The 56,163-nt window shown below is 59.5% G+C and carries 52 protein-coding genes and 3 pseudogenes (2 of these 55 only partly in view); 30 read left to right on the forward strand and 25 right to left on the reverse strand.

Annotation, left to right across the window (positions count from 1 at the left end; translation table 11 throughout):
* Positions 1–630, forward strand: partial view of a dihydrolipoyl dehydrogenase gene (gene lpdA / locus ACM1ZW_RS27035; protein WP_416739728.1) — the 3' end only. The gene continues 753 nt to the left of window position 1, outside the view; the window shows 630 of its 1,383 coding nt (coding positions 754–1,383); its start codon lies beyond the left edge, outside the window; it ends in the stop codon at positions 628–630.
* Positions 631–871: 241 nt separating this feature from the next.
* Complete coding sequence (locus ACM1ZW_RS27040) at positions 872–1,891, forward strand: branched-chain amino acid aminotransferase (protein ID WP_017339477.1); 1,020 nt, start codon at positions 872–874, stop codon at positions 1,889–1,891.
* Between the two features lie 75 nt (positions 1,892–1,966).
* Here ACM1ZW_RS27040 and ACM1ZW_RS27045 read toward each other — a convergent pair whose 3' ends face one another.
* Positions 1,967–2,899, reverse strand: a complete 933-nt coding sequence (locus ACM1ZW_RS27045) for a LysR substrate-binding domain-containing protein (RefSeq protein WP_416739729.1) — start codon at positions 2,897–2,899, stop codon at positions 1,967–1,969.
* Between the two features lie 94 nt (positions 2,900–2,993).
* Between ACM1ZW_RS27045 and ACM1ZW_RS27050 the strand changes: the two genes are divergently transcribed.
* Positions 2,994–3,602, forward strand: a complete 609-nt coding sequence (locus ACM1ZW_RS27050; RefSeq protein WP_416739730.1) for a LysE family translocator — start codon at positions 2,994–2,996, stop codon at positions 3,600–3,602.
* Here the strand turns inward: ACM1ZW_RS27050 and ACM1ZW_RS27055 are convergent.
* Entirely contained in the window at positions 3,599–4,363 is a 765-nt protein-coding gene (locus ACM1ZW_RS27055) for an ArsR/SmtB family transcription factor (protein ID WP_416739731.1), read from the reverse strand. The two genes, ACM1ZW_RS27050 and ACM1ZW_RS27055, sit on opposite strands and share 4 nt — an antisense overlap.
* Before the next feature lie 82 nt (positions 4,364–4,445).
* Here ACM1ZW_RS27055 and ACM1ZW_RS27060 point away from each other — a divergent pair, with 82 nt between their 5' ends.
* The 3 genes from ACM1ZW_RS27060 (at position 4,446) to ACM1ZW_RS27070 (ending at position 7,660) form a co-directional block, all read left to right on the forward strand.
* Positions 4,446–5,558: a cytochrome P450 gene (locus ACM1ZW_RS27060; protein WP_416739732.1), complete on the forward strand. Its 1,113-nt coding sequence runs from the start codon at positions 4,446–4,448 to the stop codon at positions 5,556–5,558.
* 108 nt (positions 5,559–5,666) lie between these two features.
* The gene (locus ACM1ZW_RS27065; protein ID WP_416739733.1) at positions 5,667–6,698 is read left to right on the forward strand and encodes a D-cysteine desulfhydrase family protein; all 1,032 of its coding nucleotides are present in this window, start codon (positions 5,667–5,669) and stop codon (positions 6,696–6,698) included.
* 218 nt (positions 6,699–6,916) lie between these two features.
* Positions 6,917–7,660, forward strand: coding sequence for an SDR family NAD(P)-dependent oxidoreductase (locus tag ACM1ZW_RS27070; RefSeq protein WP_414878448.1), 744 nt, complete (start codon positions 6,917–6,919; stop codon positions 7,658–7,660).
* Positions 7,661–7,681: 21 nt separating this feature from the next.
* Here the strand turns inward: ACM1ZW_RS27070 and ACM1ZW_RS27075 are convergent, their stop codons facing one another.
* Positions 7,682–8,020, reverse strand: coding sequence for an FKBP-type peptidyl-prolyl cis-trans isomerase (locus ACM1ZW_RS27075; RefSeq protein ID WP_017339484.1), 339 nt, complete (start codon positions 8,018–8,020; stop codon positions 7,682–7,684).
* A gap of 143 nt (positions 8,021–8,163) precedes the next feature.
* On the opposite strand from ACM1ZW_RS27075, the gene ACM1ZW_RS27080 reads away from it, so the two are divergent.
* The 3 genes from ACM1ZW_RS27080 (at position 8,164) to ACM1ZW_RS27090 (ending at position 10,707) form a co-directional block, all read left to right on the forward strand.
* On the forward strand, positions 8,164–9,228 hold the full coding sequence (locus ACM1ZW_RS27080) for a M4 family metallopeptidase (RefSeq protein WP_416739734.1): 1,065 nt from the start codon (positions 8,164–8,166) through the stop codon (positions 9,226–9,228).
* Positions 9,225–9,566: a protealysin inhibitor emfourin gene (locus tag ACM1ZW_RS27085; protein WP_414878446.1), complete on the forward strand. Its 342-nt coding sequence runs from the start codon at positions 9,225–9,227 to the stop codon at positions 9,564–9,566. Before ACM1ZW_RS27080 ends, ACM1ZW_RS27085 begins: the two co-directional genes overlap by 4 nt.
* A 67-nt stretch (positions 9,567–9,633) precedes the next feature.
* A complete protein-coding gene (locus ACM1ZW_RS27090; protein ID WP_416739735.1) occupies positions 9,634–10,707 on the forward strand; it encodes a diguanylate cyclase domain-containing protein in 1,074 nt (357 codons plus the stop codon).
* Positions 10,708–10,849: 142 nt separating this feature from the next.
* Here the strand turns inward: ACM1ZW_RS27090 and ACM1ZW_RS27095 are convergent, their stop codons facing one another.
* Positions 10,850–11,155, reverse strand: a complete 306-nt coding sequence (locus tag ACM1ZW_RS27095) for an RcnB family protein (protein WP_017339488.1) — start codon at positions 11,153–11,155, stop codon at positions 10,850–10,852.
* Positions 11,156–11,339: 184 nt separating this feature from the next.
* Between ACM1ZW_RS27095 and ACM1ZW_RS27100 the strand changes: the two genes are divergently transcribed.
* Positions 11,340–13,148 carry a monovalent cation:proton antiporter-2 (CPA2) family protein gene (locus tag ACM1ZW_RS27100; RefSeq protein ID WP_017339489.1) on the forward strand — a complete coding sequence of 603 codons (1,809 nt, stop codon included), beginning with the start codon at positions 11,340–11,342 and terminating at the stop codon, positions 13,146–13,148.
* 150 nt (positions 13,149–13,298) lie between these two features.
* Positions 13,299–14,399 carry a DNA alkylation repair protein gene (locus tag ACM1ZW_RS27105; protein ID WP_414878444.1) on the forward strand — a complete coding sequence of 367 codons (1,101 nt, stop codon included), beginning with the start codon at positions 13,299–13,301 and terminating at the stop codon, positions 14,397–14,399.
* A 10-nt stretch (positions 14,400–14,409) separates the two neighbouring features.
* Here ACM1ZW_RS27105 and ACM1ZW_RS27110 read toward each other — a convergent pair whose 3' ends face one another.
* Positions 14,410–15,306, reverse strand: coding sequence for a LysR family transcriptional regulator (locus ACM1ZW_RS27110; RefSeq protein ID WP_017339491.1), 897 nt, complete (start codon positions 15,304–15,306; stop codon positions 14,410–14,412).
* 121 nt (positions 15,307–15,427) lie between these two features.
* Here ACM1ZW_RS27110 and ACM1ZW_RS27115 point away from each other — a divergent pair, with 121 nt between their 5' ends.
* From ACM1ZW_RS27115 to lldD, 3 genes are all read left to right on the forward strand, one after another.
* Positions 15,428–17,074, forward strand: a complete 1,647-nt coding sequence (locus ACM1ZW_RS27115; RefSeq protein WP_017339492.1) for a GMC family oxidoreductase — start codon at positions 15,428–15,430, stop codon at positions 17,072–17,074.
* A gap of 227 nt (positions 17,075–17,301) precedes the next feature.
* Positions 17,302–18,924, forward strand: a complete 1,623-nt coding sequence (locus ACM1ZW_RS27120) for an MFS transporter (RefSeq protein WP_017339493.1) — start codon at positions 17,302–17,304, stop codon at positions 18,922–18,924.
* 252 nt (positions 18,925–19,176) lie between these two features.
* Positions 19,177–20,319: an FMN-dependent L-lactate dehydrogenase LldD gene (gene lldD / locus ACM1ZW_RS27125; RefSeq protein WP_414878440.1), complete on the forward strand. Its 1,143-nt coding sequence runs from the start codon at positions 19,177–19,179 to the stop codon at positions 20,317–20,319.
* Positions 20,320–20,377: 58 nt separating this feature from the next.
* On the opposite strand, the gene ACM1ZW_RS27130 is transcribed toward lldD, so the two are convergent.
* From ACM1ZW_RS27130 to ACM1ZW_RS27150, 5 genes are all read right to left on the reverse strand, one after another.
* Positions 20,378–22,846 carry a TonB-dependent siderophore receptor gene (locus ACM1ZW_RS27130; RefSeq protein WP_416739736.1) on the reverse strand — a complete coding sequence of 823 codons (2,469 nt, stop codon included), beginning with the start codon at positions 22,844–22,846 and terminating at the stop codon, positions 20,378–20,380.
* A gap of 98 nt (positions 22,847–22,944) precedes the next feature.
* A complete protein-coding gene (locus ACM1ZW_RS27135) occupies positions 22,945–23,889 on the reverse strand; it encodes a FecR domain-containing protein (RefSeq protein ID WP_416739737.1) in 945 nt (314 codons plus the stop codon).
* Positions 23,886–24,407: a sigma-70 family RNA polymerase sigma factor gene (locus ACM1ZW_RS27140; protein ID WP_017339497.1), complete on the reverse strand. Its 522-nt coding sequence runs from the start codon at positions 24,405–24,407 to the stop codon at positions 23,886–23,888. The genes ACM1ZW_RS27135 and ACM1ZW_RS27140 overlap by 4 nt, the downstream gene beginning before the upstream one ends.
* 149 nt (positions 24,408–24,556) lie before the next feature.
* Positions 24,557–24,925 carry a DUF427 domain-containing protein gene (locus ACM1ZW_RS27145; RefSeq protein ID WP_414878437.1) on the reverse strand — a complete coding sequence of 123 codons (369 nt, stop codon included), beginning with the start codon at positions 24,923–24,925 and terminating at the stop codon, positions 24,557–24,559.
* Positions 24,926–25,091: 166 nt separating this feature from the next.
* On the reverse strand, positions 25,092–25,925 hold the full coding sequence (locus ACM1ZW_RS27150) for an oxidoreductase (protein ID WP_414878436.1): 834 nt from the start codon (positions 25,923–25,925) through the stop codon (positions 25,092–25,094).
* A 229-nt stretch (positions 25,926–26,154) separates the two neighbouring features.
* On the opposite strand from ACM1ZW_RS27150, the gene ACM1ZW_RS27155 reads away from it, so the two are divergent.
* The 6 genes from ACM1ZW_RS27155 to ACM1ZW_RS27180 all read left to right on the forward strand — a co-directional run bounded on the left by ACM1ZW_RS27155 (position 26,155) and on the right by ACM1ZW_RS27180 (position 30,964).
* Positions 26,155–27,051 carry an AraC family transcriptional regulator gene (locus ACM1ZW_RS27155; protein WP_017339500.1) on the forward strand — a complete coding sequence of 299 codons (897 nt, stop codon included), beginning with the start codon at positions 26,155–26,157 and terminating at the stop codon, positions 27,049–27,051.
* Positions 27,052–27,182: 131 nt separating this feature from the next.
* Positions 27,183–29,132, forward strand: coding sequence for a DNA topoisomerase III (locus tag ACM1ZW_RS27160; RefSeq protein WP_017339501.1), 1,950 nt, complete (start codon positions 27,183–27,185; stop codon positions 29,130–29,132).
* A gap of 53 nt (positions 29,133–29,185) precedes the next feature.
* On the forward strand, positions 29,186–29,689 hold the full coding sequence (locus ACM1ZW_RS27165; protein ID WP_017339502.1) for a GNAT family N-acetyltransferase: 504 nt from the start codon (positions 29,186–29,188) through the stop codon (positions 29,687–29,689).
* A 145-nt stretch (positions 29,690–29,834) separates the two neighbouring features.
* The gene (locus ACM1ZW_RS27170; protein ID WP_007946257.1) at positions 29,835–29,987 is read left to right on the forward strand and encodes a hypothetical protein; all 153 of its coding nucleotides are present in this window, start codon (positions 29,835–29,837) and stop codon (positions 29,985–29,987) included.
* Positions 29,988–30,208: 221 nt separating this feature from the next.
* The gene (locus tag ACM1ZW_RS27175; protein ID WP_031319009.1) at positions 30,209–30,538 is read left to right on the forward strand and encodes a hypothetical protein; all 330 of its coding nucleotides are present in this window, start codon (positions 30,209–30,211) and stop codon (positions 30,536–30,538) included.
* Positions 30,539–30,661: 123 nt separating this feature from the next.
* On the forward strand, positions 30,662–30,964 hold the full coding sequence (locus ACM1ZW_RS27180) for a hypothetical protein (RefSeq protein WP_017339504.1): 303 nt from the start codon (positions 30,662–30,664) through the stop codon (positions 30,962–30,964).
* 40 nt (positions 30,965–31,004) lie between these two features.
* Here ACM1ZW_RS27180 and ACM1ZW_RS27185 read toward each other — a convergent pair.
* Positions 31,005–31,223, reverse strand: a pseudogene (locus ACM1ZW_RS27185) (LysR family transcriptional regulator); the annotation flags it as partial.
* A 178-nt stretch (positions 31,224–31,401) separates the two neighbouring features.
* Between ACM1ZW_RS27185 and ACM1ZW_RS27190 the strand changes: the two are divergent.
* Both ACM1ZW_RS27190 and ACM1ZW_RS27195 read left to right on the forward strand, forming a co-directional pair.
* Positions 31,402–31,533, forward strand: a pseudogene (locus ACM1ZW_RS27190) (cyanate hydratase); the annotation flags it as partial.
* 54 nt (positions 31,534–31,587) lie between these two features.
* A pseudogene (locus ACM1ZW_RS27195) lies at positions 31,588–32,144 on the forward strand (carbonic anhydrase); the annotation flags it as partial.
* 55 nt (positions 32,145–32,199) lie between these two features.
* Here ACM1ZW_RS27195 and ACM1ZW_RS27200 read toward each other — a convergent pair.
* The 3 genes from ACM1ZW_RS27200 to glsB form a co-directional block, all read right to left on the reverse strand.
* Entirely contained in the window at positions 32,200–32,550 is a 351-nt protein-coding gene (locus ACM1ZW_RS27200; protein ID WP_017339507.1) for a BON domain-containing protein, read from the reverse strand.
* A gap of 72 nt (positions 32,551–32,622) precedes the next feature.
* Positions 32,623–34,125 carry an aldehyde dehydrogenase family protein gene (locus ACM1ZW_RS27205; protein WP_017339508.1) on the reverse strand — a complete coding sequence of 501 codons (1,503 nt, stop codon included), beginning with the start codon at positions 34,123–34,125 and terminating at the stop codon, positions 32,623–32,625.
* A gap of 84 nt (positions 34,126–34,209) precedes the next feature.
* Positions 34,210–35,118: a glutaminase B gene (glsB, locus tag ACM1ZW_RS27210; RefSeq protein ID WP_414885278.1), complete on the reverse strand. Its 909-nt coding sequence runs from the start codon at positions 35,116–35,118 to the stop codon at positions 34,210–34,212.
* A gap of 312 nt (positions 35,119–35,430) precedes the next feature.
* On the opposite strand from glsB, the gene ACM1ZW_RS27215 reads away from it, so the two are divergent.
* The 3 genes from ACM1ZW_RS27215 to ACM1ZW_RS27225 are packed head-to-tail and all read left to right on the forward strand — an operon-like array spanning position 35,431 to position 36,958.
* Entirely contained in the window at positions 35,431–35,634 is a 204-nt protein-coding gene (locus ACM1ZW_RS27215; RefSeq protein ID WP_046048963.1) for a hypothetical protein, read from the forward strand.
* A 54-nt stretch (positions 35,635–35,688) separates the two neighbouring features.
* A complete protein-coding gene (locus ACM1ZW_RS27220) occupies positions 35,689–36,204 on the forward strand; it encodes a DoxX family protein (protein WP_414878430.1) in 516 nt (171 codons plus the stop codon).
* Positions 36,205–36,259: 55 nt separating this feature from the next.
* Positions 36,260–36,958, forward strand: coding sequence for a dienelactone hydrolase family protein (locus tag ACM1ZW_RS27225; protein ID WP_017339512.1), 699 nt, complete (start codon positions 36,260–36,262; stop codon positions 36,956–36,958).
* Between the two features lie 65 nt (positions 36,959–37,023).
* Here the strand turns inward: ACM1ZW_RS27225 and ACM1ZW_RS27230 are convergent, their stop codons facing one another.
* From ACM1ZW_RS27230 to ACM1ZW_RS27245, 4 genes are all read right to left on the reverse strand, one after another.
* Entirely contained in the window at positions 37,024–37,998 is a 975-nt protein-coding gene (locus ACM1ZW_RS27230) for a nitrilase-related carbon-nitrogen hydrolase (RefSeq protein ID WP_416739738.1), read from the reverse strand.
* A 197-nt stretch (positions 37,999–38,195) separates the two neighbouring features.
* Positions 38,196–39,128, reverse strand: coding sequence for a GlxA family transcriptional regulator (locus tag ACM1ZW_RS27235; RefSeq protein ID WP_017339514.1), 933 nt, complete (start codon positions 39,126–39,128; stop codon positions 38,196–38,198).
* Positions 39,129–39,209: 81 nt separating this feature from the next.
* Entirely contained in the window at positions 39,210–40,145 is a 936-nt protein-coding gene (locus ACM1ZW_RS27240) for a phosphatase (protein WP_017339515.1), read from the reverse strand.
* 131 nt (positions 40,146–40,276) lie between these two features.
* Complete coding sequence (locus ACM1ZW_RS27245) at positions 40,277–40,897, reverse strand: cell wall hydrolase (RefSeq protein WP_017339516.1); 621 nt, start codon at positions 40,895–40,897, stop codon at positions 40,277–40,279.
* A 144-nt stretch (positions 40,898–41,041) separates the two neighbouring features.
* On the opposite strand from ACM1ZW_RS27245, the gene ACM1ZW_RS27250 reads away from it, so the two are divergent.
* From ACM1ZW_RS27250 to ACM1ZW_RS27260, 3 genes are all read left to right on the forward strand, one after another.
* Positions 41,042–41,893, forward strand: a complete 852-nt coding sequence (locus ACM1ZW_RS27250) for a CAP domain-containing protein (protein WP_017339517.1) — start codon at positions 41,042–41,044, stop codon at positions 41,891–41,893.
* A gap of 279 nt (positions 41,894–42,172) precedes the next feature.
* A complete protein-coding gene (gene moaA / locus ACM1ZW_RS27255; protein ID WP_414885282.1) occupies positions 42,173–43,171 on the forward strand; it encodes a GTP 3',8-cyclase MoaA in 999 nt (332 codons plus the stop codon).
* A gap of 5 nt (positions 43,172–43,176) precedes the next feature.
* Positions 43,177–43,590, forward strand: coding sequence for a bestrophin family ion channel (locus tag ACM1ZW_RS27260; protein WP_416739739.1), 414 nt, complete (start codon positions 43,177–43,179; stop codon positions 43,588–43,590).
* A 90-nt stretch (positions 43,591–43,680) separates the two neighbouring features.
* On the opposite strand, the gene ACM1ZW_RS27265 is transcribed toward ACM1ZW_RS27260, so the two are convergent.
* The 4 genes from ACM1ZW_RS27265 to ACM1ZW_RS27280 form a co-directional block, all read right to left on the reverse strand.
* Positions 43,681–44,466 (reverse strand): DeoR/GlpR family DNA-binding transcription regulator, encoded by a 786-nt coding sequence (locus ACM1ZW_RS27265; protein ID WP_416739740.1) that lies wholly within the window; start codon positions 44,464–44,466, stop codon positions 43,681–43,683.
* Positions 44,467–44,546: 80 nt separating this feature from the next.
* On the reverse strand, positions 44,547–45,215 hold the full coding sequence (locus ACM1ZW_RS27270) for an ATPase (protein WP_414885283.1): 669 nt from the start codon (positions 45,213–45,215) through the stop codon (positions 44,547–44,549).
* A gap of 522 nt (positions 45,216–45,737) precedes the next feature.
* The gene (locus ACM1ZW_RS27275; RefSeq protein ID WP_416739741.1) at positions 45,738–48,542 is read right to left on the reverse strand and encodes an amino acid adenylation domain-containing protein; all 2,805 of its coding nucleotides are present in this window, start codon (positions 48,540–48,542) and stop codon (positions 45,738–45,740) included.
* Positions 48,543–48,813: 271 nt separating this feature from the next.
* Positions 48,814–49,752: a LysR substrate-binding domain-containing protein gene (locus ACM1ZW_RS27280; protein WP_416739742.1), complete on the reverse strand. Its 939-nt coding sequence runs from the start codon at positions 49,750–49,752 to the stop codon at positions 48,814–48,816.
* Between the two features lie 143 nt (positions 49,753–49,895).
* Here ACM1ZW_RS27280 and ACM1ZW_RS27285 point away from each other — a divergent pair, with 143 nt between their 5' ends.
* The gene (locus ACM1ZW_RS27285; RefSeq protein ID WP_017339524.1) at positions 49,896–50,300 is read left to right on the forward strand and encodes a RidA family protein; all 405 of its coding nucleotides are present in this window, start codon (positions 49,896–49,898) and stop codon (positions 50,298–50,300) included.
* Positions 50,301–50,331: 31 nt separating this feature from the next.
* Here the strand turns inward: ACM1ZW_RS27285 and ACM1ZW_RS27290 are convergent, their stop codons facing one another.
* A complete protein-coding gene (locus ACM1ZW_RS27290) occupies positions 50,332–52,902 on the reverse strand; it encodes an EAL domain-containing protein (RefSeq protein ID WP_416740851.1) in 2,571 nt (856 codons plus the stop codon).
* Positions 52,903–53,162: 260 nt separating this feature from the next.
* Between ACM1ZW_RS27290 and ACM1ZW_RS27295 the strand changes: the two genes are divergently transcribed.
* Positions 53,163–53,657 (forward strand): PaaI family thioesterase, encoded by a 495-nt coding sequence (locus tag ACM1ZW_RS27295; protein WP_017339526.1) that lies wholly within the window; start codon positions 53,163–53,165, stop codon positions 53,655–53,657.
* Positions 53,658–53,764: 107 nt separating this feature from the next.
* On the opposite strand, the gene ACM1ZW_RS27300 is transcribed toward ACM1ZW_RS27295, so the two are convergent.
* Positions 53,765–55,162, reverse strand: a complete 1,398-nt coding sequence (locus ACM1ZW_RS27300) for an MFS transporter (RefSeq protein ID WP_416739743.1) — start codon at positions 55,160–55,162, stop codon at positions 53,765–53,767.
* 502 nt (positions 55,163–55,664) lie between these two features.
* On the reverse strand, positions 55,665–56,163 hold the 3' portion of the coding sequence (locus ACM1ZW_RS27305; RefSeq protein ID WP_416740852.1) for a GlxA family transcriptional regulator. Its footprint extends 515 nt past the window's final position; the window shows 499 of its 1,014 coding nt (coding positions 516–1,014); its start codon lies off the right edge, out of view — the gene reads right to left on this strand; its stop codon occupies positions 55,665–55,667.

The following is a 56,163-nucleotide window of genomic DNA, read 5'->3' on the forward strand; positions in this document are numbered from 1 at the left end:
GGCGACACGATGAACCTGGAAACCGATCAGGTGCTAGTGGCTGTGGGCCGCAAACCGAACACTCAGGGTTGGAACCTCGAAGCGCTGAATCTGGACATGAATGGCTCGGCGATCAAGATCGATAACCGCTGCCAGACCAGCATGCGTAACGTTTATGCCATCGGCGACCTGAGCGGCGAACCGATGCTTGCACACCGGGCCATGGCTCAGGGCGAGATGGTCGCCGAGTTGATCAGCGGTAAAACCCGCGAATTCAACCCGACCGCTATTGCCGCCGTGTGCTTCACCGACCCGGAACTGGTGGTAGTCGGCAAGACCCCGGACGACGTCAAGGCGGCGGGCCTGGACTGCATCGTTTCGAGCTTCCCGTTCGCGGCCAATGGCCGGGCGATGACGCTGGAGTCGAAAAGCGGCTTCGTGCGAGTCGTCGCTCGTCGGGACAATCATGTGATTGTCGGTTGGCAGGCGGTCGGTGTGGGTGTTTCGGAATTGTCGACCGCGTTTGGCCAGAGCCTGGAAATGGGCGCCCGGCTGGAAGACATCGCGGGCACGATTCACGCGCATCCAACCTTGGGTGAAGCGGTGCAGGAAGCCGCGTTGCGTGCTTTGGGGCATGCGCTGCACCTGTGATTCAGAGAAAAGGATGGCGGCAGAGATGGCCCCATCGCCCGCAGCTAGCTCCCACGTTTGGAATGCGTTCTCCTGTGGGAGCTAACCTGCTGGCGATTTCTTGAGGCCAACCCGATTTATCTGCCTGTCATCCGATAGTCCGGGCTGCGAAACAGGCCCGGAATGAAGTATTGTTGTCCCCATCCAAAAAACGTCAGAAGCCTTGAACCGTTTCGGCGGTTGTTAAGTGATAGAGGGTGTCATGGGTAACGAAAGCATCAATTGGGACAAGCTGGGTTTTGATTACATCAAGACAGACAAGCGCTATCTGTCGCACTGGCGTAATGGCGAGTGGGACAAAGGCACCCTGACCGAAGACAATGTGCTGCACATCAGCGAAGGCTCCACTGCCCTTCACTATGGCCAGCAGTGCTTCGAAGGCCTGAAGGCCTATCGTTGCAAGGACGGCTCGATCAACCTGTTCCGCCCGGACCAGAACGCCGCACGCATGCAACGCAGCTGCGCCCGCCTGCTGATGCCACAGGTGTCCACCGAGCAGTTCATCGAAGCCTGCAAGGACGTGGTCCGTGCCAACGAGCGTTTCATCCCGCCTTACGGCACCGGCGGCGCGCTGTACCTGCGTCCGTTCGTGATCGGCGTGGGTGACAACATCGGCGTGCGTACCGCACCGGAATTCATCTTCTCGATCTTCTGCATCCCGGTCGGCGCTTACTTCAAGGGTGGCCTGACCCCGCACAACTTCCTGATCTCCAGCTACGACCGTGCCGCTCCACAAGGCACCGGCGCAGCCAAGGTCGGTGGCAACTACGCCGCCAGCCTGATGCCAGGTTCCCAGGCCAAGAAAGCGCATTTCGCCGACTGCATTTACCTGGACCCGATGACCCACACCAAGATCGAGGAAGTCGGTTCGGCCAACTTCTTCGGGATCACCCACGACAACAAGTTCGTGACCCCGAACTCGCCGTCGGTCCTGCCGGGCATCACCCGCCTGTCGTTGATCGAGCTGGCCAAGACGCGTCTGGGCCTGGAAGTGGTTGAAGGCGACGTGTTCATCGACAAGCTGTCCGACTTCAAGGAAGCCGGCGCTTGCGGCACGGCTGCCGTGATCACCCCGATCGGCGGCATCAGCTACAACGACCACCTGCATGTGTTCCACAGCGAAACAGAGGTCGGCCCGGTTACCCAGAAGCTCTACAAAGAGCTGACGGGCGTACAGACTGGCGAGATCGAAGCGCCAGCAGGCTGGATCGTCAAGGTTTGATCCAGCACTTCAGGCACTAAAGAAGCCCACCCCTCGCGAATGCGTCGGGTGGGTTTTTTGTTGGCCGGGCGTCTTTCAGCGCCGGTCACTTGCAGGCGAATCACCTTGCGCCCCCACCTGTCCGGAATCCTTTTCGATCCGCGCAAACAACCACTCGACAAACACTCGTGCCTGCGCCGTCAAATCCGGCGCAACACCGTAGTAATAACGCGGCAACGGCATCCGCAACTCGGGCAATGGGCAAATCAGGCGACCGTTCGAAAGGTGGGTGCCCAGCAAAGAGGTCGGGCACAAGGCGATGCCCTGCCCATCCACCGCGGCCTCAAGCACCAGGTGCATGTGATCAAACTGCCGGGTGAGCTGAGTGGCTGACTGGGTTTGACCAAAGTGCAGGGCCCAATTGTGCCAGTCTTCGCGACGCGCCTTGGCGGTCAGTAACGTGTGCCGCCCCAGGGACGCGAGGTCCTCAAGGGCCTGGCGCTGGATGAGCGAGGGTGCCGCGACCAGCAACAGCTCGTCTTCGAAGAGGGCTTGCGCCTCAATCGCCGGGGCCCAATCGTCACGACCACGGCGTATGACGATGTCAAACCCGTCGCGTGCATGATCCGGTGCCTGGGTCTGGGTGATCACCTGCGGCGTGATGTCCGGGTGCTGTGCAATGAAATCCTCCAGCCTGGGCATCAGCCAGAGCATGGCAAAGGAGGGACGGACATTGATCTTCACGGTCGGCAGCGACGCATGGTGTTTGAGCGCAGCGGCGGCGTTGGCGATCTGCGCCAGCCCGGCACGGACTTGTTCATAAAAGCGCTGACCGGCCGGCGTCAGCACCGATTGGCGGACACGCCGCTCGAACAGCAGCACCCCCAAGTGTTCCTCAAGCAATTTGATATGTCGGCTGACGGCACTGTGACTGACATGCAGCTCCTCGGCCGCCAGGCTGAAACTCTGATAACGAGCAGCAACAGCGAAAGCGCGCACAGCATTAAGCGGTGGTAGTTGATTAATCATGCGTCTAATTTAGTCACCTATGCGCTGCATTTAAAGAGTTTGTCACGCCCACGTCGTCGCGCCAATCTGCCTGCACCACCTGACGGAGCAAGACATGAACAGCTACGGACTCTTTCTACTGTTTGCCACCCTGACCATTTTGAGCCCAGGACCTGGCGTGGTGCTGACCCTTTCCAACGCGGTGCGCCACGGATGGACAGGGGCGGTGCCGGGCATTCTGGGGATCGCGTCGGGGGCGTTTGTCGTAGCCACCATCAGCGCCACGAGTGTCGGCCTGATCCTCAGCACCTCCGCCAATGCCTTTACCGTATTGAAATACGCAGGGGCCATCTATTTGTTGTACCTGGGTTACAAAAGCTGGCGCTCGGATCGTTTCAGTACGCAGCTTGAAACGCGCCCCTCAAGTCCGGGCTATCGCTTCCTTGAAGCGGCTTCCATCCAGTTCTTGAACCCCAAAGCTGTGTTTTTCTTTCTGGCGGTGTTCCCGCAATTCATCGACACCTCGGCGCACTTCTCCACCCAGTTCTTCAAGCTCGTCGCCTCCTACGCCGTACTGGTTGTTCTGGTGCATGGCAGCTATGCCTTGCTCGCCAATGCCGCCAAAGGCTGGTTATCGAGCGCGAAAGGTTCCTGGCTGGCGGCGAAAGTCTCGGGCGTGACCTTCGCCGGTTTCGGCGTACTGATGGCCTCGGCCAATCGTTAAGGCACAGAACTGGCGATCGCGCGGCGCTTGGGCTCGGTGGACGCAGGTTGTGCTGTCGTGACCTGAACCGGCAGTTCAACGGCAAACCGGCTGCTGAATTCCTTTCGCCCCGTTGCCGTCAACGTCAGCGCCCGACTGTCCAGATCCTGAGTCACCCATTTGCGCTGGATCGCCGTCTGCAGCAACGCCGCCCCCAGTGAACCGCCCAGATGCGGCCGGCGCATGCTCCAGTCCAGGCAGGGACAGGCGAACCGCCGCCTCAGGGTGTTCAGGTCCTTGACCTCAATGCCCAATCCTTCAAACAGCGCTTCGCCGCTGTCGCTCAGCCGATAGGCCTGCTCATCGGTGTCCAGCAACCAGCCGTTTTCCAGCAGCCGGTCATGCAACAACACCGCCAGCGTGCCGGCCATATGGTCGTAGCACGTGCGGGCAAATTGCAGGCGGTCCGGCGTGCGCGGGTTGAAGGTCGGCGCCGTGTTCTGGCCGATCACCATCAATGCTTCCAGTGCCTGGGCCACGCGCTTGTCCGCCAGATTGTAGTAGCGATGGCGTCCCTGAACGTGCAGGCGCACCAGCGCCAACTCCTTGAGTTTGGCCAGGTGCGCGCTGGCGGTGGAAGCGCTGACCTCGGCAATCGCCGCCAACTCGGTGCTGGTGCGGGCGTGGCCGTCCATCAATGAGCAGAGGATCCTGGTCCGCGCCGGTTCCGCAATCGCGGCGGCCACTTGAGAAACGCCGATGTCGTGTTGTTCTACGTTCATATTTCGCTCCCGGACGAATCAAGGGCCATTCGGACTGGAGATAGTAGCAACACTTTTTCAACCACGAACAAGGTTGCGCCCCATGGACCCGATCATCGCTGCGACTCACGCCGATCCTTATCCTTATTACGCGCAATTGCGCGCTCAAGGTGGGCTGGTTTTTCACGAAGGACTAAAGCTGTGGGTCGCCAGCAGCGCCAAGGCTGTGGCGGCGGTGCTCGCGCATGCTGACTGTCATGTGCGGCCGGCTCATGAGCCGGTGCCCAAGGCCATTGCCAGCGGTGTGGCCGGCAAGGTCTTCAGTCAGTTGATGCGGATGAACGAGGGCGAACGCCAGCGCTGCCCGAGGTCGGCCATTCAACCAGGGCTGGCGATGATCGACAGGGATGAGATCACTGCGCTGGTCGGCGCGCGATTGATCAGTGCGGATGCCGATGGGCTGCACAAGGCGATGTTCCGTGGCCCGGTGTGCGTGGTGGCGGCCCTGCTGGGGTTCACGCCTGCGCAGGGCCGGATCGTCAGTGAGCTGACCGCGGAGTTCGTCGCGTGCCTGTCGCCCCTCAGCGATCAGGCACAACTGGACGATGCCCATGCGGCGGCGGAACAGTTGAGCGGTTATTTCGTTGAATTGCTGGATGACCCGGACCATCAAAGCGGCTTGCTCGCCGGTATTCGCCAGCGGTTTGCGGCGGGTTCCGCCGACAGCGATGCAATGATCGCCAATCTCATCGGCCTGCTCTCCCAGACCTATGAGGCCACCGCCGGGCTGATCGGTAACGCGTTGTTGGCGTTGATTCGAAACCCACAGTGGCTGAGTGATTCGATCAGCATTGACGACCTGGTAGCTGAGGCCCAGCGTTTCGATCCATCGGTTCAGAACACCCGCCGGTTTGTCGCCGCCCCCTGTGAAATCGAAGGTGTGAGCCTGCAGCCCGGCGATGTGATTCTGGTGCTGCTGGCTTCGGCCAATCGTGACCTGCAGCTCAATGATCAGCCTGATACCTTCATGTTCGAGCGTCCGCAGCGTCACAGCTTCACTTTCGGTTCGGGACGTCATCAATGCCCGGGCCAGACGCTCGCCCTGAACATCGCCAGCGCCACATTGGCGCAGATCCTGGCCTTGAAACCCTTGCTGGGCCGATTGAACTGGCACTACCGCCCTTCCCTGAATGGTCGAATTCCACTGTTCGCATGAAGGGCCAATTAGTTACATCAGGTTAAAGGTGAAATGACTGGCGATGCGTTTATCACGACGGACTTTCTCCATAGAGTCAGGCTGATAACAGTCAGCGAGGCGCCATCGATGCAAACCCAACTGGACAAGTCACTGAGTGCTTTTGCGCGAGCAGACCTCCTGCAAGGTTCAACGCCCATTCAGCGCGCCGAACGTCTCGAACAGCTGTTGGGCCTGCAGACCCGGGGAATCCGCCTGTTTCTCAAGCGCGACGATCACATGTTGCTGGGCGGTGGCGGCAACAAGCTGCGCAAACTCGAATTCCACATCGGTGCCGCGCAACAGACCGGCATCGATACGGTCATTACCGTGGGCGGTGTGCAGTCCAACCATGCGCGACTGACCGCGGCGGTCTGCGCGCGTCTGGGCATCGATTGCGAATTAATCCTCACCCGCTCGGTGCCCAAATCCGAGGTGGATTACGAACTCAACGGCAACGTGCTGCTCGACCAATTGTTTGGCGCACAGCTGCAAGTGCTTGCCGCAGGCACCGACTCACTCGCCCGGGCCGAGGCGCGAGCGGCGCAACTTCGGGAATCGGGGCGCAAGGTGCTGGTGATTTCCATGGGCGGCTCAACCCCGCTGGGCAGTCTCGGCTATGCACGTTGCGCAGCGGAAATCGCGGAGCAGGAGACGGCGCTCGGCCTCACCTTCACCCAGGTCGTGGTGCCCAACGGCAGCGCCGGCACCCACGCCGGGCTCGCGACCGGTTTCCAGTTGCTGGGCCGAGGCACAGCCCTCGTCAAGTCTTACTCGGTGTTATCGGATCGCGACTCGTCAGCGACCCGAACCCTGAAACTGACCCGGGATACCCTGGCGTTACTGGGCAGCAACGCCCTCGTACCGCCCGAGGACATCGTGATTGACGGCAGTCAGCTGGGCGATGGTTACGGTCTGCCGACCCAGGCCATGCAAGACGCCGTACGCCTGATGGCGCGCGCGGAAGGTCTGTTGATCGACCCGGTGTATTCCGGCAAAGCGTTTGCGGGCCTGTTGGCCGATCTGAAACAAGGTCGTTTCCGTGACGGCGACAACGTGCTGTTCGTGATGACCGGCGGTACGCCTGGGTTGTATGCCTATCGGGAAACGTTTCAGGATTAAAAGCCGATCCTCAAGAAACAGGAAGAGTCTTAATGACTGCAAAAGCAGTCACTAAGACTCTTCAATGACTTAGTCAAAATAACAACACCCTCCGTGCAAACCGCAATCTGCAAGGCTTCTGGCATTGGCCCGTTTTTTGAAGACGTTCTCGCGCGCTCGATTGGCCTGCGAACGCACCAACCAAAAAACAGGCTGCCCATGAGTAAAAGGATTGCTGCATGCACAATGAATTTCAGAATCGCCTGGCGGTCGTCACCGGCGCGAGCTCCGGCATTGGCCTGGCCGTCACCGAACGCCTGCTGGAACAGGGCGCTCGCGTCTTGGCAATGTCACGCCAGCTCGGTGGACTGGCGGGATTGGCGGAACGCTTCAGCGACCAGTTGGCCTGGGTCGATGGGGATGTGACCCGCCAGGAGGATCTCGACCGGTTAGCCGAGCGCGCCAAAGTCCTGGGACCGGTGGATTTCGTGGTCCCCAACGCTGGCATCGCGCAACTGGCCGATGGCCTTGATGTTTCAGCTTTCGACCGGCAATGGGCAGTGAACGGTGCAGGGGCGCTGAATACCCTGGCGTGCCTGCGCAGCCACCTGGCCGATTCCGCTTCAGTGGTATTCATTGGCACGTTCCTGGCCGGAATCACCTTTCCCGGCCTGGCCGCTTACATCGCCTCCAAGGCAGCACTGATCGCCCATGCACGAACCCTGGCGGTTGAGCTGGCCCCCTTCGGAATCCGCATCAACACCGTCTCGCCCGGCCCAACGGCCACGCCGATCTGGTCGACCCTGGGGCTCAAGACCGAAGAGTTGGGTGACGTCGCCACCGCGGTCAACCTGAGGCTGCTCGATGGGAAATTCCTCGAAGCCGGTGCAGTGGCGGACGTGATCCTGTTCCAGCTGAGTCGCGGTGCTCGCAGCGTGTATGGGCAGGACTGGATTGTCGACAGTGGTTACACGCTGCGATAAGGCGTTTCAGCTGATGTGGGATCAATCATCCCGCGTCAGCACTTCCAGCAATTCAATCTCGAAAACCAGGTTCGAATTCGGCGTGATCTTGCCCATGGTGCGCTCGCCATAGGCCAGGTGCGCCGGCACCAGCAACTTGCGCTTGCCGCCGACCTGCATGCCCATGATCCCTTGATCCCAGCCCTTGATAACCCTCCCGGTGCCAATCACACACTGGAAAGGCTTGCCTCGGCTGTAGGAAGAATCGAATTCGGTACCGTCTTCCAGCCAGCCACGATACTGGGTGGTGATCAGTGCACCTTTGACGGCGGCTTTGCCATCGCCCGGCTCAATATCGATGATTTGCAGTTCGTCGTTCATGCTTCTACTCGTTTACGGTCGCCCGGTCCGGGGCGCGGACGAAGGTTTTCGCAGAATTCTGCACCGAAGGCAATCCATGGAACCGAAGCCCTTGGCTTCCGCTCACATGAGTATCGACCTCGTGCTCAGCAAAGGACGCTCAGATGACCGATCAACGATCACCGCGCAGTTTCATTCCGCCCTACATTCTCAATCGAATCATCGCCCACGGTTCCGAGCGTCAGCGCTCCAGCGCGATGATCACCTTGACCCACGTGCGCACGCTTCGGCACACGCCGGGTTTGTCGGTGCCTTCTTCCGCTGCGGCGATCCTGCCCACTTCGGCTAAACCCGGTCAGGTCCAGCGCAGCATTCATGATGCGCAAGGCAAAATGCTGCTGCCGGGAATGCCCGCGCGCCTTGAAGGCCAGCCCGCGACGGGCGACGCAGCGGTTGACGAGGCTTATGATGCAATGGGTGCCAGTCACGATTTTTTCTGGAAGGTGCTGGGGCGCGACTCCATCGACAATCAGGGTTTTGCGCTGATCGGCAGTGTGCATTACGGCCAGAATTACGAAAACGCATTCTGGAACGGCGCACAAATGGTCTTCGGGGACGGCGACGGCGAGATCTTCGAGCGCTTCACCCGCTCGCTGGATGTGATCGGCCACGAACTGAGCCACGGCGTGATCGAAAGCGAAGCCGGCCTGGTCTATGCCAACCAGTCCGGGGCATTGAATGAGTCGATATCGGATGTTTTCGGGGTGCTGATCAAACAACGCGTGCTGGGTCAGACAGCCGCAGAGGCGGACTGGCTGATCGGCGCCGACTTGCTGACGCCTCGCATCAAGGGCGTCGGTTTGCGTTCGATGGTTCATCCGGGCACGGCTTACGACGACCCGCTGCTCGGCCAGGACCCGCAACCGGATCACATGCGCAAGTTCGTCATCACTCAGGAAGACAATGGCGGTGTGCACATCAATTCCGGCATCCCCAATCGAGCGTTTTATCTGGTGGCCGAAACCTTGGGCGGGTTTGCGTGGGAGAAGGCCGGGCGCATCTGGTACGACACGTTGTGCGACAAACGTCTGCCCGGCGAAGCGTCGTTCGAGCAGTTCGCGCAACTGACCGTTACCCACGCTCGCAACCGCTTCGGCACCGACGAAGCCCGAGCGGTAAAACACGGATGGGCCGAAGTAGGTGTTAAACCGAGTCAGGAGGGTTCATGAAAACGCTGCCAGCATTGGGCGATGAAACCGTCGTTCGCCTGTCCCGTCAGGGTGGTTTCGCGAGGGTCCACGCCTTGACCCGCCCCCGTGAAATCGAGTTCACGCACTGCGATCTCGATCAGCGCGCGCGTATCTGCACGTTGCTGGAGGGTTGCCTGCCACTGGCCCGGGAGTCTTGCGGTCAGGGCGATCAACGCTTCTATCAAATCGAAGTGCGCTCACGCGTCAATGATCAGGGTGGTGGTTGGGTGCTGAATGTTCCCGAGGATCAGGCACCGGGGGAACTGGTGCAGTTGTGGGACAAAGGTGTACTTCTTCAGGGGGGGCCGTGCAATTGAGCAAGCGTGTGAACTAACATAAGCACACCTTTTCGTGATGATGGCACGCCATGATGGCAAACCCTGAATGAATTTTGTCTGGACCAGCGCAGCCCTCGGCTCATTAGTAGTTGCCCTGATCATCCTGCTGATCTGCCGCGAACGCTCGCAGCAAAAGCAGTTGGCCGAGTATCGTGCGCTGATTACCAACCTGTCCGAACGACAAACCATCCACCAGGATGGCGACGCCGAACGCTTCAAACGCAGCCAGTATTTCGCCAGGATCGGCACCTGGGACTGGGATGTCGACACCGACCGGCTCTACTGGTCGGAAGCCATCTACGGCATGTTCGGCTTCAAGATCGGCGAAGTGACGCCCTCCTACGCCTTGTTTTGCGCCTGCGTGCACCCCGACGACCGGGTCAGGGTGCGGGCCGGTGAGCTGCGTTGCCTGGAAACCGGCGAGAATCATGACGAGGAATACCGGGTGATCTGGCCCGACGGCACCGTTCGCTGGCTACGCGAGACCGGCAACGTGGTGAAGAACGATCACGATGAAACGATCAAGATGATGGGCGTGGTCCGTGACATCACCGAGGAAAAAGCTTCCGCCAGTTACTTGCAGCACCTGGCCCACTTCGATCCGTTGACCGGCCTGCCCAATCGATTGGTGCTCGAAGAACGCCTGTCCCAAGCACTGGAGCAGGCGCGAATCACTGCCACGCGAGTAGCCCTGGTGTTCGTCGACCTCAATGGTTTCAAGGCCATCAACGACCATTACGGCCATGCCGCCGGTGACCGCGTACTCGTCACCACCGCCACGCGCCTGAAGAGGATCCTGCGCGCAACCGACACCGTCGCCCGCATCGGCGGCGACGAATTCGTGGTCATCCTCCAGGGCCTGCCTCAAGGTGGCTGCCTGCAAGACGAAGCCCGACGTATCTGCCAGAAAATTTTCGTCGAACTCTCACCGCCAGTGACCATCGGCAACGACCATCGCCACATCGGCACCAGCCTGGGCGTCGCGGTGTTTCCGGACCATGCGCCGAGCATGGACCGGTTGATTCATATTGCCGACCTGGCGATGTATGAGGCTAAACGCAGCGGGAATAACCAGTATCGGCTGGGTGAGCAGACGTTGAGTCATAGTCGGGTTGAGTGAAACTGTTCAGTCGTAACCTTGGCCATAGGCAACGCCGTTGAACGAGTCGCTCCAGACGTCCAGTCAACGACATCGCCGTGGAGCTTTACCGCGAGCCTGGACAATGACAATCAACCGTCCATGGCCAATTGTTGCTGGCGGCCTAACGCTCCACCGGCGTGATATCCATGATCGTCCCGTTGGTGATCATCACCATCATGTACTTGTCATTGATCTGCACCCACTGCGCCTGTTCCTTCGGGGCTTTCAGGCCCTTCGCCTTCCAGTTGCCGATGGCCTTCTCGCTGCGCTGGTAAACATCCGGGGCGCGGTCGCCGACCACCAGCTCGCGGGTGTTGTTGACGCCGGGCTGGACGGTTTTTTGCGGTTCATCGGCTTGAACGATCGAGCTGATGCCGGCGATGCCTGCGACGAGGGCGAGGCTGGCGATAAGGGTCTTGCTGTTCATGGATGAAGCTCCAGTAATGTCGTGGTCTCTGAACTCCGACTGCGGCAGCACAGAAACATTCCTTGTGGTTGCGTGACAGAGGCAACGACGCACCATTCATACAATCATTGCCATCCGGGCTGACGCCTGCCGTCGCAGCCTTTATCCTTGTGCCCCCCGCCGTACCGAGTTCTGGAGTTTCCCAATGCCCCATGAAGGCAACCTGTTGCAAGCCGCTGTCGTGTTTCTGTTCGCGGCGGTGCTCACCGTTCCTTTGGCCAAGCGCCTGCAACTGGGGGCGGTGCTGGGCTATCTGTTTGCTGGCGTGATTATCGGGCCGTCGGTGCTGGGCCTGATCGGCAATCCGCAGAGCGTCAGTCATATTTCCGAACTCGGCGTGGTGTTGCTGCTGTTCATCATTGGCCTTGAACTGTCGCCTCGGCGCTTGTGGGTGATGCGCAAGTCAGTGTTTGGGGTCGGCCTGGCGCAGGTGCTGCTGACCGGGTCGGTGATTGGCGTGTTGGCGCTGTTCGTGTTTGGCCAGCCGTTGAACAGCGCGATTGTGCTGGGCCTGGGCCTGGCGTTGTCGTCCACTGCGTTTGGTTTGCAAAGCCTGGCTGAACGCAAGGAACTGACCAGTCCGCATGGGCGCCTGGCCTTTGCAATTCTGTTGTTCCAGGACATCGCCGCGATCCCGTTGATTGCCATGGTGCCGCTGCTGGCGGGCGGCGATCACACCAGCAGTGCGGCCGAGGATTTGAATCACGGTTTGCGGGTATTGGGCAGCATTGCGGTGGTGGTCATTGGTGGTCGCTATCTGCTGCGACCCGTGTTCCGCGTGGTGGCCAGGACCGGTTTACCGGAAGTCTCCACCGCCACCGCGTTGCTGGTGGTGATTGGCACGGCGTGGCTGATGGACCTGGTGGGCGTGTCGATGGCGCTGGGCGCGTTCCTCGCCGGTTTGCTGCTGGCGGACTCCGAGTATCGCCACGAGCTGGAAGCACAGATCGAACCCTTCAAGGGTTTGCTGCTGGGACTGTTTTTCATCAGCGTCGGCATGGGCGCGAACCTGAGTTTGCTGCTCAGCGCGCCGATCACGGTGCTGGGGCTGACACTGCTGCTGATCGCCATCAAGCTGCCGCTGCTGTTTGTGGTGGGTCGACTGGCCGGTGGACTGGGCAAGGTCAGTGCGATTCGCCTCGGCATCGTGCTCGCCGCCGGTGGTGAATTCGCGTTCGTGGTGTTCAAGATCGGACGGGATCAGGGCTTGTTCGAGCCGCGCCTGTACGATTTGCTGGTGCTGACGATCACGCTGTCCATGGCCGTGACGCCGTTGTTGCTGCTGCTCTGCGCGCGACTGGTCACACCGAAGGTGCAACCTGTGGTGGTGCCGGAAAAATTCCGCGAGATCGACACCGACGAACCCCGCGTGGTGATCGCCGGCATGGGCCGGATGGGTCAGATCGTCGCCCGTATCCTGCGAGCGCAAAATATCAAGTTCGTGGCCCTCGACACTTCGGTGGAAACCATCGAACTGTCGCGCAGTTTTGGCGGCGTACCGGTGTTCTATGGCGACCCGATGCGCCCGGAAATCCTCAGCGCGGCCAAGGTCGAGCAGGCAGAGTACTTCATCATCGCCACCGATGATCCGGACACCAATATCAAGACCGCCGAGGTGGTACACCGGCTGTATCCACACATCAAGATCATCGCCCGCGCCCGTAACCGCCAGCATGTGCACCGGTTGGTGGACCTGGGGGCCGAGGCGATTCGGGAAACCTATTATTCGAGTCTGGAAATGAGCCGGCGCACCTTGGTAGGACTGGGGCTGACCCAGGCTCAGGCCGATGCGCGGATCAAGCGCTTCAAGCATCACGATGAACAGGTGCTGGAAGCGCAGCATGCGGTGTATGACGATGCGGCGAAGGTGTTGCAGACTGCGCAGGAAGCCAGGGCGGAACTGGCGAAGCTGTTTGAGTCCGATCAGCTGGAAGAAGAATCCAGTAAGAGTTGAAGTGAATGTGAGGGCCTCATCGCGTGCAAGCCCGCCCCCCACACTAGAGCGCATCTGGCATGCTCATTCGATCAACTGTGGGAGCGGGCTTGCTCGCGAAGAACGATAACGCGGTATATCCGAATAAATAACGACTTCAAGGAATCCACAATGGCCGCTGCCCCACCCGCCCCCGCCCTCAAGGAAATCTTCAACGCCGAGCGCCTCAAGCACATCGCCACGGAGATGACGGCGGTCTACCCCGCGTTCAACGCCAGGGCCTTCCTGAAAATGGCTAACGACGGGCTCGCCGAGTTGTCGATCATGCAGCGCATGGCCCGGGTCAGCGAGTGCCTGCACGCTGTCCTGCCGTTGAGTTATGAAGCGTCGCTGGACGTGCTGCGCGCCCTCGCCCCGCGCCTGAACAGCGGTTTCGTCAGCATCTCGCTGCCGCATTACGTCGCGACCTATGGCGGCCACGCGTTCGAGCAGTCCATGGACGCGCTCAAATACTTCACCACCTTCGGCTCCGCTGAATTCGCGATCCGCTATTTCCTGCGCAGCGACTTCGAGCGCGCGCTGGCGGTGATGCACGAGTGGTCGCTGGACGAAAACGAACACGTCCGGCGTCTGGCCAGCGAAGGCTGCCGCCCGCGTCTGCCGTGGTCATTTCGACTGGAACGGATCCAGGCTGACCCGACCCTCGCCGCCGCTATCCTCGACAACCTCAAGGCCGACGACAGCCTTTATGTGCGCAAGTCGGTGGCCAACCACTTGAACGACATCACCAAGGACCATCCCGAGTGGGTGCTGGACCTGATCGAAGGCTGGTCGCTGGACAACAGGCACACCGCGTGGATTGCCAGGCACGCCCTTCGCAGCCTGATCAAACAAGGTAACTCGCGGGCGCTGGCGATCATTGGCGCGGGTGGCAAACCCGAGGTCGAGATCATGGACGTGAACGTCGAACCGGCGGTGATTGCATTGGGGGAGAAAATCACCTTGTCCTTTACCGTTAAATCCACAGTCGAGAACAGCCAGCGACTGGTGATCGACTACACCATCGATTACGTCAAAGCCAATGGCAGCACTTCAGCGAAGGTGTTCAAGCTCAAAGCGCTGACATTGCCCGGCCACACCACCGCCGTGCTCAGCCGTGGTCAGCACATCAAGGAACTCACCACCCGCAAACATTACGCGGGCAAACATGCAGTACACGTGATGGTGAACGGCGAGCGCCTGGCCAGCACGGCCTTCGAAATCCTCCCCTGAAACCCGGCGCCTACAAAGGGTTCTGGCCCAGCAGTAAAGTTTGTTCCTGCTCACACAACTCCACCACGTAATCCCACAACACCCGCAGCCGCACGGATTTGTGCAGCTCGCGGCGGGTGCTGATCCAGTAGCTGCGCTGGATGCTTTCATCCGGCAACAACGGCACCAGCTGCGGATCGGCACTGGCCATGTAGCACGGCAACACCGCGATCCCCAGGCCTGATCGCGCCGCCTGTTGCTGGGCGATGACGCTGGTGCTGTGGAAGACCACCTGCGGGTTGCGGCAGAAGCTGTTGAGGAACATCAGTTCCTGGCTGAACAGCAAATCGTCGACATAACCGATCCACGCATGGCGACCGAGGTCTTCGCGGCTGCGCAGCGGTGGTGCGCTGTCGAGATACGCCTGGCTGGCGTACAGCGCCAGGCGATAGTCGGTGAGCTTGCGCGTGACCAGCATGTCGGCGGACGGGCGTTCCAGGTGGATGCTGATCTCGGCTTCGCGGTTAAGAATGCTGACAAACCGTGGCACCGCCACCAGTTCCACTTCGAGCCCCGGATAGCGTTCGAACAGCCCGTTCATGCGACTGGCGAGGAACATGATGCCCAGCCCTTCCGTCACGCCGACGCGAATCTTGCCCAAGGGCGCCGTCGATTGGGTGATCTCCTCCTGAGCCAGCAGCGCAACGTTTTCCATCGCCTCGGCGTGTTTGAGCAGCGCTTCGCCGGCCGGGGTCATCTCGTAGCCCTGGGCATGCTGGACGAACAGCGCCGAGCCAAGGCTCTTTTCGATGGCCTCGATATGCCGGGCCACCGTGGCGTGGGTAGTGTTCAAACGGCGGGCGGCAGTGAGCAAACGCCCGCTGCGCTGCAATTCGAGAAAAAACCGCAGGTCATTCCAATCGAACATGAACCGTCCTTAGGGCTGCGCTGTTTGAAAACGCACAGCGGCTGCGCAAAAACTAACATTCTTTTGACGAAAGCTAACAACTAGGATGACCGACAACAAGAACAACAATAAGAGGTCAGGGATGCAGACTTCCCTTGAAGAATTCGACTACATCGTAGTCGGAGCCGGGCCGGCCGGTTGTTTGCTGGCCAATCGGTTATCGGCCAATCCGCAACACCGCGTGCTGCTGCTTGAAGCCGGCGGCCGCGATAACTACGCGTGGATTCACATCCCCGTGGGTTACCTGTTCTGCATCGGCAACCCGCGCACCGACTGGTGCTTCAAGACCGAAGCGCAACCCGGCCTGCAAGGTCGCGCCCTGAGTTACCCCCGTGGCAAGGTGCTCGGCGGCTGTTCCTCTATCAACGGCATGATCTACATGCGTGGCCAGGCTGGCGACTATGACCGCTGGGCCGCCGACGGCAATCCCGGCTGGAGCTGGAACGACGTCCTGCCGCTGTTCAAGAAAAGCGAAAATCACTTTGCCGGCGACTCTGAATTCCACGGTGCCGCCGGGGAATGGCGGATCGAGCGCCAGCGACTGTCATGGCCGATTCTCGATGCGTTTCGTAGCGCAGCCGAACAAAGCGGCATCGCCAGCATCGACGACTTCAACCAGGGCGACAACGAAGGTTGCGGCTACTTCCAGGTCAATCAGAAAGCCGGCATTCGCTGGAACGCGGCCAAGGCATTTCTCAAACCGGTCCGTCTCCGTCCCAACCTCACCGTACTGACCGACGTCGAAGTCGACCGCGTGCTCCTGGAAAACGGCCGCGCCTCGGCGGTCAGCACACGCTGGCAAGGCCAGGTAAAAACGTTCAAGGCACGCAAGGAAATCATCCTTTGTGCTGGCGCTGTCGGTTCACCGAGCATCCTGCAACGCTCCGGCATCGGCCCTCGCCCACTCCTGGAAAAACTGGGGATCGGCGTGGTGCATGAGCTGCCCGGCGTGGGCGGCAATCTGCAGGATCACCTGCAACTGCGGCTGATCTATAAACTGGAAAATGCCCGGACCCTGAACCAGATCGCCGGCAGCGTCTGGGGCAAAATGGGCATGGGGTTGCGTTACCTGTATGACCGCAGCGGGCCGCTGTCCATGGCGCCAAGTCAGCTCGGTGCGTTTGCCCGGTCAGGGCCGGAACAGACCTCGGCGAACCTCGAATACCACGTGCAACCCTTGTCGCTGGAACGTTTCGGCGAGCCATTGCACGCCTTCCCCGCCTTCACCGCGTCGGTCTGCGATTTGCGCCCGCAGAGCCGTGGTCGAATCGACATTCGTTCGGCGAATCCCCAGGAAGCACCGCTGATCCAACCTAATTATTTGAGCCACCCGGAAGACTTGCGCGTCGCGGCTGACGCGATACGCCTGACCCGGCGCATCGTTTCCGCCCCCGCCCTGCAAGCATTCAAGCCGGTGGAATACCTGCCCGGTGACCGCTTGCAGACTGAAGAAGAACTGCACGAAGCCGCCGCCCGCATCGGCACGACGATTTTCCATCCGGTCGGCACCTGCCGCATGGGCGACGACGCCGACGCGGTGGTCGATGCGCAGCTCAAAGTCCATGGCATCCCCGGCCTGCGCATTGCCGATGCGTCGATCATGCCGCGCATCACCTCGGGCAACACCTGTTCGCCTACGCTGATGATTGCCGAAAAAGCCGCGCAACTCATTCTTAACCCCAATACAAGGAGCAACAGCCAGGAAAGGGAACTGGTCACGAACGTCTGAATGCCAAACTCGGTCAATGTAGGCGCTGGCGAAGCCTGCGATCTTTTGGCGCCCCTGGTGCGCCAGAGCATCAAGGTCAAAGATCACAGCCTGCGGCAGCTGCTACAGGGATCGGGTAAATCAGCAAGATCGATGCAGGTAGCGTCGAATTGACAGTAGCGGCACCCGCCCACAAGGCAGGCGCCGACAGTGGAACAACAAAAACAATCACTGTGAGGGATACCGATATGTCAGAACATGTACAGCCCCTGGACATCACACGCAGCGTCGACACGAGCCGCGACACCCGCAAAGTCATTTTCGCTTCGTCACTCGGGACGGTGTTCGAGTGGTACGACTTCTTCCTCTACGGTGCCCTCGCGGCGGTCATCAGCAAACAATTCTTCGCCGGGGTCAACGACACCACCGCGTTCATCTTTGCGCTGATGGCGTTCGCCGCCGGTTTCATCGTGCGCCCCTTCGGTGCGCTGGTGTTCGGTCGGTTGGGGGACATGATCGGGCGTAAATACACCTTCCTCGCGACCATCATCCTCATGGGTGTGGCGACGTTCTGCGTCGGGCTGCTGCCGACCTACGCCAGCATCGGCATCGCCGCGCCGATCATTCTGGTGGTGTTGCGTATGCTTCAGGGGCTGGCCCTGGGCGGTGAATACGGCGGCGCTGCGACCTATGTCGCGGAACACGCGCCCATCGGCAAACGCGGCTTCCACACCAGCTGGATTCAGTCCACTGCAACCCTCGGCTTGCTGCTGTCGCTGCTCGTGGTGCTGGGTTGCCGTTATTTCACCGGTGACCAGTTCGAAGTCTGGGGCTGGCGGATACCGTTTCTGTTTTCGATCGTGCTGCTGGGCATCTCGACCTGGATTCGCCTGAGCCTGCACGAATCTCCTGCGTTCGTGAAAATGAAAGAGGAAGGCAAACTCTGCAAGTCGCCGCTGCGTGATTCCTTCGGTAAATGGGAAAACCTCAAAGTCGTGCTGATCGCCCTGTTCAGCATCAACGCCGGGCAAGCAGTGACGTTTTATGCGGCGCAGTTTTATGTGCTGTTCTTCCTCACCCAGTTCCTGAAAATGGATCCGGCACTGGCCAATAGTCTGTTGATCGTCAGCGTGATCATCGGCGCGCCGTTCTTCATTTTCTTTGGCTGGCTGTCGGACAAGGTCGGGCGCAAACCGGTGTTGATGATCGGCCTGTTGCTGGCCACCGCGCTGTACTTCCCGATCTTCAAGTCCATCGCTCACTACGCCAACCCGGCCATCGACCAGGCCAGTCGCCAGGCGCCGATCACCGTACTGGCCGACCCGGCCACTTGCACCTTCCAGTTCGATCCGGTGGGCAAGGCGAAATTTGACAGCCCTTGCGACAAGGTCAAAACCTTCCTGGTGAAACAGGGCTTGCCCTACACCAGTGAAGCAGCCCCGGCCGGCAGCGACGTGCAGGTCAGCGTTGGTGAGGTAAAAATCGATGGCTACGACGAAGCGGCCCTGCGTGGCGCGGTGACATTGGCGGGGTATCCGTCACAAGCGGATACGCAACAGGTCAACAAGCCGATGATCGTGGCGCTGATGGTGGTTCTGATCATCATCTCCGCCATGTGCTACGGCCCGCTGGCGGCGCTGATGGTCGAACTGTTCCCGACGCGCATCCGCTACACCTCGATGTCCCTGCCTTATCACATCGGTAATGGCTGGTTTGGCGGGTTTCTGCCGACGGTGTCGTTCGCGTTGGTGGTGTATACCGGTGACATTTTCTACGGGCTTTGGTACCCGGTAGTGATTACTGCGGTGAGCCTGGTGGTGGGGATGATTTGTTTGCGTGAGACCAAGAATGTGGATCTGGATACCAACTGACACCTGACTTGATGAATTGATTGGTAGGCCAGCCTGCTAGCGATGGTCGTTAACGATAACGCGCTGTCTGAATGAACGCGCTGTCTGGACGTCCATCGCTGGCAAGCCAGCTCCCACAGGGTTCCGCTGACATCCGCGAGTTCAAATCGGTATCCACTTCCTCAAGTGAACAGAATTACCGCAATCGCGAGCCGTTTTCGCTACTCTGGCCCGAAGCATCCATCGCCCCGCCACTCACCCGACCGAGGCACCATGATCATTTCATCCGCATCCGACTACCGCGAGGCAGCCCGCCGCAAACTTCCCCGCTTCCTGTTCGACTACATCGACGGCGGCGCTTATGCCGAGCACACACTGAGGGCCAACAGCGCCGACCTGACGGGCATCAGCCTGCGTCAGCGCATCCTGAAAAACGTCGAAACCCTGAGCCTTGAAACCACCCTCTTCGACCAGCCCCTTGCGATGCCGATCATCCTCGCACCGGTCGGCCTGACAGGCATGTTCGCCCGTCGTGGCGAAGTGCAAGCGGTCAAGGCCGCACAAAACAAAGGCATCCCCCTGTGCCTGTCAACGGTCTCGGTGTGCTCGATCGAAGAAGTGGCGGCCCAAACCCAACAATCCATCTGGTTTCAGCTGTATGTACTGAAAGACAGAGGCTTCATGAAAAATGCCCTGGAGCGGGCCAAGGCCGCCGGGGTGAAAAACCTGGTGTTCACCGTCGATATGCCCACGCCCGGCGCGCGCTACCGGGACGCACACTCGGGGATGTCCGGGCCTTTTGCGTCTTCGCGAAGAATCCTGCAAGCCATGACCAAACCCGACTGGGCCTTCAACGTCGGCCTGATGGGTCGTCCGCATGACTTGGGCAACATCTCGAAGTACCTCGGCAAAGCCGTCACCCTCGAAGACTACATGGGCTGGCTGGCCAACAACTTCGACCCGTCGATCAGCTGGAGCGATCTGGAATGGATACGGGATTTCTGGCAAGGCCCGATGATCATCAAAGGCATCCTCGACCCTCAGGATGCCCGGGACGCAGTCAGCTTTGGCGCGGACGGCATTGTGGTGTCGAACCACGGCGGGCGGCAGCTGGACGGCGTGCTCTCCACCACCAAGGCATTACCGCCGATCATGCAAGCGGTGGGCAATGACCTGACGGTGCTGGTCGACTCGGGAATCCGCTCGGGGCTCGATGTCGTGAGGATGCTGGCGCTGGGCGCGAAAGGCGTGTTGCTGGGGCGTTCCATGGCGTACGCGCTGGCCGCCGACGGTCAACGCGGGGTGGAAAACATGCTGGACATTTTCGCCAAAGAGATGCGCGTGGCGATGACGTTGACCGGGGTCACTTCGATTGGTCAGATTGATGAATCGACGCTGGTGCAGGCGGTTCGGTGAGCTGATCGCAATCATTAAAAAACCGCGCAATGGCGCGGCTTTTCCCGGGAGGCGAGCGTCAGAAACTCGCTTTGACCGACACCATGAAGTTGCGTGGGTCGCCGTAATAGTTGCCGAAGCTCTCGGTACCGATGGTGGTGTAATAACGCTTGTCGAACAGGTTGTTGCCGTTCAACGCCACCGACCAGGTGTCGTCGATGCGGTAGCCGATCCGACCGTTCCAGATCGCATAACCTGACTGAGTGATCTTGTCGCCAGTGGCCGGAGAGACGCGGAAATTATCGCTTTGCGCGTTGACGCCGGCACCCAGGGTGAACCGCTCGAGAGCACCGCCCAGCGCGTAATCACCCCACATGCGCAACACGTGTCTCGGCACATAACTGTTGAACGCGGCGCCGTTCAGGCTGGTATCGATGTCGTCGAGGGTCTTGGTCTGGGTGTAGGTGTAACCCGCGAGCAATTGCAATCGTTCGATCACTTCACCGCTGATCTCGGCCTCGAAACCCTGGGCGCGCACTTTTCCCGCGTTGACATAGCAGTAGCCATCCGATGACGGGCAAGAGGAGTTGAAGTCCGTCTGCGCCTGGTCCTTCTGGATGGTGCGGAAAAGGTTGAACGAGCTGTTCAGGCGACCATCGAACCAGGCGCCCTTGATCCCCAATTCATAACTCTGCCCCACCAGCGGTTTGAGGGCCGAACCGTCTTCCGAACGAAAGTTGCCTTGAGGGGTAAAGATATCCGAGTAGCTGGCGTAAGCCGTCAGGTGCTCGTTCAGGTCCAGCAGCACGCCGGCAAATGGCGTGACCTGGCCTGTCTCCGTGGTGCTGGCGTGTTCCGAGGTGCCTGTATTGATGAAGTCGTAGTCGGTTTCCGAGTTGTACCAGCTCACACGACCGCCGACGACGAGGGTCAACGGATCTGCCAGTTTCAGGCGCAACGTCGAGTAAACGCCTTTCTGTTTGGTCACGGAATTGACCGGCCCGCCGCGAGACGAGTTGTCGATGAAGTAGCTGTCGTCCGGTTCAGGAACATGCTTGTCGGGGTTGAACACATTCTGCCGCTGCGGCAGAAACGCCACTGAGTAGAAGTCGTCTTTTTTCGCACGGCTGGCGTTGAAACCTGCCACCAATTCGTGTTGTTGGCCGAACGCGTCGAACTTGCCGTCCACGTAGGCATCCAGGCCGTAATCGACCTGGTCGTAGTCATACATACTGCCGAGCATACCCGTGGTGTTGGTGCCGGGAGTCACCGCGCCTGAGGCAAACGCGTATTTGATGTCCTGGGTGTTTTTGGTGTAAACGCTTGCGACCTTCAAGGACCAGTCTTCGTTGATTTGATGTTTCAGATCGCTGAAGACGGTGGTGCGCTGGCTGCGCCAGGTGTTCCAGGAAGGGTCGAGGCAGCTGGAGCGGCTGAGCTTCAGGTCACTGCGATCCCGGTAACGCGGCAGACCGCCCCAGCAGGGATTGGCGTCGACGTCTTCATAGGCAACGCCCAGCCCGAGTGTCGTGTCGGGGCTCACATCAAAATCGAGGGCACCGTAATACACCTGATCCTTGCGACTGGCGTCGTCCACAAAGTAATGCCGGCTCTGCTCGGCGACTACCGCCCGGCCGCGCACCGTGCCGGAGTCGTTCAGCGGTCCGCCGGTGTCGACCTGTCCGCGATAATTGTCCCAACTGCCACCGGACAGCGTGATGTCCGTATGCGGCGCGGTCTGGCCGCGCTTGCGCACGAAATTCACCCCGCCGGCCGTGCCACCCGAACCCTTCATCATGCCCGCGGCACCACGAAGGATTTCGACCCGATCGTAATACGCCATGTCACCACTGAAACTGTCGGCCTGAACATAAAGGTTGCCCATATCCAGCGGCACGCCGTCGTACTGGTACTGGCCCGACATACGGAAGCCGCGCGAATAGAAATATTTGCCGCCCATGGTCGAGTCGTAGACAGTAATGCCCGGCGTCTTTTCCATGACCTGTTCGATGGTGTTGAGGTTCTGGTCGTCAAGCATCTTGCGGGTCATCACCGTGACCGATTGCGGCGTTTCCTTGAGCGAGTGCTCGCCCTTGCCGATGGTCACCGCGCCCGTGGTGTACGAGCCGCTGTACTCGGTGGTCGCGCCCAGCATCTGCCCGTTGATGTTGGTCGCCCCCAGTTCCAGTGCCGAGCCGGTGGCCGGTACTGGCCGCAGCACGTAAGTGCCGTTGGCCTGGGGTTCGGCTCGCAGACCGCTGCCGCCCAGAATTCGCGCGAATCCTTCACTCACACCGAACGCCCCCTTGAGTCCGGGGGACTTCAGCCCTTCGGTTTGTCGCGCATCAAAGGAAATGGCGGCGCCCGCCGCACTGGCGAAATGACTGAGGACTTCGGTCAGACTGCCGCCAGCAATGTCGAAGGATTGAACCGAAGTTTGCTGTTGCGCCGCCATCGCCGCGACCGGCCATACGCACATCGACGTTGCCGCGATCAATCCGACGTTCACTGCAATCGCCAGACGACCTGACGTGTAGACCCGAGACATGCTTACCCTCCCCCAAAGATCATCAATAAAACTCACTGAGGGATGAGCCGAACGATGTGAATGAAAAGTGCAAAAGACTGAAATTATTTTTTGTCGCCTCAGCCGGAAACATTGACCCAATAGCGACTGAATCGGCTGATACGCAGGGAAAAACCGCTTTCCAGCGCAGCCAGCGCCAGGTCCGTGTTATCGATGGGGAACGCGCCGGACACCTTCAGATGGGCAATGCGCGGATCACAGCGCAGCACGCCTGTGCGATAGCGCGATAGGTCGGCCAGCAACTCGGCCAACGGACGATTGATGGCGATGATGCTGCCCTGCTGCCAGGCGCCCGTCGAAGCATCATTGCGCCGTACCGTCCCCAGTGAAGCAGGATTGAAACTCAGGGACTGGCCAGCCTCGAGGCGCACCTTCGGGCCAACGCCAGATGAAGTCACTTCCACCGCCTTCTCAAGCACGGCCACCTCGCCGCCCTGATGCCCGGACCGGACGATAAACCGTGTCCCCAGCGCCAGCACCTCGCCATGGCGAGTGACCACCTTGAACGGTCGCTGCGAAGGATCGACAGCGGTCGTGACAAGCATCTCGCCCCACAACAGTTCCAGCACCCGTTGGTGCCCATCGAAACGCAGGTTGACCGACGTGTCGGTATTCAGCAGCAATGAACTGCCATCCGCCAGGCGGAACTCCCGGCGCTCACCCACGGCAGTGCGGAAATCGGCGAACAGGTTCTGGCTTGTTTCACTGCGCCATCCCAACCAACCGAGCGAACCGGCCGAGGCCAGTACCACGACACTACGCAACACCTGCCGACGCGAGCTGTCAGCGCCGCGCAAGGTCGGTGAGGCCAAGGCGCCAGGCACGCGACTCATTTGCTCGCCGACGGCGGCCATGCGCTGCCAGGCTTGAGTGTGCACAGGGTCGGCGAGCAGCCATTCGTTCCATGCCGCGCGATCGGTGTCGGTCGCGACACCTGACTGTAGGCGTGCATACCACTGAGCCGCGACACTGATCGCCTTCAGTTCGGCGGGTGAAAGGCTCATGCCAGCTGCAACTGGATTTGCATCAGACAGCAATGCTCCATGGCCTTGGCCATGTGATTGTTGATGGTGCGCACGCTGACGCCCAGGCGCTGGGCAATCTGCGGGTAGGTCAGGCCTTCGAACTGAGACAGAATGAACGCCTGTTTGACCTTCGGCCCCAACCCTTGCAGCAAACGATCGATTTCCATCAGGGCTTGCAGCAGGATCGCCTGCTCTTCCAGCGAAGGTTGTTGCCCTTCGGGCATGGCCGCCAAGGCTTCCAGATACGACTGTTCCAGCGAACGCCGGCGGAACAGGTCAATCAACAAGCCCTTGGCGATCATCGACAGGTACGGCCGCGGCTCGCGTATCTCCAGCGCGTTGCGCGCCTTGATCACCCGGACGAAGGTGTCCTGCGCCAGATCCGCCGCATCGAAGGCGTTACCCAAGCGCTTGCGCAGCCAGCCATTAAGCCAACTGTGGTGGTCGCAATACAGATCATTGACGGCGCTGCGCAGGGACAAATCGTTGGCGGACATGACAATGGAATAATTCGCGACTGATAATGAATCGCATTGTCATCGGTACAGGAGGTGATTGGCAATAGCTGTATTGGCCAAACCCCGCCTCACCCGTAGGTGTGACGGGGTTGTCAGCCGTAGAAGCTCTATCTTCGCTGAAGCGCCCCTCATTCAATGTTTTCGAGAATCTCGAACTTCACCTGATCGGGATAGAAGGCCACATGATTCTTGATTTGTTCTACCGACACTTTGGGGTTTTCATAACTCCATGCCGCATTGGCCCCCTCATGCCCCGTAATCTGCAGGCTGAAATAGCTCGCGTCGCCCTTGTAAGGGCAATAGCTGGTGTGATCGGTGCGGGCAAAATATTGCTCGTCGATGTCCTCCCGCGGGACGTAATACACCGGAGGGTAATTGGCCTCCAGCAGCACCAGCGCGCGGGTGGACGCGGCCACCTGAATATCGTGAAACTTCACCAGCAGGGTGCCTGGTTGCTCGGCAATGGTGATGACAGGACTGGGACCGGAGCTTTTCATGAATTGCGTTCCTCGGGATGATGATAAACCTGTAGGAGCGTGCGAGCGGCGGTCCGACTTGCTCGCGATGGGTCGCGCAGCGGCCCCAAAACGTGAGAACACAGCTTCAGGTATAACCCAGATTTTGCCATCACGACGGCTTCGCAGCCGAACGGGATCAAGTGCTTTATCCGTCCGTGGACCGGCTCACCGCTTCCCACGCCTCGATTTCACGCGTCATCGCCTCCAGCCGCTCGCGCACCAGCTGCAGCGCATCGCTACCGAGCAACAGGTGCGCAGGTGGCGCCTCACTGTCAATCAACGTCAGCATGGCTCGGGCGGCTTTCACCGGATCGCCCAACTGTTTGCCGCTCTTGTTCTGCCGCGCGCTACGGATCGGGTCGAAAGTGGCATCGTATTCGGCAATGCTGCGTTCGGATCGGCGCATTGAACGCCCGGCCCAATCAGTGCGGAACGATCCCGGTGCAACGGCCGTGACTGCGATGCCGAATGGCTTGAGTTCCTTGCTCAAGGTGTCGGAAATCCCCTCCAGTGCAAATTTGCTCCCGCAGTAATAGGCAATGCCAGGCATCGTGATGAAACCGCCCATGGACGTGATGTTGATGATGTGCCCTGCCCGGCGCTGGCGAAAAAAGGGCACGAAAGCCTTCGTCACCGCCACCGCGCCGAACACATTCACCTCAAACTGCTGGCGCATTTCTTCAAGGGCCGACTCTTCGAAAATACCTTCGTGACCATAACCAGCGTTATTGACCAATACATGCACCGGGCCGAGGCTGGCTTCGACCTCGGCCACCACCGCGTCGATCCGCGCGAAGTCAGTGACATCCAGGCATCGACCGAAAGCCTGTTTCGAGGCATGCGCCTCGAACTCAACCCGCGCCGATTCGCTGCGCACAGTGCCGATCACCCGATGCCCCGCCGCAAGTGCCTCGTTGGCCAACGCCTTGCCGAAACCGCTGCTGACGCCGGTGATGAAGAGGGTCTTTTTTGTACTCATGGTCACATTCCACCCAGGTAGTGCTGCCGCATAGCGCGACAGTCAGGCTCGACACCATGTTAGAAGTGCGCACGCGCTGACTGAACGCTCATTGCTGTGAGTTATTTGCCTAATCCTATGGATTGATTGCTTTACACAGACGGCAGGGCCACATTCAAGCCCAATGAACACGCAGCAGGACCGAACCGTGAGCCCATCAGCCGTAGATCAAAACGATTGCCAGCAACGGATGATCGACCTGCTCAGCCGACTCGCTCCGGACGAAGGCTACAACCTCACCGCGCTGGCGGATGTGCGCTTGCTGCGCTCAAACCGTCCGCTGCATCGCACCCCGGTGCTTTACGATCCGGGCATCGTCATCGTCTGCCAGGGGCGCAAACGCGGCTATTGGGGGGAAACGACCTACGTCTACGATGCCCGGCATTATCTGGCGGTGACCGTCCCGGTTCCCTTCACCATGGAAACCGACGCCAGCGAGGACGAACCGCTGCTGGCGATCTATCTGCATCTGGACTTCAACCTCGTCGCCGAACTGATGTTGCAACTCGACGACCAACCGTCGGCCGCGCCCCAAGGCATGTTCGCCTCGCCCATGGAACCGCGCCTGAGCCAATCGGTCCTGAGGCTGCTGGAGGCGCTTGACTCGCCGCTGGACAGTCGCCTGCTCGGACCGGCGCTGGTGCGGGAGGTTTATTACCGGATTCTTACCGGCGCTCAGGGCGGTTCGATGCGCGCCGCCCTCAGCGCCAAAGGCCGATTTGGCCGTATATCCCTGGCCCTGCGAAAAATCCACGCCAGCCTCGGCGAACGGTTGGAGGTGGAAGACCTGGCCAGGGAGGCCAACATGAGCGTGCCGACCTTCCACGCGCATTTCAAAGCGATCACCCACACTTCGCCGATGCAGTACCTGAAGACCACGCGCCTGCATCAGGCCCGCCTGTTGATGGCGCGCAACGGCTGCAGCGTCGCGTCGGCCGCTTCGCAAGTCGGCTATGAAAGCGGTTCGCAGTTCAGTCGCGAATTCAAAAGGCTGTTCGGTCGTACGCCCACCGATGAGGTGACGCGAATGAAAGGCTCGTTCGCCCTGCCGCCTCTGGAGAACGCGCAGTTTGTGTCCTCCCATTGAGCGCCTCGATCTGCAGATCGTTGCAATGTCTGGACATGCACAAGCTGTACATCCATACAGATAAAGATTGCTCCATCGCTCATCAGCCGCCATTCTGTGCACCTTCCGGCAGCTGATGAACGATGGTGGTTATGCGGTTGTACCTCTGTGAAAAACCTTCCCAGGCCAAAGACATTGCGGCCGTGCTCGGCGCTCGGCGTCGCGGCGACGGCTGCTGGCTGGGAACGGACGTCACGGTAACCTGGTGCATCGGCCATCTGCTGGAAACCGCGCCGCCGGATGCCTACGACGCACGTTATAAGCGCTGGGTGTTGGCGGATCTGCCGATCATTCCGGACAAATGGAAAATGACCGTCAAACCGCGCACCGCCAGTCAATACAAGGCCGTCAAACGCTTGCTTGGCGAGGCCGATGAGCTGGTGATCGCCACCGATGCCGACCGTGAGGGCGAAATGATCGCCCGGGAACTGGTGGAGCATTGCCGTTATCGCGGGCCGATCCAGCGATTGTGGCTGTCGGCGCTGGACGATGCGTCGATCCGCAAGGCGTTGGCTGCACTGAAACCGGGAGCGGAGACGTTCAGTCTCTATCATTCGGCATTGGGCCGCTCACGGGCCGACTGGCTGATCGGGATGAACATGAGCCGGTTGTTCACGCTGCTGGGGCGCCAGTCCGGCTACCAGGGCGTGTTGCCGGTCGGTCGGGTGCAAACGCCGACCCTGCGGCTGGTCGTGGATCGCGACCGCAGCATTGCCGATTTCGTCCCCGTGGCTTACTGGGCCATCGACGTGCAGCTGCTGCACGATGGCACCGCGTTCACCGCACAGTGGCGCGCGGCCTCCGACGCTTGCGACGATCAGGATCGCTGCCTCGACCAGGCGCTCGCGCAACAAGCGGCGGCGGCGATAGGCAATGCGGCGAGTGCCCGGGTGATCAAGCTGCGTACCGAGCGGATGCGAGAAGTGGCGCCGCTGCCGTTCGATCTGGGCACCTTGCAGGAAGTCTGCTCGAAGAAGCTTGGCCTCGGCGCCCAGGAAACGCTCGACATCGCCCAGGCGCTTTACGAAACCCACAAGGTCATTACCTATCCGCGCAGTGATTGCGGCTACCTGCCTGTCAGTCAACACAGCGAAGCGCCAGGTATTCTGGCAGCGTTGAGGCAGGCTGATCCGGCCCTCAACGCCTTGCAGGACTACCTGGAACCCCAGCGCCGCTCACGGGCGTGGAACGATGCGAAAGTCAGCGCTCACCACGGCATCATCCCCACTGCAGCGGCAAAAAACCTTGATCGGCTGGCGGGCAAGCAGCGTGCGGTCTATACCCTGATCCGTGCACGTTATCTGGCGCAGTTTCTGCCCAATCATGAATACGACCGGACCCAGGCCGACTTCGACTGCGCCGGTCAAGCCTTGCGCGCCGTCGGCAAGCAGATCATCGAGCCTGGCTGGAAACGCGCCCTGCCCGAGGCCCTCGCCCCGGCCAAGGGCCGCGAAGCGCCAGCGCCGCAAACCTTGCCGACATTGGCCGAAGGACGTGAGTGCACGGTGGCCGAGGTGAAGCTCAAGGACCTCTGGACCCAGCCGCCCAAACCCTTCACCGAAGGTGACTTGATCAAAGCGATGAAGAACGTCGCCAAACTGGTGGAAGACCCACTGCTCAAGCAGAAACTCAAGGACACCACCGGCATCGGCACCGAAGCCACCCGCGCCTCGATCATCCAGGGCCTGCTCGACCGCGGTTACCTGATCAAGAACGGGAAGGCACTGGCCGCGACGCCGGCCGCCTTCAGCCTGATCGACGCGGTGCCACGTGCCATTGCCGATCCGGGCACCACGGCGATCTGGGAACAGGCGCTGGACATGGTGCAAAGCGGCGAAATGAGCCTGGAAGAGTTCGTCACCAAACAAGCCGCGTGGATGAGCAAGCAGGTGGCCCGCTGCGCCGGCCTCAGCCTGACCATCAGCGGCCCGGCAAGCCCGGCCGGGCGCGGTGGCGCGCCATGGAAAAACAAACGCAAACCGGCCAAGCGCAAACCCGCGACTGCTGGCACGCGCGCAGCAAAACCGGCGAGCAAGGCGTGATCGGGCAATGGTCTACTGTTCATCAGATCCGCTGACATCAGAAGCGAGCCCGCATGCCCTCGATTGAACTGCACGCCGCACAGCGCGATGAACTGGAAACCATTGAAAACCTGATGCAGTTCTATCTGCACGACTTCAGTGAATGGCTGCCGCTGAAACTCGGCGCGAATGGTTTCTTCAACCTCCAGGACCAACAGGATTACTGGCGAAACCCTGCCACCCGCCCCTTTTTGATCAAGGTCGATGGGGAACTGGCCGGTTTCGTGACCGTGGATGACCGCACCCATCTTCCCGGCGCCGAGCACAACATCGGCTACCTGTTCGTCAGCCGCCGCTTTCGTGGCCAAGGTGTCGCGACGTTTGTCGCATCCACCCTCTTGAGCCAGCTCCCCGGTCAATGGCAGATTTTCCACATCGACGCCAATCAGCCCGCGCGTTTGTTCTGGGCGAGTGTGATTGACGATCTCACCGGCGGCACGTACACACGGCATCAGCAGCCGGTAGACGATTTCCCCTGCACCTTTTATCGCTTCCAAAGCTCACCGCTATCGTCCTGAGTGACGTTCTCCAGTTCCGCTTTCTCATTCCAAACAGCTTTGTCCGACAATATGTAGTGCTTGAAAATAATCACTACAAAACCGTTGACGCCTCCGATTTGCCCTTGCATGATGCAGACATCTCCCCGATCGGGAGTACGGCAACATGTTTGAGCAAGCTCGTCTGACCGCCGAGCTGTTTTTCCCGGATACACGCTGCCCACAAGGCAGATTGAAGAAGCTGACCTGGCCCGAACGTCCAGTACAAGGACGAGAAGCGCTGGCGATCAATCCTCATGAAGCTTGTGGCCGACCCTGAAAACGTCGGTAGTGGCCCGAAGGTTATCGCTGCTTCTCTTCGTTGTGACGCTATTGCGTAGCAGTTATTCAACACGACTACATGCAACAGACGCGGGACCCCGTCATTTCGGCGGCCGACCGCTGACGTCCTGGTTTCGGTGCCAGGGATCAACTAACCGATGGGCTACCTGTATTAGCGAATCAACTTTGAAAGATCACCAAATGGTCAAGGGGCTTTATATGAATCTGAACAATCAACCCACCATCGATGAACTGGCTCGTATGTTCGCTGCGCAAAAAGACAGCCATGACAGCCATATCCTGTGGATCAGCAAATCGGGCCAGGTGCATATCGACTGCCTGTCGCCGCATGCCCATGAAGCCGAGTTCGACCAGAACAACCAGAATCTGCTGGCCCGATTGAAGATGTACCGTCGCGGTCAGGGCTATGTCGGCAAAAAAGCCGCAGCCGACAAAGACTTCATCGGTAATGTTCTGCAAACGCTGAAACAGGCCTGGGCCTCGATGCAGAACCAGAATGAAGTTCGGGTGATTGACCGGTTCTACTGATAATCCAACACAATAAAAAGGCCCCGCTCGAATGATGATCGAGCGGGGCCTTTTTGTTTGTCTCCACTGTGCCAAACAAAGCTATCGTTAAAGGTATCCGCTGTTGGTCCCTGGAGACTTGCGATGAAAAACAACCTGAAATTCCTGCTGTTGCTGCTGATGACGAGCGCTGTTCAGGCAAACAGCGTCAACGGAGTCCCGTCATTCGCAGTGGAGTGCCCTGGCAAGATCCTCGTCCAGGCGGATCAGGACGGGCCGGTGATGATCAACGGCAAGGAAGCCGAAACCAAAGCCATCAATGATCGCCGCTTCGAAGCCAAGAGCTCCGGCATCACACTGTCCATCGTCCTGGCCGATGACGATTCGGTGGTCGTGTCTTCCACCGGCAAGGCGCCCAATGGAGTGTGCCAGTCAGTCGATGACTGACGTCGACGACTCGGCTTTCCCAGAACCAACTCCATAACGGCAATTCCTTCACGTTATGCAGCGTCCGTTTGCCCGCCTCCAACGCCACCAGCCCCCACCTCGCACACCCGATGCAGGCCTCGCCCGCGTCAGTCGGCCTGACCGTGCGCGAGGTGCGATCGAACAGGCTACCCCCCAGTGTTTCCTCCAGTCGGCGAATCTGTTGCGACAAGGTTGGCTGTGACACGTGCAGTGCCGCGGCAGCACGGGTGAAACCGCCGCAGGATTGAACCTATAGGCAGGACTTATGCGCAGCATTGCATATCGGTCTTGGACGCTATGAATCAACCAGCAGAAGATGGCTTCACACCCAAGCAACACCACGCCGACAGGAGATACCCGATGCAACAGTCCCACGCTTACAACGACCCGAGTCTGGCCCTGACCACGTCGATCCTGTCCCGACCGACCCGACCATCTACCGCTTCTACGAGATGATCCAGATTTACGGCACCACCCTGAAAGCCCTGGTTCATGGACAATTCGGCGACGGCATCATCAGCGCGATCAACTTCAAGCTCGGCCGGAAGCCGCGGCCAAAGTGATCGGCGAAAAACTCGGCCTCGCCTACGTCACCGCCGCCCTGCTCTATCACTTGCTCCGACAGTCGTGTCGTGCGGAATTGCTGACCCAGCAAGAGCCCGGCGAACTGTTCGTAATCCGTAACGCCGGCAACATTGTGCCCTCCTACAGCCCGCATCCAGGCGGTGTATCGGCCACGGTCGAATACGCGGTTGCCGTGCTGGGCGTCACCGACATCGTGATCTGTGGCCATTCGGACTGCGGCGCCATGACCGCCGTCGCCTCGTGCAAATGCATGGACCACCTGCCCGCCGTCAGCGGCTGGTTGCAACACGCCGAGTCGGCGAAAGTGATCAATGAATCGCGCCCTCACGCCAATGACGCGGCGAAGGTGAGTTCGATGGTGCGGGAGAATGTGATCGCTCAACTGGCCAACATCCAGACCCATCCGAGCGTACGACTGGCTCAGGAAAAAGGCCTGCTGAACCTGCATGGCTGGGTCTACGACATTGAAACCGGTTCGATCGATGCGCTGGATGCCCACAGCCGCACGTTCGTGTCGCTGGTCGAACACCCGACTACCTGCGCGGTGCACGGCAAAGCGATGGAAGCGGCTTGATCCAGGTCGGCAGCCGATGCGGCGCGCCCGGTTCACGGGAGCGCTGCATCCAGTTTCATTTGTCGTCAGGCTTGCCTGACGCTGGTGACCGGATCTCCGGGCTGTCCTCGGCGTTTGGCGGTGTTGGAACGCTTCCGGGCGTGAACACGTGAGTCAGCAATTCCCTGGCATCGATTTCATTGACGCCATTCACCGTGCGGGCCAGCGCAACGACCTGCTCACATTGTTTATGGGTGTTGACGCGACCACTTAACACCACCGTTCCTGCAAGTGTTTTGACATGGACTTGCAGACTAAGGGCAGGATCGGCCAGCGCCAGGGCCGACTTCACCCGAGCGGTCAGCCACGCGTCATGCGCGATTATTCCCAATTGATGAGAGTAATGCTCCAAGGAATGATGTTTCATGGCGAACCCTCTTTCGAAACGCAGACGCAGACACCTAAATTATAGTGCGGCCTGCGTCTGTGGTCGGGGTTCTCAGCGTTTGACCGACAGATCCACCTGCGTCATGCGACTGCGAATCGTGAACACACCATCCCCCGAGAGAATCGCGCTGCGGGCAAACAGGCGGCCGCTCTCCCAGTTCGAAAGCCCCAGCTCCGGCTTGTTCAGCGCGTATTGTCCGTCGACCCAGCGAGTGATGCCGTTGCCGACAAAAGGCGCGTTGACCGCATTGTAGAAACGCTCATGGGCCTCGGCATCTTCACTGATCAACGACACGGTGAACTGCGGGCTGTAGCGGTTGAACAAGGCGATGGCGCTGTCCAGGTCGTCGACGATCTTCAGGCTGACTTCCGGGGTTTCTTCCCACTCCCACTCGCGGCCCAACTGGTCCTCGGGCAGCGGCTCGGCCAATGCTTCAGTTTGATAACCTTCAGCGCGGCAGACGTCGACCTTCGCGGTCCTCCAATCGTAAGGCAGGTACGTCTCGCTGCCCTCGACGATGTGCAACTTGCAGCCCTCGTCCCGAGCGGCGCCAGCCTGTTTCAAGGCCTGCAGAAACAGCGGCACCAGTTCGGCGGCGCGGTCGCGGTGGATCAGGCAGACGTTCAGGGTGTTGCAGACCTTGCGGTCCAGGGAATTGCGCACGACGGCGGCAAAACGCTGGGCGTCGGCCTCCTTGTCGGCGATCAGCCAGGCGCCACCGGTGCCATGCAGGCTGACGGCCGTGCCGGCCTGCTGCGCGATGCTGCCCAATTGGCTGACGGCACGCCCCGAACCACGGGCCACCGCCAGCGACAGGCGTCGGTCGGCGAACATCGCCCAACCGGCGGCGTGATTGACACTTTCCACCAGCGACACCGCACCCACCGGCAAACCGGCGTCGCTCAACGCCGGGTTCAACGCGTGGGTGACGATGGCTTTCGCCGTGCCCAAGGCGTCGCTGCCAATGCGCAGCACCGCAGTGTTGCCGGTACGCAACACGCCAGCGGCGTCGGCGAAGACATTCGGCCGTCCTTCGAAGACGAAGGCGACGATACCCAGCGGCGAAACCACCTGCTCGACTTTCCAGCCGTCATGCTCGACGCAACTGATCACTTTGCCACGCGTGGCTGACGCATCGCGCCAGGCCCTGAGGCCCGCGATCATGTCGCGGCGCATGCGTTCATCGGCCAGCAACCGCGTGGTCGAGCGTCCACGAGACTTGGCCCACTCGATGTCGGCGAGGTTGGCCGCCTCGATCAAGTCCCAGCAGCCCTGATCTTCAAGGCGCCGGGCAAAGAAATCAAAGAACTCACTGATCGCCTGGTCCGACACGGCGGACATTGCCGTAAACGCCGCTTCGGCCCGCTCGATCGCTACTGCCGCCGCTTTCTGGTCCGCGACGGGAATCAGCAGCAACTCGCCGCTGACCTGCTCCACCAGCAGGTGGTCCCCGGGCTGAAAGCGCAAGGCCAGTTCGGGGCTGACCACGGTGACGCGGTTACCAGCGAAAGGAATTGGCGTGCCAGCGATTAGACGTTCGAGCGCAAGAGACATGAAGCGGTTTCACCATGCAAGGGGCGGCTGGAAAATGTATAGCAAAACGCCGGAAGCGTCATTAACCCCGCCCGCTCGAATTTCTCAAAACACCGACCAGCCAATTCGCTGGCTCAGCAGTTCCAGTGCGGCCATGCCCGCGAGCGAGTTGCCGGCCGTGTTCAGTTCCGGCGACCAGACGCACACCGTGAACTGCCCCGGCACCACGGCGACGATCCCGCCGCCCACGCCGCTCTTGCCAGGCAGGCCGACACGATAGGCGAAGTTGCCCGCCTCGTCGTAGAGGCCGCTGGTGGCCATGATCGAGTTGACTTGCTGGGTCTGGCGGGCGCTGAGGATCTGTTCGCCGCTGTGTTTGCAGAAACCGTCGTTGGCCAGGAAGCAGAACGCCCGGGCCAGGTCCACGCAGCTCATGCGCAGGGCGCAATGGCTGAAATAGCTGCGCAATACCGCTTCGACATCGTTATGAAAGTTACCGAAGGATTGCATCAGGTAGGCCATGGCGGCGTTGCGCGCACGGTGCTGGTATTCGGACTCGGCGACCTTGCCGTCCACCATCACCTGCGGGTTGCCCGACAAACGCCGGACGAAATCGCGCATCGATAACGCCGGTGCGGCAAAACGCGACTGGTTGATGTCGCAGATCACCAGCGCACCAGCGTTGATGAACGGATTGCGCGGGCGTCCGCGCTCGAACTCCAGTTGCACCAGCGAGTTGAACGGCTGGCCGGAAGGTTCGTGGCCCAGGCGCTGCCAGATGGCTTCGCCGGAATGATCGATGGCCTGCACCAGGCTGAACACCTTGGAAATGCTCTGCACTGAGAACGGTGTATGGGCGTCACCGGCACAAAACAGTTCGCCGTCGTTGCCATACACGGCAATGCCCAACTGGTTGGCCGGCACGGTGCCGAGGGCGGGAATGTAGTCAGCCACCTTGCCCTGACCAATCAGGGGACGAACTGCGTCAAGGATCTCGTTCAACAGCGCTTGCATGCCGGGTTCCGAAGTCTTGCCCCATGGGATTGCGGGGACACTGACGCTAGACGCTGGCGGTCAGCAACGAATCACAGATTGCCTGAACACAATCTCATAAACACCACTGCTCCCCGTGGGGGCTTGCTCGCTCCCACAGGGGATTTGCATAGCCTGTGTATCAGCATGTATACAGCCCCGTTTTTGACACACCCCGTCCATAAAACCCCGCACCCGCGACACATCGCAGATACACCCGATTGATGAAATGTGCCTGTCGATTGGCTCAGCCGATCAAAGCGCTCAACTCACTCAATGCTATGGGGTATCACCATGTTCAAGCTCTCGACTTCTTCCCTGACCCTCGGCCTGATCATTGCGGGCGGCCTGGCCCTGTCCAACGTCGCGTCGGCTTCCGAGTCCGAAGCGTTCAGCATGAAACAGCTGGCCCACGGCTACAGCCAGGTCCAGGCCGACACCGCGGAAAAACCGGCTGAAGGCAAATGCGGCGAAGGCAAGTGCGGCGCCAGCGAGTAACCCCTGCGCAGGGCCGTCGGGCCCCGCATCCCTGACTGAACGGAGACCAAGTCCATGAATGCTGCAATCTCGTCGGCCGTAAAAGGCCTGCACCTGAACCTTGACCGTGCCGGTAGCTGGCTCGCCCCTCTGACCTTGCGGTTGTTCATCGCCTGGGAATTCTTCGAGTCGGGCCTGGAAAAGTGGAACGGCGAAAACTGGTTCGCCGACATTCAGGACCGCTTCCCGTTTCCCTTCGACCATGTGCCGGCCACGCTGAACTGGGAACTGTCGATGTGGGCCGAACTGATCTGCGCCCTCGCCATCCTTGTCGGACTGGGTACGCGGATTTCCGCCATTGTGTTGATCGTGGTGACTGTCGTTGCGACCGCTGCCGTTCACTGGCCAGCCGATTGGTCTACATTGAGTGAGCTTGCCCAGGGTTACTCCATCAGCAACAAGGGGTACGGCAACTTCAAATTGCCGCTGATCTACCTCGCCGCCCTGATGCCACTGTTGCTCTCGGGTGCCGGCAAACTCAGCCTCGATGCGTTGCTGGCCCGATTCTTCTGGCGTCGCAACAATCGCTGAAATGTTAATGTGGCAAGCTGTACCTCCCACCTCACTTGCGTAGACAGGAGCCACCATGAGCGTGACCACCCAATGGATCGAGATCGACAGCGCCGAAGGTAAATTCGGCGCCTACCTGGCCATTCCGCATACCCGGAAAGGCCCTGGGATCGTGCTGATCCAAGAGATCTTCGGCGTCAACGAACACATTCGCTCCGTCGCCGAACAGTACGCCGCCGACGGCTACCTGGTGATCGCGCCGGACCTGTTCTGGCGCAGCGGCCACCGTATCGAACTGACCTACGATGAAGCCGGCTGGAAACGTGCGATCGAGTTGATGAACGCCACCGACGTCGACAAGGCGCAGAAGGACATCGAACTGGCCATCGACGCCCTGAAAGCCCAGCCGGGCCTGGACGGCGGGATCGCTTCCATCGGCTACTGCTTTGGCGGCCTGCTCTCGTACCACACCGCCGCCAACGGGCTGGTGGACGTGGCCATTGCCTATTACGGCGGCGGCATCCAGAACCAACTGGACCGTGCCGACGAAATCGAAGTGCCGCTGCTGATGCACTTCGGTGAACAGGACAGCCACATTCCGCTGGAAGCCGTCGAGAAAATCGCCGAGCGCTTCGACAACAACGATAACGTGGAAATCGTCGTGTACCCGGAAGCCGAACATGGCTTCAACTGCTCGCACCGTGACAGCTACAACCAGCGTGCAGCGGCCGAGGCCCATGGCAATACGCTGATCTTTTTGGGTATGGAACTGTAAGGCCCACACCCGCGAAAAAGGCACCTTCATACGACGATGAAGGTGCCTTTTTTTTGCAACGATGCTTACTGGCTCACGTCTTCCGTTTGGGCAGCCACCGCCAGCTGCGGTTGAGCGTTACGTTCATGCACATGGCGATGGGGCGTGCGGTCGATGTTAAGGCTCAGGATTTCCGGTCGGCTGTAGTGACCGCGGCCATCCATCTGGCGTTTACGGATTTCGATCTGGAACAAGTCGATGTCAGCGATGACTTCGCCTTCACCTTCGGTCAGTGCGCCGACAACCTCACCTTGCGGATCGATGATCGCGGTGTAGCAGCCGCCGGAGATCGGACCGATCTCGCAACCGGTGTCAGCCATGATTTGCGCCTGCTGTTCCGGGTACAACCAGGCCGTCGAATTCACCACGAAGCACGCCGATTCCAGCGCGTGCATGCGGATGCTGACCTCCATCTGGCGAGTGAACAGCGGGCCGGCAAATGAACCGGGGTACATCGAGGCGTGAATCTGTTCACCGTCTTCGATCAAGGCGTAACGCGCCAGCGGGTTGTAATGCTCCCAGCAAGCCAGTTGGCCGATGCGGCCGACGGCGCTGTCGGTGGCCCGCAGGCCGGAGCCGTCGCCCATGCCCCAGATCATCCGTTCGTGATAGGTCGGCGAAATCTTGCGCCGCGCCTGAATCAGGGTGCCGTCCGCATCGAACAGCAACTGAGTGTTGTAGAGAGTGCTGCCATCGCGTTCATTGACGCCGATGGACACGACCATGTTGGCGTCCTTCGCGGCTTTGCCGATCGCATCGGTAGTCGCGGAAGGGACAACGACGGCCTGGTCCAGCAGTTTGTAGTGCTCGGCGCCCATTTTGAATGGGGCCTGCACGAAGGAAAAATACGGGTAGTACGGCACGATGGTTTCCGGGAAAACGGCGAATTGCACGCCCTTCTCGCCGAGTTCTAGGATTTTGTTGACGACCTTTTCTAAAGTGCCTTCACGGCTGTAGAGCACAGGAGCGATCTGAACGGCGGCGGCTTTGACGATGGTCATGACGGTGATCTCGTTGGGAATGGGTTTCAACGAGGACCAGATTACGGTAATAATATTTTGTCTTGAATGTCGAATACACCACCTTTCAGGACAAACCGCACCATTGGGTTTTGCGACTGCTGCGCAGCCGAGCGGGACGGTGCGGCGTTCCGACAAGCTCCCTCGCCACAGTAGAGCGCTCGGCCATCGGCCTGGGATCAACTCCGATTGGCACGCTGGATGACTTGCGGTGGTTGGCCGAACGCACGAATAAAAGCCCGGCGCATACGCTCACGATCACCAAAACCGGTCTCTGTCGCCACCACATCGATGGCATGCCGGCCGGTTTCCATCATCAGGCGCGCGGCTTCCACTCGCAGGTTCTCGATAGCCTTGGCCGGTGACTGACCCGTTTCGGCATGAAACACACGACTGAACTGTCGCGGGCTAAGGTTGGCCGCGCTGGCCAGCGCCTCGACCGATAGCTCGGACTTCAGGTTCTGCTTGGCGTAGATCAACGCGGACTGGATGCGGTCAGTCTTGGGCTCGAGTTCGAGCATCACCGAAAACTGCGACTGCCCGCCCGCGCGCCGGTGATACACCACCAATTGTCGGGCCACGCGCCGCGCCACGTCGGCGCCCAGATCCTTTTCAACCAGCGCCAACGCCAAATCGACACACGCGCTCATGCCCGCCGCGGTCCAGACGTTACCGTCGTTGATGAAAATCCGGTCTTCTTCCACCCTCACTTTCGGGTACGCCCGCTGCAATGCCGGCGCATGACACCAGTGCGTGGTCGCACGCCGGCCATCGAGCAGGCCGGCTTCGGCCAATGCGATGGCCCCGGTGCAAATGGACCCCAGGCGTCGAGAGGTCCGACTGGCGCTGCGCAAAAACTCCACCATGCCGGGCGAGACCGGACGGATCAGGTTGTCGCCCATCACCAGCAGCGTGTCGAAGGGGCCATGGTGGAACGCCGTGGTCTCCACGCCGAAACCCGCCGAGGTCCGCACGGTACCGCCGTGCTCGGACAGCAAGGTGATGTCGTACATCGGAGTGTCGACGGCACCGTTGGCCATTTCGAAAGCCGCACACATGGCCAGGCCCAGCACCTGGAAACCAGGGTAAACGATGAGGCCGATGTTGTGCACGGTGGCAGACTCCTTTGACCTTAAAGGTGGCATGACGGGTTTCCGGTCAGCCGAGTCTGCACTGTACTCCTGAATCAGTCGCTAGTGCCTGGTCATCAACCCGTGCAGCACACCGAACCGCAAGCCGGGCTCGGAAGGTGTCATGTGCGAGACGCCAAAGACTTTGAACGCCGCCAGCATCAGCACCAGTCCGCCCGGCAGGATGCTCAGGCGATGACTCTGCAGACCGGCCAGCCTGAGCTGTTCGACGTGCCCTGCTTCCAGCAGGCGCAACGAAAGACGCAACAGGCCGCTGTAGGTGATTCCGCTGTGGCCATCGTCGTTCAAGCCGTTGGCCTTGAGGACTTTGGCCAGCATGCGTGCGGTGCCTGAAGAACCGATGACCTGCTGCCAGCCCAGCGTGCGATAACGGCGCGCGACGCGTTCGAACTGCAGAGTCGCGACACGCTCGGCCTCCAGCAGTGCCGGGGCCGAGATGCGGCCGCCTTGAAAGTAGCGCGCGCCAAAGGTGCCGCTGCCGATGGCGATGCTCTCGGTCAACAGCGGTTGAGCGCCCTGCCCCAGAATCAATTCCGTGGAACCGCCGCCGATATCGATGACCAGTCGCTTGCGCTCGGTGCCGGGCACCGTATGGGCCACGCCCGCGTACACCAGCCGGGCTTCTTCATGCCCGGAAATCACATCAATGCGAAAACCCAGGTGCCTTTCCGCGCTGGCCAGAAACAGCTGCGCATTGTCAGCTTCGCGCACCGCACTGGTGGCCACCGCCCGCACACGACCGGGCTCGAAGCCACGCAATTTTTTGCCAAATCGCGCGAGCGCCTGCCATCCACGATCCAGCGCCATTTCGTCCAGCGCGCCACCCTGAAACCCCTCCGCCAACCGAACGGGCTCACGCAGGGTCTTCACTTCCTGGATCACCAGTTGCTGGTTCCGCCTGACCGACTGGCCGATCATCAAACGAAACGCGTTGGAGCCCAGGTCAATGGCCGCAAACAGGGAGGCGTCTCCTTTCATTGAGGTATTCCTTGCGCAATTCATTTGTCAGCAGAAGCCGCTCCGCTGAACACTCAAGACGGTTTGCAAGGATGTTGACATGGGTTCGATGACACCCAGATGACACGCTCCGGGGCGAACGAAAAACTCTCCTATTTCGCATCGCCATCATGGGGCTTGTAGAAGCGGAACAATCCGATATCCGCCGTTTTGATGTACTCCTTGGCCCAATCCGGTTTCACGGTGCGGTCGTGGAAGTACAAGGCTCCGCTTGTGCGATCCGGCAGCTGTTTATTCAGCGCCTTGCGCGCGATTTCCTTGGCGAGTGCGTAAGGCACCTCTTCCTGGACCGAATCGGAGCGGCCGTCACACCACCAGGAAAACTGGCAGCTTTTGGTTTCGGAGCCCTGCTTGACCACACCGCACACGGTGTCCGGAAAACCTTTGTGCCCCAGGCGATTCATGACGACGTTGGCGACCGCTTCCATGTCGACAGCGTCCTTGCCTTTGGCTTCCCAATAGATCGAACGGGCCAGGCAAGTGATCGCATCGTCCAGCGGCGCTACGCCTGCGGGATCCACGGCCTGGACCTCGGACTGGGTAATGGCTTCGGATTTTGGGGCCGGCGCGGGGCTGGGGTTATCCGCCGCTTTTTGCTCCAGTACCTCGGCCTTGTTCTCGGCCGCTTGCTGTTTTTGCTCCTGATCCGTGGCGAAAGCCAGGCCGGCAAACAGGGTAATTGCGAGGCAGGTGGCAATCCAATGGAAGCGCATCGTCGAAAGACTCGGTTGGCGGTTTCGGATAAGTGTAGTAGTGAAATGACAGCAATCACCTCCCCGGCATTTTGGAAAAATCCATTGCCTGCAGGGGGGCCACTTCGCGCATCATGGGCGCAGTCAGATCCAAGGGAGATTTCCATGCGTGTCCTGTCATCCGCTTTGCGTCTTGCCACGTTGTCGTTGGGCTTGCTGTTCGCCGCGAAGGCGCTGGCGGCTGACGAGAAACAACTGATCGATTCGATCAACGACTACCGCAGCCAGGTGCAGCGTTGCGCGGGTGAGGTGTCGGCGGAACTGCCGCCGCTGGCGGGTGATCCACGGCTGGCGTTGTCCGCCACCAGCGTCGTCAATCTGCAACAGGCCATGGTCGCCGCGAATTATCCGATGAAGAATGTGCAGGCGATCAGCCTGTCCGGGCCGCGTGATGCGGCATCAGCGATGAAAGCGATCCAGGAGAGCTTTTGCCAGATCGTGCTGGACCCGCAATTCGTCGACATTGGTGTGAGCCGCCAGGACCGTGAATGGCGCATTGTGCTGGCCCGTCCACTGTTGAGCGCACGGCTGAGCGACTGGCAGGCCGAAGGCCAGAAATTGCTGGCCGAGCTCAATGTCGCACGCGGTCGGCCGCGCCAGTGCGGCACGCAATCCTTCGCTGCCGCCACACCGCTGACCTGGAACGCTATCCTGGCAACGGCGGCCGAGACCCATTCGCGGTCGATGGCCAACAACAACTATTTCGATCACAAGGACCGCGATGGCCGCACGCCCGGTGATCGGGCAGAGCTGGCGGGTTACAGCGGCCAGCAGATCGGCGAGAACATCGCCGCCGGACAAGACGCCGTGCGCAAGGTAGTCGATGGCTGGGTCGCCAGCCCCGGACATTGCGCCAACCTGATGAACCCGCAATTCCAGGAGTTGGGTGCGGCGTATGCGGTGGACCCGAAAAGTGATTCGGGAATCTACTGGACGGCGATGTTCGGTACGCCGTAAGGCAGCTCCCATACAAACGCAAAAAACCGGAGTGGGTGTGGCGTCGACGCTATGTAGCCGATGCCCACCCTGCACAGCAGTTCGACCGTATTTGTTGAAGCAGGCCGGTTTCACCAGGCAACCGGTCCCCTCTCGGAATTCGTCATAGAGCCCATCGATCACCCGGTCATAAATAGTGATTGGACGCCCCCTCAAGTTGCTCTTAGCCTGCGGCTCACACATCCGTTAATGACGGAATACCCATTAGAAGTGCGACCCGAATCGCCAAGCGAGGCTGTCATGTCAGAGCGAGTCTTGATCGATGGGTTCTCCCGGCGTGTGGACTATCTGCGAATGTCTGTCACGGATCGCTGTGATTTCCGATGCGTGTACTGCATGGCCGAAGACATGCAGTTTCTGCCACGCCAACGGATCCTGACCCTGGAAGAAATCTACGAAGTCGCTGAAAGCTTCGTGGCGCTGGGAACGCGCAAAATCCGCCTGACTGGCGGCGAGCCGCTGATTCGCCCGGGCGTGGTGCAACTGTGCCAACGCATCGCCGCCCTGCCCGGCCTGCGCGAATTGTGCATGACCACCAACGGTTCGCAGTTGAGCAAACTGGCCAAGCCGTTGTTCGACGCCGGGGTCAAGCGACTGAACATCAGCCTCGACTGCCTGGACCCGCAGCGCTTTCGCGAACTGACGCGCACCGGCGACCTGGCGCAGGTCATCAAGGGCATCGACGCCGCCAATGCAGCCGGGTTTCGCAACACCAAGCTCAACTGCGTGGTCATGAAGGGTCGCAACGATCACGAGATCAACGACCTGGTGAGCTTCGCCATCGACCGCCAGCTCGATATTTCATTCATCGAAGAAATGCCCTTGGGCACCATCCATGAGCACAGCCGCGCGGAATCGTTTTATTCCAGCGCCCAGGTCCGTGAACGAATTGCCGAACGCTACACGTTGATTGACTCCGCCGAGTCGACCCAAGGCCCTTCCCGCTACTGGCGCCTGGCCGAGGCGCCGCAGATCCGACTGGGGTTCATTTCTCCTCACAGCCACAACTTTTGCGGCACCTGCAACCGGGTGCGGCTGACCGTCGAAGGTCGACTGCTGCTGTGCCTGGGCAACGAGCATTCCGTCGATCTCAAGGCCGTGTTGCGCGCCCATCCAGGCCAGCCCGAGCGCCTGGAGAACGCTATTATCGAGGCGATGAAGCTCAAGCCCTATCGGCACAATTTTGAAGTGAACGATGATGTTCAGGTGGTTCGCTTCATGAACATGACCGGCGGCTGAAGACCATGATTGTCAGGCCCAAACCCAATCTGATCGGCGTGCTGACTTCACTCAAGGGTTCGATCGCCAAACGCATTGCCTGGCGCAGCCTGATGGTGACATTGCTCGCCTCGGCCATCGTGCTGATCGAAACCCTGCACCCCAGTTACTTCTCCAAGGTCAGTGCAACGCCGTTCACCCTGCTGGGCTTGTCGTTGTCGATCTTCATGAGCTTTCGCAACAACGCCTGGGCCATTGTCAGCTACACGTTTTTCGGTCTGGACGCGATTGGCGATGAGCTGGAAGACCCGTTCGGTCGCGACGAAAATGACCTGCCCACCGATGCCTTGGTACGTATCATCGAACGTGAAGTGCTGTCGGCGCTGGGGGTGACGCAGCTTCCTCCGGTTCTGGAGCCCGTTGATTTTGTGCTTGAGTGATCGAGACGGGGCGACTTGCCCATCGTCAGCAGTCGGGCGATGGCTTCCGCCAGTCACTGGCGGCGGAGAATGGTGGGCGTTGCGTCGTTTTCAATCCTGCGCCTGAACCACCTCGATCCCCATTTTCCGATAATCCCCGACATCGCCCGACGCCACATGACGCTCGGTGATCAGCGTATGAATGCGGTTGCATGGCGCGACCACGAACGGTTCCACCGCGCCCAGTTTGTCCGCTGTGGTGACGGCGATCACTTGCGAAGCACTGTCAATCAGCGCCTGCTTCACCGGCACCTCGTCGAAATGCAGTGAGCTGATGCCGACTTCCGGATGAATCGCGCAGACCCCGGTGAACAGCACGTCGGCCTTGATGCCCTGCAGCAGGCGCACGGTCTCGTGACCACTGACCGACATCGTCGCCAGGTTGAGTTGTCCGCCGGCCAGAATCACTTTGATGCCTTTGTATTCGGCGAGGATAATCGCGGTCATCGGCGAGGTCGTGATCGCCGTGATAGAAATGTCCGTCGGCAACGAACGCGCGATCTGCAGCGTGGTGGAGCCGGAATCGAACATCACGATCTGGCCATTCTCCACCCGGTCCGCGGCGAGCTGCGCCAGGCGGGTTTTCACCTCATCGGTTTCGCTGACACGGGTGAAATAATCCTTGCCCGTGTCCTTGGGCCGAGGCAGCGCCCCACCGTGTACGCGCTGCACCAGACCGGCCGTGGCCAGTTCCGACAGATCGCGGCGGATGGTGTCTTCGGAGACTGCGAAATGCTGGCTCAACTCGGAGGCCATGACCTTGCCGTCACGCTCGAGGATCAGGAGGATTTTTTGCCGGCGCAGTTGGGGAAGTTCGGCCGCCGAATGATCGTGCATGTTTTCGCCTGAATTTGCGGGTTTGTGCGAGATTAGCCAAACCCAGGCGCAAACACAATCGGCGCAGCGATGGGCAACCGTCAGTTACTCGCGACTTGAGCCACAGTGCCCGAACTCACCAGTGCCGCCAGGGAGGCATCGAACTGTTTCAGGGCGCTCACTTGCAGCTCGGTTTGCTGGTCGATCTGCGCGGCGATTTCCGGCGCCGCCTTGCCCTGCACCCACACCGAAGGCATTTGCTGCGCGCGAGCGCCTTCGGCCTTGCCAATGTATTGCAGGTTCGAGTCGTAGAATTTCGCCATGAAACGCGCTTCAACCTGATTGTTGCGCTTCGACACCAGACGGCTGTAAGTGTCCAGCATCACCACCACGTCCGGGTGCGCTTGCACCAGTGCGTCAAGGTTGTCGTAGACGGTCACCGTGGCAAATTTTTTGTGCAACGAACCCATCAGCCAGTTGATTGCCAATTTCGGATCGGAGCTTTTCACGAAGGCATTGCTGATACGCGAATCCAGCGCCGGGTTCTTCGCGCCGTTCAGCGCAACCGAGTGGTACTGCTCAAGGTATTCGAGGGTGTTGACGGTGTTTTCGCTGTAGAGCACACCCACCGTTTGGGCAGGCTTCAGGCTGGCGGCGCTGTCGGCGACCGGCAAGAAATGGCAGGTCTGTTCAGCGGCATAGGCCGGTGCGGTGGCGGCAACGCTGCCGGTCAATACAGCGACAAGGGCCAGCCAGGTAGAGATTCTCATCGCGCAGATTCCTTCGGAGGCGAATTCGGTATATGGCTATCCTCCTCCGTTGCCGGAAAAACAGAACTTGCGTTTATTGATGGTGGTTATTGATTAAACGAATGGTTGGGCGTGGTGGCCCGGCTGGCTTGCCAGCTCCCACAGGGGACTTTTGGCGGGCATGAGCAGGGGGTTCGCCGCCGATGACCTCACGGAATCAGGCCGGCTATCAGGCCGCCTCGCTTTGGCCTTTGATCTTGATCTGCCCCGTCGGAAGGCCGAGCGCAGGTTCTGCGCAGTGGGCAACCCGGCATGGATGCCGGGTTAGCCGCCCCCGGCCATGGATGGCCGATGGCGGCGGGCCCACGGAGCAGGACCGGAGCGAGGGCATGCCGAGCTTTAGCGAGGCACCGTACGTCAGGGGCGCAAGCGCTTGGTTACTTGGCGCTCTTCCAAGTAACCCGCCGTAAGGGCGGAACCATTAGTGGCCGTCACCGCAGCAACGGATATTCACCCAATCCCAATCCCAATCCCAATCTCTATTCAAGCCACCCGCTCAACCGCATCCACACTGGCTTTCTTCTTCCCCCTGTTCCACCGCATCAAGACAATCCGAACCACCTTGTTCCACACATAACCAACCCCGACACCACCAACGAGAGCGACGACAACCGACAACGCCGGCACATCAACAATGTGACGCGCCAGGGACTGAAACTGAAAATGCGTCAAATAGATATACAGCGTTGATGCGGCAATTAACGCCAGGCCCCGCGCAATGAAGCCAGGCACAGGAATGGACTTGACCCAGATCACCACGAGCACGGCAGGCAAAGCGATATCGACGTATCCGTTTATGTCCATGTTGTGCGGCCCATAGATGAGCAGAAGATCCTGCCCGCCCAGCACCATGACGGCCACCGCACTGACGATCCATTTCTTGATGCTCGAGTTGGCATAATGAATGGCCATTCCGAGCACCATGATCGCCAGATAGTGTTGCGGCACTCTGTCATAGAGTTCGGCAGCATCAAACAAATAGGCACTGATCAGAACATCCGCCACGGCCAATACGCAGGCCGCAATGACCAGATTCTGAAACGGATTTGACATGATCATTTTTCTGACTCGCTCGAACGACAGGGCGAATCCAATGATCAGGATCATTTGCAGAAGAACTTCGACATACCAATAGGTGAAGGTGCCTACAACACGTTCTGGAAACCAGTTCGAAACGAGCAATACCGTTTGCCAATGAACCCTGTCGAAAACTATTTGAATCAAGATGGCGTACAGGACGGTGGGTATCGCGATACTGACAATGGACTTTAAAAGTGAACGCGCATTACCGCGCTCATTGATCGCTTGAAGTTGAAACCTGGCCAGGCTGATGCCCGACACGATAAACAACACCTTCGTCTCGCCTGCAAGCGGGAATTTTGAAAAAATATCAAGATGCTCGATAACAATAAGCAAAATGGACATGACACGCAGAAGAACAGGAACCTCCATTGCCCGAAGTGAAAACCGGGAAGACCGGGTTTTATGGGTCAGCTCACACAATTCACGCACCGGTATCATTTCCCACTGATCCGGGAGATGGCCAATCAGCGTTTCAAGTGCCATGGAAGCCTGTACAAACGAGAGCGAATCCCCACCCAGTTCGACGAACGACAAATTTGAATCAATACGCGGGACTTCGAGTACTTCCGACCAGGCGGCTACCAGCTGGAGCGCCAGCGGTGACAGGTTCTGGCTCGAATTGATCGACGTCGCGTCCGTATCAATCGAGGGTAATGCGCGCCTATCTATCTTTCCGTTCGGCGTCAGTGGAATAGCGTCCAGGAAGACGAACAACGCCGGGACCATATAGTCGGGGAGCTCCTTGCCGACATGGTCACGCAATTCAACCGATGTAACCGGCGTAGTCGCAACGCAGTAAGCAACCAGCCGGGCGAGCGACGTGTCATGGTTGGCAAGCACGACACACTGTTTGATTCGGGGATGCCGTGACAGCGCGCCTTCGATTTCAGTCAGTTCGATTCGATGGCCGCGAATCTTGACCTGACTGTCACCTCGCCCCAGGAAGCTGACACTGCCATCGATAAGATAAGTGCCCAGGTCACCGGTTTTATAACAAATATCGTGTTCGTCGTTCGTAAACGGGTTCACCACAAACTTTTCTCTGGTTTGCGACGTATCACTCCAGTAACCCAACGACAAATAAGGGCTGCGTATCAGAATCTCACCCACTTCGCCTTCGCTGACCAACTGATTTGACTCATTGACCACCAGCAGTTGCGCACCTTCAATCCCCTTGCCCAGCGGAATTTTCAGACGGTCGATTTCAGGATCGAGATGATGGTACGCCATGGCCTGCGGCGTTTCTGTCGTGCCGTAGAAGTTCACGCTGCCGGCACCGGGCGCAATAGCGCGAATTTGTTTGTACAGCGTCTGACTTAATGCATCTCCGCCCCAGAACAGATATCGCAGGGCATTGAATTCAAGTTTTTTAAGTTTCGCGCCCGTTTCAATCAATTTTCCCAACGGGGGCGTCAGATGAATAATCGAAACGCCATTTTCCTGTATCCACGTAGCCAAAGCTGAAGGATCAATGACGATTGACTGCGATGGAACCACAACTTTTGCGCCAATGGAGAGCGGCGTAAAAACATCCCGGTACACCGGGTCATGCCCCAGACCGGACAGCAGGGAAAAGCAATCGTCTTTGGTTAATGAATGACGCCGGGCATGCCATTCAATGAAGTGAACCAAAGGCGCGTGATGAGTCACGATTCCTTTCGGCTCACCCGTGCTGCCGGAGGTGAAGGTGACATAGGCCGGATCGGCCGGATTGACTTCAGGCAGGCTTGTTTGATCACAGGCGAAGGCTTGCAGTGCAAGGGCGGGACTTTCCGGAATGTGAACGACCCGCGTACTTGTCTCAAGGCATTCAAGCCTGAGTTCGTCAGGCGCCTCGCCGCACACCAGCACAAAGGAAGGCTCCAGCGCCTTGATGATTTGCCCTACACGCGCTAGCGGATAGGCGACGTCGGCCACCGTGAACATCAATCCGGCCCGCGACGCTCCGAGCATGGCGTAGACCAGCCCCGCACAACGACTCGAAACAATAACAACCCGGTCGGATTGTTTTGCGCCCTCCCTGATCAGCAAGGACGCCATGCCCCGGCTTATTTCTTCAAGTTGTCGATAGCTGCACGTCGCATCTTGAGAGATGACAGCGATGGCATCGGGCGAACGCCTCGCCTGCTGCAAGAAGTCCATGAATATTGGGCGTTCGGCACAGTATTCCAGCCTTAACGTTGGGTTTGGGCGAAGATCGTGCATTTAATCCTTATGCTCCGCATGATCTATACGAGGTTGACGCCGTGCTCATAAGATCCTGAGTAAGAAGATTCAGAATCGGTGGCCGAGCAAAAACATGTAGCGTAGTTGCAGTTCAGAACGAATGCCTAAACGTTAGTGCAGAGTGACCGGTGTTGCCGATAATTTCAAAGTGCTGCGATGCTCTGCCCGGCGTCATCGCAGGATGCCCACGCGAGTCGCTCGACCGGAGCCGAACATCTTCCTCCATGCGTCGGGTCAACGAAGCCATCGATCATTTGCCCAGCGGCAATACCTGTCGGTCGCCCACCGGCGCATGGAGCTCCATCACCTCGACGACCCAATCGATGAACACGCGCAACTTGAGGCTTATATGCCGGTTCGGTGGAAAAGCCACGTAAAGCGGCATCGTGTCGAGGTGCCAGTCTTCGAACAGCGGCACTAACTCGCCACTCGCCTCGAAGGTTTTGGACATGTACTTGGGCAGCCAAAGAACACCCAACCCTGCCAGGCCGGCCGCGAGGTAGGCATTGCCATCGTCGACGGCCAACACGTAGCGACCTTTGATCTGCAAGCGCTCGCTGTGTTTATGCATCGCATAGGGCAATGGTTTGCCGGTGCGCGCCCACAGAAAACCGACGATCCTATGGTTCGACTCTTCCAACTCTCGCGGATGCAAGGGTGTACCGACGCGAGCCAGATAGCTCGGTGCTGCGAAAACGCCAAGCGACAGATCAGCGACGCGCCGGGCCATCAGCGACTGATCCGTGAGTTCACCGCCGCGCACCACGCAATCGACGTTCTCATCGATCATGTCGACGATGCGATCGCTGACGCCCATGTCGATCTGGATGTCCGGATATCGCGCGTAGAACCCAGGCAATGCCGGCATCAGAATCATGCTCGCCAACGGGCTCGGCACATCGACTCGCAACCGGCCCCGGGGCGATGCCGAGGCGCCGGACAGACTGGTTTCCGCGTCGTCGATGTCGGCCAGCAGTTTGATCACGCGTTCGTAATACACGGCGCCATCGGCGGTGACGTTGACTTTGCGCGTCGTACGGTTGAGCAACTTGACGCGCAACCGCGCTTCCAGTTGCTGCACCAGTTGAGTCACGGTGGTCTTGCTCATGTGCAGGGTCTCTGCAGCCTTGGTGAAACTGCCCGCCTCCACCACACGCGCAAATGCCTGCATCGCGTCAAAACGGTCCATCGCCACCCCTTGTTCCGATCAGATTGTTTGTATTTTCCAAACAGTGATCACCAAGGTTGCTCGTTTATCGCCCCGGCGCAAGTCCTTACAGTCCCTACATCGTTAGTTTCGGGTCGGTTTCGGCCTTTTGATCGAGGTGGTTTATGACAACGCGTGACGTGGTTTTTCCGAGCGGACGCCAAGCGCTTTATGAGCGCAATCGCTACTCGCCGGCGATTCGCTCCAATGGCTTTCTGTTCGTGTCCGGACAAGTCGGCAGCAAAGAGGATGGATCGCCCGAGCCTGATTTGGAGAATCAGGTCCGGCTTGCCTTCAACAACCTGAACGCGATCCTGGTCGCGGCTGGTTGCACTTTCGACGACGTGATTGATGTCACCGTCTTCATCGTCGATCCAGAATCGACGTTCGAAACGATCTGGAAGATCGTGCCGGAGTTCTGGGGCAACGCGCCGCACCCGACGCTGACCGGGATTGGCGTCACGTGGCTGTATGGTTTCCAGTTCGAGATCAAGGTGATCGCCAGACTTCCGGAAACCGTCCAGGGATGAACGACCGTTGTTAAGGGTTGGTAGCCTGCCTCTAACGAGCTTCCTCGAAGAGGCCTACCAACTCATTGAAAGCAACAATATCCAGCGGCCGGCTCAGGAAATAGCCTTGACCTTCATCGCACGATACCGCCTTCAGCAACTTCAGGTGATCGGCCGTCTCAATGCCCTCAGCCGTTACGGTGAGCGATAACGCACGTCCCAGGCCCACGATAGCCCGGATGATCGCCTTGTCATCCTCGCTATCGGCCAGCCTGTTCAAAAAGCTGCGGTCAATTTTCAGGCCGTCGAACGGGAATGCGCGAAGGTAGCTCAACGAAGAATATCCCGTTCCAAAGTCGTCCATTGATATCCGTACGCCGAGACGTTTGAGCGTACGCATGACCTCAAGAGCGCCGGTGGCGTCTTCGAGCATGACGCTTTCGGTAATTTCCAGTTCTACGCGGCCAGGGTCGATGCCAGAGTCCAAAAGGGTTGTCTGAATACGCTCGACCAGATTGCCTCGTTTGAATTCGGTCGGTGACAGGTTGACTGATACGAACAAACTTTCCGGCCACCGTGCGGCGCAGCGGCAGGCGGTATCGAGAACCCAGTTGCTCAGGGAAAGAATCAGCCCGGACTCTTCGGCAATCGGGATGAACGTGTCGGGTGGTATTAAACCGCGCTCAGGATGTTGCCACCGGACCAGCGCTTCAGCACCCACCATCTGACCGTCAGCGATACGATAGCGTGGCTGGAAATGCAGCCGCAGCTCTCCATGTTTGATCGCGAAGCGCAGGTCGCTTTCCAGACGACGGCGCTCGATGATCCTGGCGTTCATATCGCCGGCATAAAAGCGCCAGGTGTTACGCCCTCCGGCCTTGGCCTCGTAGAGTGCGATATCCGCATAGCGAAGCAGCTCGGTCGCCTCGCATGCGTCATGAGGCGCCATTGCAATGCCTAGACTGGCGCTGACGAACACTTCCTGCTCATCGATCGTTATTGGCTGCTCGATGGACTCGATCAAGCGGCGACAGAGCGTCTCGACTTCTTCCTGGGAACTCACGTCGGTCAGGATCAATACAAACTCATCCCCGCCCACCCGAGCGACCAGGTCGCCATGGCGCACGCACTCTGACAGGCGACTCGACACTTCATTAAGGACCAGATCACCTGCGGCATGCCCGAGCAAGTCATTCACCGGCTTGAAACGATCCAGATCCAGGCTGAGCATGACCAGCGGCTGTTCTATCGTTGGCAATGCCTTGAGTTTACCGTCGAGAAACTCTTGAAGACGGGTTCTGTTCGGCAGCCCGGTCAGGGCGTCATGCTGCGAGAGGAATTCGATACGCCGACGAGCTTCGACTTCCTCTGTCACATCCGTCGCAGTCCCCCGGAACCCTCCACCTGCCATCTTTCGAGCCGAAAGACGAGTGATTCGCTCCTGGCCTTCGGTATCGACGTATCGGCACTGAATGCTGATATCCGGACGACGGTTCGGGATGCTGAGCCACTGAGCCAGCGTGCCCAGTTCGGTACTCAGCAGATCATCGATTACCGCACCAATCCAGATGTCTCTCGAGAGCCCCGTCACGTCTTCGAATCGTTCTGACAAATAGGTGAAATGCCACTCGGGATCAATTTCCCATACCCAGTCCGAGCTGGCTTCAACCACGTCGCGAAAGCGTGCTTCGCTGGTGGCAAGGGCGTCCTGACTGCTTTGCAGTGACGCATAGCTGGCATCAAGTGCCAGCGCACCCGCGGTCGTGCGACGCAAAATGACCCACGTCATCAGGCACACCAACAACGCGGCAATGCCGATCAATGGCAACCCTATCCCCAGCAACCGCAGGCCCGGCCTTTCCGGTCTCCACTGCAGGCTGCCGGCCGAACCGTCATCGCCCAGTGGCAAGAGCGACGCAGTGTCGGTTTCGCCGGACGTGACGACGTGCAAACGATCGACCCCGAAATCGTCGCCGATCATCTGCAGCTTGGCGTTGTTCAACACATCGACGAAAACCAGCACTGAAGGTGGCCTGTCATCAGGCACCACTGTCGGATCGGTTCCCGGCGTAATGGCTGCTGCCGCGATGAGTGCGGGTACTCCTCCCAGGTTGATGAAGGCTGTTATCGGCGTCTCGGTTTCCGCTCCTGCACGCGCCTTGTCAAGAATTCCGGCGATGGACTGCTTGAGCCACTCAGTGACTTCCACGGATTTCAGCTCACCCTTGACCACAGCGTAAACAGTGCGATCAACGTCGTTGACGACAAACAGTCCCTGGACCCCGAAATCCGTGTAGAGCGTTGCTCCGACGTTCTGTCGTACGAAGGCCCAGTCAGGGTCCACTTCGGCATGCAGGTGCCTGTAGGCGTCACCCCAGAAGGCGTAATCCTTGACGGTTGAGCGCAGCGATTTTTCCAGCGACTGGACGGCCTTCTTCGTGTAGAACGCGCTTTCAGCCTCCTCTGTCCGGTCCAAATCATGTGCAAGGTAAACGAGCGAATAGCTGGCCAGTAAAAACACGCCCGCCAATAGACCCACAAACTTGAGCAGCGAGGCGCGAGCCAGTACCACGCTCGAGCGACGGGAGGAAGCAGGGTTACTGGAGGTGGAACTGTTCGGCATAGATTCCTGCTGGTCGTCGACGTTAGTGTGTTGCATACCCTGATATCGGCCGCGTTGGCAGAACGATGAACAGCGGCATCCATGAAGGGCCGATTACTATTAAAGCCTATGGTTCTGCGCCCGCCACGATCTGACTGTGAACAGATGTCACTGGGGAACGATCCGGCACCCGCGCCGGACATGATTTGCAGCAACCATCGCTAGCGGTTCAGCGTTAATATCTGCCCGCTCCCGTTCACATTCTTGAGGATGATCCAGGCATGTCCACACCCGACACTTCCCTGCAAGACACCGCCGCGCCTGACGGCGTTTGTTACGGCTGCGGCGGCAGCAATCCACACGGGCTGCACATCAAGAGCTTCTGGCATGAAGACGGCGAGCATGTCATTGCCGAGCATATGCCGGAAGCCAAGTATTGTGGTTGGCCGGATCTGGTTTACGGTGGTTTGATCGCGATGCTGGTTGATTGCCATTCCAACTGGACGGCGATGGCCTATCACTACCGCATGGAAAACCGCGAAGTCGCCAGCCTACCGCGCATCAACTGCGTCACTGGCAACCTGGGCATCAAGTTCATCAAGCCGACGCCGATGGGCGTACCGCTGACCCTGCGTGCGAAAGTGGAAGGCGAAGTGGGACGCAAAACCCGCGTCGTCTGCGAAGTCTATGCCGGGGATGTGCTGACGGCGGTCGGGGACTCCATTTTTGTGCGCGTCGATGCCGGGCAACTGGCGGCGGTTGCTCATGGTCGATAGGCAGCAACCTTCTTCAGAAGCCCGAACGATTTACGTTGGGCTGATACGCAAAATGGCAAGGCTCGATAAAATCGGGCCTTGCCATTCACTTTTGTCGGGCCCGCCCCTTACAGGTCGGTGATTTCCTTATGGCGTGGCACCAGCAGTTTCATCACGCTCCAGGCCACCAGATAAGCCACCGCACAGATGGCGAACATGATCATGTAGCCGGTGTGAATGTCGTTGATCGATTTGTAATAGTCGAACACCCAGCCGCCGACTTTGGTCATTGCCACGCCGCCCAAGCCGCCCGCCAATCCGCCAATGCCGACCACCGATGCGATGGATTTTTGCGGGAACATGTCGGACACGGTGGTGAAGATGTTGCACGACCACGCCTGATGCGCCGACGCGCCTACGCCGATCAACAGCACCGGCACCCAGAAGCTGATGTATCCGAAGGGCTGCGCCAACAGTACCAGCAGCGGGAAGAAAGCGATCACCAGCATGGCTTTCATACGACCGTCATACGGCGCGTCGCCGCGAGCCATGAAGTAGCTGGGGAACCAGCCGCCGCCGATGCTGCCCACCATGGTCATGCTGTACAACACGGCCAGCGGCCACACGATGGCCTGGCCTTTCATGCCGTATTGCGCTGACAGATACGTCGGAAGCCAGAACAGGAAGAACCACCACACGCCGTCAGTCATGAATTTGCCGAAGGCAAAAGCCCAGGTCTGGCGGTAGGTCAGCAACTTGAACCACGATACTTTCTTTTCGGCGACGTTCGGCGCCGGAGGATCGATCACCTGCGCATCACTGCGGATGTAGGCCAGCTCCTGCGCCGAGAGACGTTTTTGCTTTTCCGGTTTGTCGTACAGCGCAATCCACACGGCCACCCAGACGAAGCCCAGCATGCCGATCACGATGAACGCCGCTTCCCAACCCCACAGGCCGGCAATCAGCGGTACGCAGATCGGTGCCAGGATCGCGCCTACGTTGGCGCCGGAGTTGAAGATACCGGTGGCGAAGGAGCGTTCCTTCTTGGGGAAGTATTCGGCAGTGGCCTTGATCGCGATCGGGAAGTTACCCGCTTCGCCTATCGCCAACACGGCGCGGGAGAGCATGAAGCCTGCGATCGACACTGGGATGACAGCCAGTCCGAACGCGCCGCACACCGCTGCGATGCCCTCGCCCATCGGTACTGAAAAGGCATGCATCATGGCGCCGGTCGACCAGATACTGATCGCAATGATGTAGGCCTTCTTGGTCCCGATCTTGTCGACGAACCGACCAGCAAACAACATGGAAATCGCGTACACAAACTGGAAAACGGAAGCGATGTTGGCGTAGTCGCTGTTACTCCAGCCAAATTGCGTCGACAAATCCGGTGCCAGCAGGCTGAGCACCTGGCGGTCCAGGTAGTTGACGGTGGTAGCAAAAAACAGCAGCGCGCAGATCGTCCAGCGGTATTTACCGACAGCCTGGCCGACACGTTGCGCATTGATGGGCTCGTTCAGATTCATGGCATCACTTTATTATTGGATTATGGTGATGATCTCTCGGTTTCAAGCGAGATCACTTCTTACGCGCAGCACGCCGCTCTGCGGCTCGCGTCAGACGAGTAGCACGTGCAAGCAGGGGGTTGGCGGAGCTGCCGCAGACAATGCGCACGGGCAGGCAGTCAGGACCGGACCATAAGAAGCGGGATGCAGGGAGGCGAGAAAGCGGATTGAGTTCATGATGGGACCCGGTTTTTGTTTTTAGGGGTGTAACATCGTATGTCGTCGTACAACTGCGCCTTTTATAGCGAGTCCCCTACCCGGCTGTCAATCTGGAAAATTGCCGTTCGTCTCGCCGTTCACCCCTCGCTGAAGATTCGCTATCGGCCAAACACGCGGGGCGAAGCAGTCCGACAGCCTTTAGTCCGGGCGAAATTGCCAGCAGATTTTTAATTTCAGATAGTCGTACGACAACACATGTCGAACGCAAAGATCGCCGGTCTCGAAGAACCGGCTCAGAAGAGTGTCATTTGACCAGCCGCGTTTCCTTGGACGGCCTGTAACCGAAATACGAGCTATAGCACTTGCTGAAATGGCTCGGCGACACAAACCCACAGGCCACCAGCACATCCACCTGGGACAGCTCCGTGTGCTGGAGCAGTCGACGCGCCTCGGTAATCCGCAGCTCCATGTAATAACGCTGCGGCGTGGTGCCGAGTTGCTCCTTGAACAAACGCTCGAGTTGCCGACGAGAACGACCTGCATAGACGGCCAGTTGTTCCAGCTCCAGCGGTTCTTCGAGGTTGGCGTCCATCAGCTTCACCACCTCGCGCAAGGGAGCGCTCACACAGACGTTCTCCGTCGGTTTGATGCGCCGGTAGCGGGACTCTTCGAACGCGAGGATGTCCTCAATACCCTCGACCAGCGCCTTGTCGTGCAGGCCCTTGATCCAGTCCAACGCCATGTGGAAGGCACCTGACGGGCTGGACGCCGTTAGCCGGTCCCGGTCGATGACAAAGGGCTCG

The organism is Pseudomonas sp. NFX71 (assembly GCF_048079215.1).
GTDB classification, from domain to species: Bacteria; Pseudomonadota; Gammaproteobacteria; order Pseudomonadales; family Pseudomonadaceae; genus Aquipseudomonas; species Aquipseudomonas fluorescens_B.

Bases quoted from the DNA above. Each gene is read 5' to 3' on its own strand.
- ACM1ZW_RS27040 (WP_017339477.1), top strand. From the start codon at position 872: ATGGGTAACGAAAGCATCAATTGGGACAAGCTGGGTTTTGATTACATC.
- ACM1ZW_RS27045 (WP_416739729.1), bottom strand. From the start codon at position 2,899: ATGATTAATCAACTACCACCGCTTAATGCTGTGCGCGCTTTCGCTGTT.
- ACM1ZW_RS27050 (WP_416739730.1), top strand. From the start codon at position 2,994: ATGAACAGCTACGGACTCTTTCTACTGTTTGCCACCCTGACCATTTTG.
- ACM1ZW_RS27055 (WP_416739731.1), bottom strand. From the start codon at position 4,363: ATGAACGTAGAACAACACGACATCGGCGTTTCTCAAGTGGCCGCCGCG.
- ACM1ZW_RS27060 (WP_416739732.1), top strand. From the start codon at position 4,446: ATGGACCCGATCATCGCTGCGACTCACGCCGATCCTTATCCTTATTAC.
- ACM1ZW_RS27065 (WP_416739733.1), top strand. From the start codon at position 5,667: ATGCAAACCCAACTGGACAAGTCACTGAGTGCTTTTGCGCGAGCAGAC.
- ACM1ZW_RS27070 (WP_414878448.1), top strand. From the start codon at position 6,917: ATGCACAATGAATTTCAGAATCGCCTGGCGGTCGTCACCGGCGCGAGC.
- ACM1ZW_RS27075 (WP_017339484.1), bottom strand. From the start codon at position 8,020: ATGAACGACGAACTGCAAATCATCGATATTGAGCCGGGCGATGGCAAA.
- ACM1ZW_RS27080 (WP_416739734.1), top strand. From the start codon at position 8,164: ATGACCGATCAACGATCACCGCGCAGTTTCATTCCGCCCTACATTCTC.
- ACM1ZW_RS27085 (WP_414878446.1), top strand. From the start codon at position 9,225: ATGAAAACGCTGCCAGCATTGGGCGATGAAACCGTCGTTCGCCTGTCC.
- ACM1ZW_RS27090 (WP_416739735.1), top strand. From the start codon at position 9,634: ATGAATTTTGTCTGGACCAGCGCAGCCCTCGGCTCATTAGTAGTTGCC.
- ACM1ZW_RS27095 (WP_017339488.1), bottom strand. From the start codon at position 11,155: ATGAACAGCAAGACCCTTATCGCCAGCCTCGCCCTCGTCGCAGGCATC.
- ACM1ZW_RS27100 (WP_017339489.1), top strand. From the start codon at position 11,340: ATGCCCCATGAAGGCAACCTGTTGCAAGCCGCTGTCGTGTTTCTGTTC.
- ACM1ZW_RS27105 (WP_414878444.1), top strand. From the start codon at position 13,299: ATGGCCGCTGCCCCACCCGCCCCCGCCCTCAAGGAAATCTTCAACGCC.
- ACM1ZW_RS27110 (WP_017339491.1), bottom strand. From the start codon at position 15,306: ATGTTCGATTGGAATGACCTGCGGTTTTTTCTCGAATTGCAGCGCAGC.
- ACM1ZW_RS27115 (WP_017339492.1), top strand. From the start codon at position 15,428: ATGCAGACTTCCCTTGAAGAATTCGACTACATCGTAGTCGGAGCCGGG.
- ACM1ZW_RS27120 (WP_017339493.1), top strand. From the start codon at position 17,302: ATGTCAGAACATGTACAGCCCCTGGACATCACACGCAGCGTCGACACG.
- lldD (WP_414878440.1), top strand. From the start codon at position 19,177: ATGATCATTTCATCCGCATCCGACTACCGCGAGGCAGCCCGCCGCAAA.
- ACM1ZW_RS27130 (WP_416739736.1), bottom strand. From the start codon at position 22,846: ATGTCTCGGGTCTACACGTCAGGTCGTCTGGCGATTGCAGTGAACGTC.
- ACM1ZW_RS27135 (WP_416739737.1), bottom strand. From the start codon at position 23,889: ATGAGCCTTTCACCCGCCGAACTGAAGGCGATCAGTGTCGCGGCTCAG.
- ACM1ZW_RS27140 (WP_017339497.1), bottom strand. From the start codon at position 24,407: ATGTCCGCCAACGATTTGTCCCTGCGCAGCGCCGTCAATGATCTGTAT.
- ACM1ZW_RS27145 (WP_414878437.1), bottom strand. From the start codon at position 24,925: ATGAAAAGCTCCGGTCCCAGTCCTGTCATCACCATTGCCGAGCAACCA.
- ACM1ZW_RS27150 (WP_414878436.1), bottom strand. From the start codon at position 25,925: ATGAGTACAAAAAAGACCCTCTTCATCACCGGCGTCAGCAGCGGTTTC.
- ACM1ZW_RS27155 (WP_017339500.1), top strand. From the start codon at position 26,155: ATGATCGACCTGCTCAGCCGACTCGCTCCGGACGAAGGCTACAACCTC.
- ACM1ZW_RS27160 (WP_017339501.1), top strand. From the start codon at position 27,183: ATGCGGTTGTACCTCTGTGAAAAACCTTCCCAGGCCAAAGACATTGCG.
- ACM1ZW_RS27165 (WP_017339502.1), top strand. From the start codon at position 29,186: ATGCCCTCGATTGAACTGCACGCCGCACAGCGCGATGAACTGGAAACC.
- ACM1ZW_RS27170 (WP_007946257.1), top strand. From the start codon at position 29,835: ATGTTTGAGCAAGCTCGTCTGACCGCCGAGCTGTTTTTCCCGGATACA.
- ACM1ZW_RS27175 (WP_031319009.1), top strand. From the start codon at position 30,209: ATGAATCTGAACAATCAACCCACCATCGATGAACTGGCTCGTATGTTC.
- ACM1ZW_RS27180 (WP_017339504.1), top strand. From the start codon at position 30,662: ATGAAAAACAACCTGAAATTCCTGCTGTTGCTGCTGATGACGAGCGCT.
- ACM1ZW_RS27200 (WP_017339507.1), bottom strand. From the start codon at position 32,550: ATGAAACATCATTCCTTGGAGCATTACTCTCATCAATTGGGAATAATC.
- ACM1ZW_RS27205 (WP_017339508.1), bottom strand. From the start codon at position 34,125: ATGTCTCTTGCGCTCGAACGTCTAATCGCTGGCACGCCAATTCCTTTC.
- glsB (WP_414885278.1), bottom strand. From the start codon at position 35,118: ATGCAAGCGCTGTTGAACGAGATCCTTGACGCAGTTCGTCCCCTGATT.
- ACM1ZW_RS27215 (WP_046048963.1), top strand. From the start codon at position 35,431: ATGTTCAAGCTCTCGACTTCTTCCCTGACCCTCGGCCTGATCATTGCG.
- ACM1ZW_RS27220 (WP_414878430.1), top strand. From the start codon at position 35,689: ATGAATGCTGCAATCTCGTCGGCCGTAAAAGGCCTGCACCTGAACCTT.
- ACM1ZW_RS27225 (WP_017339512.1), top strand. From the start codon at position 36,260: ATGAGCGTGACCACCCAATGGATCGAGATCGACAGCGCCGAAGGTAAA.
- ACM1ZW_RS27230 (WP_416739738.1), bottom strand. From the start codon at position 37,998: ATGACCATCGTCAAAGCCGCCGCCGTTCAGATCGCTCCTGTGCTCTAC.
- ACM1ZW_RS27240 (WP_017339515.1), bottom strand. From the start codon at position 40,145: ATGAAAGGAGACGCCTCCCTGTTTGCGGCCATTGACCTGGGCTCCAAC.
- ACM1ZW_RS27245 (WP_017339516.1), bottom strand. From the start codon at position 40,897: ATGCGCTTCCATTGGATTGCCACCTGCCTCGCAATTACCCTGTTTGCC.
- ACM1ZW_RS27250 (WP_017339517.1), top strand. From the start codon at position 41,042: ATGCGTGTCCTGTCATCCGCTTTGCGTCTTGCCACGTTGTCGTTGGGC.
- moaA (WP_414885282.1), top strand. From the start codon at position 42,173: ATGTCAGAGCGAGTCTTGATCGATGGGTTCTCCCGGCGTGTGGACTAT.
- ACM1ZW_RS27260 (WP_416739739.1), top strand. From the start codon at position 43,177: ATGATTGTCAGGCCCAAACCCAATCTGATCGGCGTGCTGACTTCACTC.
- ACM1ZW_RS27265 (WP_416739740.1), bottom strand. From the start codon at position 44,466: ATGCACGATCATTCGGCGGCCGAACTTCCCCAACTGCGCCGGCAAAAA.
- ACM1ZW_RS27270 (WP_414885283.1), bottom strand. From the start codon at position 45,215: ATGAGAATCTCTACCTGGCTGGCCCTTGTCGCTGTATTGACCGGCAGC.
- ACM1ZW_RS27275 (WP_416739741.1), bottom strand. From the start codon at position 48,542: ATGCACGATCTTCGCCCAAACCCAACGTTAAGGCTGGAATACTGTGCC.
- ACM1ZW_RS27280 (WP_416739742.1), bottom strand. From the start codon at position 49,752: ATGGACCGTTTTGACGCGATGCAGGCATTTGCGCGTGTGGTGGAGGCG.
- ACM1ZW_RS27285 (WP_017339524.1), top strand. From the start codon at position 49,896: ATGACAACGCGTGACGTGGTTTTTCCGAGCGGACGCCAAGCGCTTTAT.
- ACM1ZW_RS27290 (WP_416740851.1), bottom strand. From the start codon at position 52,902: ATGCCGAACAGTTCCACCTCCAGTAACCCTGCTTCCTCCCGTCGCTCG.
- ACM1ZW_RS27295 (WP_017339526.1), top strand. From the start codon at position 53,163: ATGTCCACACCCGACACTTCCCTGCAAGACACCGCCGCGCCTGACGGC.
- ACM1ZW_RS27300 (WP_416739743.1), bottom strand. From the start codon at position 55,162: ATGAATCTGAACGAGCCCATCAATGCGCAACGTGTCGGCCAGGCTGTC.